This is a genomic window from Streptomyces sp. P17 (assembly GCF_032436805.1).
Lineage (GTDB): Bacteria > Actinomycetota > Actinomycetes > Streptomycetales > Streptomycetaceae > Streptomyces.
This window is the reverse complement of the sequence record NZ_JAVRBF010000063.1, coordinates 1-43,826: the sequence shown is the minus strand read 5'-3', so window position 1 is coordinate 43,826 and position 43,826 is coordinate 1. Positions and strand designations below refer to the sequence as shown.

Annotated in this window: 40 protein-coding genes and 2 pseudogenes; 17 read left to right on the top strand and 25 right to left on the bottom strand. The window is 70.0% G+C overall.

Going from position 1 to position 43,826, the window contains the following annotated elements; all coding sequences use genetic code 11:
- Positions 1-67: 67 nt before the first annotated feature.
- The 3 genes from RMT89_RS32455 to deoC are packed head-to-tail and all read right to left on the bottom strand — an operon-like array spanning position 68 to position 3,403.
- Entirely contained in the window at positions 68-976 is a 909-nt protein-coding gene (locus RMT89_RS32455; protein WP_315887317.1) for an aldehyde dehydrogenase family protein, read from the bottom strand.
- Positions 969-2,405, bottom strand: coding sequence for an aldehyde dehydrogenase family protein (locus RMT89_RS32450; protein ID WP_315887316.1), 1,437 nt, complete (start codon positions 2,403-2,405; stop codon positions 969-971). The genes RMT89_RS32455 and RMT89_RS32450 overlap by 8 nt, the downstream gene beginning before the upstream one ends.
- Positions 2,406-2,410: 5 nt before the next feature.
- Entirely contained in the window at positions 2,411-3,403 is a 993-nt protein-coding gene (gene deoC / locus RMT89_RS32445; protein ID WP_315887321.1) for a deoxyribose-phosphate aldolase, read from the bottom strand.
- Positions 3,404-3,516: 113 nt separating this feature from the next.
- On the opposite strand from deoC, the gene RMT89_RS32440 reads away from it, so the two are divergent.
- The 3 genes from RMT89_RS32440 to RMT89_RS32430 all read left to right on the top strand — a co-directional run bounded on the left by RMT89_RS32440 (position 3,517) and on the right by RMT89_RS32430 (position 5,304).
- Complete coding sequence (locus RMT89_RS32440; protein ID WP_315887315.1) at positions 3,517-4,200, top strand: PH domain-containing protein; 684 nt, start codon at positions 3,517-3,519, stop codon at positions 4,198-4,200.
- A gap of 303 nt (positions 4,201-4,503) precedes the next feature.
- Positions 4,504-4,725 (top strand): hypothetical protein, encoded by a 222-nt coding sequence (locus tag RMT89_RS32435; RefSeq protein ID WP_315887314.1) that lies wholly within the window; start codon positions 4,504-4,506, stop codon positions 4,723-4,725.
- Positions 4,726-5,058: 333 nt separating this feature from the next.
- Positions 5,059-5,304, top strand: coding sequence for a hypothetical protein (locus tag RMT89_RS32430; protein WP_315887313.1), 246 nt, complete (start codon positions 5,059-5,061; stop codon positions 5,302-5,304).
- Positions 5,305-5,352: 48 nt separating this feature from the next.
- Here the strand turns inward: RMT89_RS32430 and istB are convergent.
- A pseudogene (gene istB / locus RMT89_RS32425) lies at positions 5,353-6,140 on the bottom strand (IS21-like element helper ATPase IstB).
- Between the two features lie 4 nt (positions 6,141-6,144).
- Complete coding sequence (gene istA, locus RMT89_RS32420) at positions 6,145-7,380, bottom strand: IS21 family transposase (RefSeq protein WP_315887320.1); 1,236 nt, start codon at positions 7,378-7,380, stop codon at positions 6,145-6,147.
- A 284-nt stretch (positions 7,381-7,664) separates the two neighbouring features.
- Between istA and RMT89_RS32415 the strand changes: the two genes are divergently transcribed.
- Positions 7,665-7,967 carry a hypothetical protein gene (locus tag RMT89_RS32415; protein ID WP_315887312.1) on the top strand — a complete coding sequence of 101 codons (303 nt, stop codon included), beginning with the start codon at positions 7,665-7,667 and terminating at the stop codon, positions 7,965-7,967.
- A gap of 50 nt (positions 7,968-8,017) precedes the next feature.
- Here the strand turns inward: RMT89_RS32415 and RMT89_RS32410 are convergent, their stop codons facing one another.
- The 5 genes from RMT89_RS32410 to RMT89_RS32390 all read right to left on the bottom strand — a co-directional run bounded on the left by RMT89_RS32410 (position 8,018) and on the right by RMT89_RS32390 (position 14,263).
- Positions 8,018-9,199, bottom strand: a complete 1,182-nt coding sequence (locus tag RMT89_RS32410; RefSeq protein ID WP_315887311.1) for a cytochrome P450 — start codon at positions 9,197-9,199, stop codon at positions 8,018-8,020.
- Positions 9,192-9,764, bottom strand: a complete 573-nt coding sequence (locus RMT89_RS32405; protein WP_315887310.1) for a DUF5825 family protein — start codon at positions 9,762-9,764, stop codon at positions 9,192-9,194. Before RMT89_RS32405 ends, RMT89_RS32410 begins: the two co-directional genes overlap by 8 nt.
- On the bottom strand, positions 9,761-11,677 hold the full coding sequence (locus tag RMT89_RS32400) for a RiPP maturation radical SAM C-methyltransferase (RefSeq protein ID WP_315887319.1): 1,917 nt from the start codon (positions 11,675-11,677) through the stop codon (positions 9,761-9,763). The genes RMT89_RS32405 and RMT89_RS32400 overlap by 4 nt, the downstream gene beginning before the upstream one ends.
- A gap of 53 nt (positions 11,678-11,730) precedes the next feature.
- The gene (locus RMT89_RS32395) at positions 11,731-12,999 is read right to left on the bottom strand and encodes an MFS transporter (protein ID WP_315887309.1); all 1,269 of its coding nucleotides are present in this window, start codon (positions 12,997-12,999) and stop codon (positions 11,731-11,733) included.
- An 85-nt stretch (positions 13,000-13,084) separates the two neighbouring features.
- A complete protein-coding gene (locus RMT89_RS32390) occupies positions 13,085-14,263 on the bottom strand; it encodes a cytochrome P450 (protein ID WP_315887308.1) in 1,179 nt (392 codons plus the stop codon).
- Positions 14,264-14,958: 695 nt separating this feature from the next.
- Here RMT89_RS32390 and RMT89_RS32385 point away from each other — a divergent pair.
- The 7 genes from RMT89_RS32385 to RMT89_RS32355 all read left to right on the top strand — a co-directional run bounded on the left by RMT89_RS32385 (position 14,959) and on the right by RMT89_RS32355 (position 22,300).
- Entirely contained in the window at positions 14,959-15,120 is a 162-nt protein-coding gene (locus RMT89_RS32385) for a hypothetical protein (protein ID WP_004000653.1), read from the top strand.
- 9 nt (positions 15,121-15,129) lie between these two features.
- The gene (locus tag RMT89_RS32380) at positions 15,130-17,172 is read left to right on the top strand and encodes a B12-binding domain-containing radical SAM protein (RefSeq protein ID WP_315887307.1); all 2,043 of its coding nucleotides are present in this window, start codon (positions 15,130-15,132) and stop codon (positions 17,170-17,172) included.
- Complete coding sequence (locus RMT89_RS32375) at positions 17,169-18,413, top strand: hypothetical protein (protein WP_315887306.1); 1,245 nt, start codon at positions 17,169-17,171, stop codon at positions 18,411-18,413. Before RMT89_RS32380 ends, RMT89_RS32375 begins: the two co-directional genes overlap by 4 nt.
- Positions 18,414-18,454: 41 nt before the next feature.
- Positions 18,455-19,420, top strand: coding sequence for a ThiF family adenylyltransferase (locus RMT89_RS32370; RefSeq protein ID WP_315887305.1), 966 nt, complete (start codon positions 18,455-18,457; stop codon positions 19,418-19,420).
- 78 nt (positions 19,421-19,498) lie between these two features.
- Entirely contained in the window at positions 19,499-19,909 is a 411-nt protein-coding gene (locus tag RMT89_RS32365) for a helix-turn-helix transcriptional regulator (RefSeq protein WP_315887304.1), read from the top strand.
- Positions 19,906-21,360 carry a DUF6221 family protein gene (locus RMT89_RS32360; protein ID WP_315887303.1) on the top strand — a complete coding sequence of 485 codons (1,455 nt, stop codon included), beginning with the start codon at positions 19,906-19,908 and terminating at the stop codon, positions 21,358-21,360. Before RMT89_RS32365 ends, RMT89_RS32360 begins: the two co-directional genes overlap by 4 nt.
- A complete protein-coding gene (locus RMT89_RS32355) occupies positions 21,353-22,300 on the top strand; it encodes a TniQ family protein (RefSeq protein WP_315887302.1) in 948 nt (315 codons plus the stop codon). Before RMT89_RS32360 ends, RMT89_RS32355 begins: the two co-directional genes overlap by 8 nt.
- Before the next feature lie 71 nt (positions 22,301-22,371).
- Here RMT89_RS32355 and RMT89_RS32350 read toward each other — a convergent pair whose 3' ends face one another.
- From RMT89_RS32350 to RMT89_RS32330, 5 genes are read right to left on the bottom strand one after another with little or no spacing between them, the layout of a single operon-like run.
- Positions 22,372-23,499, bottom strand: coding sequence for a TniQ family protein (locus RMT89_RS32350; protein WP_315887301.1), 1,128 nt, complete (start codon positions 23,497-23,499; stop codon positions 22,372-22,374).
- Between the two features lie 31 nt (positions 23,500-23,530).
- Entirely contained in the window at positions 23,531-24,730 is a 1,200-nt protein-coding gene (locus RMT89_RS32345; RefSeq protein ID WP_315887300.1) for a TniB family NTP-binding protein, read from the bottom strand.
- Positions 24,730-26,892: a Mu transposase C-terminal domain-containing protein gene (locus RMT89_RS32340; protein ID WP_315887299.1), complete on the bottom strand. Its 2,163-nt coding sequence runs from the start codon at positions 26,890-26,892 to the stop codon at positions 24,730-24,732. The genes RMT89_RS32345 and RMT89_RS32340 overlap by 1 nt, the downstream gene beginning before the upstream one ends.
- A complete protein-coding gene (locus RMT89_RS32335; protein WP_315887298.1) occupies positions 26,889-27,680 on the bottom strand; it encodes a TnsA-like heteromeric transposase endonuclease subunit in 792 nt (263 codons plus the stop codon). The genes RMT89_RS32340 and RMT89_RS32335 overlap by 4 nt, the downstream gene beginning before the upstream one ends.
- Entirely contained in the window at positions 27,656-28,789 is a 1,134-nt protein-coding gene (locus RMT89_RS32330) for a TniQ family protein (RefSeq protein WP_315887297.1), read from the bottom strand. Before RMT89_RS32330 ends, RMT89_RS32335 begins: the two co-directional genes overlap by 25 nt.
- A gap of 107 nt (positions 28,790-28,896) precedes the next feature.
- Here RMT89_RS32330 and RMT89_RS32325 point away from each other — a divergent pair, with 107 nt between their 5' ends.
- A complete protein-coding gene (locus tag RMT89_RS32325) occupies positions 28,897-30,072 on the top strand; it encodes a hypothetical protein (RefSeq protein ID WP_315887296.1) in 1,176 nt (391 codons plus the stop codon).
- Positions 30,073-30,382: 310 nt separating this feature from the next.
- On the opposite strand, the gene RMT89_RS32320 is transcribed toward RMT89_RS32325, so the two are convergent.
- From RMT89_RS32320 to RMT89_RS32305, 4 genes are all read right to left on the bottom strand, one after another.
- Positions 30,383-32,014 carry a phospho-sugar mutase gene (locus tag RMT89_RS32320; RefSeq protein ID WP_315887295.1) on the bottom strand — a complete coding sequence of 544 codons (1,632 nt, stop codon included), beginning with the start codon at positions 32,012-32,014 and terminating at the stop codon, positions 30,383-30,385.
- Between the two features lie 302 nt (positions 32,015-32,316).
- Entirely contained in the window at positions 32,317-33,141 is an 825-nt protein-coding gene (locus RMT89_RS32315; RefSeq protein WP_315887294.1) for a purine-nucleoside phosphorylase, read from the bottom strand.
- A 106-nt stretch (positions 33,142-33,247) separates the two neighbouring features.
- The gene (locus RMT89_RS32310) at positions 33,248-33,562 is read right to left on the bottom strand and encodes a hypothetical protein (RefSeq protein ID WP_315887293.1); all 315 of its coding nucleotides are present in this window, start codon (positions 33,560-33,562) and stop codon (positions 33,248-33,250) included.
- On the bottom strand, positions 33,556-33,993 hold the full coding sequence (locus RMT89_RS32305) for a gamma-glutamylcyclotransferase (RefSeq protein WP_315887292.1): 438 nt from the start codon (positions 33,991-33,993) through the stop codon (positions 33,556-33,558). The genes RMT89_RS32310 and RMT89_RS32305 overlap by 7 nt, the downstream gene beginning before the upstream one ends.
- A 97-nt stretch (positions 33,994-34,090) precedes the next feature.
- Between RMT89_RS32305 and RMT89_RS32300 the strand changes: the two genes are divergently transcribed.
- Positions 34,091-35,539: an NAD(P)H-quinone dehydrogenase gene (locus RMT89_RS32300; RefSeq protein ID WP_315887291.1), complete on the top strand. Its 1,449-nt coding sequence runs from the start codon at positions 34,091-34,093 to the stop codon at positions 35,537-35,539.
- 166 nt (positions 35,540-35,705) lie between these two features.
- On the top strand, positions 35,706-36,641 hold the full coding sequence (locus tag RMT89_RS32295; protein ID WP_315887290.1) for a DeoR/GlpR family DNA-binding transcription regulator: 936 nt from the start codon (positions 35,706-35,708) through the stop codon (positions 36,639-36,641).
- 80 nt (positions 36,642-36,721) lie between these two features.
- Here RMT89_RS32295 and RMT89_RS32290 read toward each other — a convergent pair whose 3' ends face one another.
- A complete protein-coding gene (locus RMT89_RS32290) occupies positions 36,722-37,270 on the bottom strand; it encodes a helix-turn-helix domain-containing protein (RefSeq protein WP_315887318.1) in 549 nt (182 codons plus the stop codon).
- A 70-nt stretch (positions 37,271-37,340) separates the two neighbouring features.
- Between RMT89_RS32290 and RMT89_RS32285 the strand changes: the two genes are divergently transcribed.
- Positions 37,341-37,976 (top strand): hypothetical protein, encoded by a 636-nt coding sequence (locus tag RMT89_RS32285; RefSeq protein WP_315887289.1) that lies wholly within the window; start codon positions 37,341-37,343, stop codon positions 37,974-37,976.
- 87 nt (positions 37,977-38,063) lie between these two features.
- Here the strand turns inward: RMT89_RS32285 and RMT89_RS32280 are convergent, their stop codons facing one another.
- Positions 38,064-39,836 carry a biotin carboxylase N-terminal domain-containing protein gene (locus RMT89_RS32280; RefSeq protein WP_315887288.1) on the bottom strand — a complete coding sequence of 591 codons (1,773 nt, stop codon included), beginning with the start codon at positions 39,834-39,836 and terminating at the stop codon, positions 38,064-38,066.
- Between the two features lie 382 nt (positions 39,837-40,218).
- On the opposite strand from RMT89_RS32280, the gene RMT89_RS32275 reads away from it, so the two are divergent.
- Entirely contained in the window at positions 40,219-40,674 is a 456-nt protein-coding gene (locus RMT89_RS32275; protein WP_315887287.1) for a hypothetical protein, read from the top strand.
- Between the two features lie 166 nt (positions 40,675-40,840).
- On the opposite strand, the gene RMT89_RS32270 is transcribed toward RMT89_RS32275, so the two are convergent.
- From RMT89_RS32270 to RMT89_RS32255, 4 genes are all read right to left on the bottom strand, one after another.
- Complete coding sequence (locus RMT89_RS32270) at positions 40,841-41,449, bottom strand: nucleoside triphosphate pyrophosphatase (RefSeq protein WP_315887286.1); 609 nt, start codon at positions 41,447-41,449, stop codon at positions 40,841-40,843.
- A 4-nt stretch (positions 41,450-41,453) separates the two neighbouring features.
- Positions 41,454-41,582: a morphogenic membrane protein MmpB gene (gene mmpB, locus RMT89_RS32265; protein WP_315887285.1), complete on the bottom strand. Its 129-nt coding sequence runs from the start codon at positions 41,580-41,582 to the stop codon at positions 41,454-41,456.
- 89 nt (positions 41,583-41,671) lie between these two features.
- A complete protein-coding gene (locus RMT89_RS32260; protein WP_315887284.1) occupies positions 41,672-41,881 on the bottom strand; it encodes an acyl-CoA carboxylase epsilon subunit in 210 nt (69 codons plus the stop codon).
- 14 nt (positions 41,882-41,895) lie between these two features.
- Positions 41,896-43,491: an acyl-CoA carboxylase subunit beta gene (locus RMT89_RS32255; protein ID WP_315887283.1), complete on the bottom strand. Its 1,596-nt coding sequence runs from the start codon at positions 43,489-43,491 to the stop codon at positions 41,896-41,898.
- Positions 43,492-43,602: 111 nt separating this feature from the next.
- Here RMT89_RS32255 and RMT89_RS32250 point away from each other — a divergent pair.
- Positions 43,603-43,826, top strand: a pseudogene (locus tag RMT89_RS32250) (biotin--[acetyl-CoA-carboxylase] ligase); the annotation flags it as partial.

Below are 43,826 nucleotides of genomic sequence, written 5' to 3'. Positions count from 1 at the left end.
TTCGTCCGGCACGCCGAGGGCACGCACCGAACACCGCGGGCACCGCACAGGACTTTCAAAACACCCCCTAGTACGACGAGCCGGACGCGCCCAGCGACCCCGTGGGGTGCCAGACCGTCTTGGTCTCCAGGAACGCCGTCATGCGGTCGATGCCGGGAGTCGCGGACCAGTCGACTTCGTCCACAGGCTGTGGACGCAGAACCCGCTTCAGGTTGTCCGCGGCCGCGATCTCCAGTTCCTTCGCCAGTACGTCATCGGCGCCCGCGAGGTCGATCGCGTTGACGTCCTGGTGCGCGGCCAGCGGGGTCGCGATCTCCGCCGTACGGCCGGACAGGACGTTGACGACACCGCCGGGCAGGTCGGAGGTGGCCAGGACCTCGCCGAGGGAGAGGGCCGGGAGCGGGGACTTCTCGCTCGCGATCACGATCGCCGTGTTGCCGGTGGCGATCACGGGGGCGATCACCGAGACCAGGCCGAGGAAGGACGACTCCTGGGGGGCCAGGACGACGACCACACCGGTCGGTTCGGGGGAGGAGAGGTTGAAGTACGGGCCCGCGACCGGGTTTCCGCCGCCCACGATCTGGGCGATCTTGTCGGTCCAGCCCGCGTACCAGACCCAGCGGTCGATCGCCGCGTCCACCTGGGCGGCGGCCTTCGACTTCGACAGGCCCTCGGCGTCGGCCACTTCACGCGTGAACTGCTCGCGGCGGCCCTCCAGCATCTCGGCGACGCGGTAGAGGATCTGACCGCGGTTGTACGCGGTCGCACCGGACCAGGGCCCCACCGCCTTGCGCGCGGCGACCACCGCGTCACGGGCGTCCTTGCGGGACGACAGGGGCGCGTTGGCCAGCCAGTTGCCCTTCGAGTCCGTCACTTCGTACACCCGGCCGCTCTCGGAACGCGGGAACTTCCCGCCCACGTACAGCTTGTAGGTCTTGAAGACGCTCAGACGCTGCTGCTCGGACTTGTCAGACATCGAGGTACGCCTCCAGGCCGTGGCGGCCGCCCTCGCGGCCGAAGCCCGACTCCTTGTAACCGCCGAACGGCGAGGTCGGGTCGAACTTGTTGAACGTGTTGGACCAGATCACGCCCGCGCGCAGCTTGCTCGCGACCGCGAGGATCCGGGACCCCTTCTCCGTCCAGATGCCCGCCGACAGGCCGTACTGGCTGTTGTTGGCCTTGGCGACGGCCTCGTCCGGGGTGCGGAAGGTGAGGACGGACAGCACCGGGCCGAAGATCTCGTCACGGGCGATGGTGTGCGCCTGGGTGACGTTGGTGAACAGCGTCGGGGCGAACCAGTAGCCGCTCTCGGGCAGTTCACAGGCGGGCGACCAGCGCTCGCCGCCCTCCGCCTCGCCCTTCTCGACGAGCGAGGTGATCCGGGTGAGCTGCTCCTCGGAGTTGATCGCGCCGATGTCGGTGTTCTTGTCCAGCGGGTCACCGAGGCGAAGCGTGGACAGCCGGCGCTTGAGGGAGTCGAGGAGCTCGTCCTGGATCGACTCCTGCACCAGCAGCCGGGAGCCCGCGCAGCAGACCTGGCCCTGGTTGAAGAAGATGCCGCTGACGATGCCCTCGACCGCCTGGTCGATCGGGGCGTCGTCGAAGACGATGTTGGCGCCCTTGCCGCCCAGTTCGAGGGTGAGCTTCTTGCGGGTCCCGGCGACCGTCTTCGCGATCTCCTTGCCGACCGCGGTGGAGCCGGTGAAGGCCACCTTGTTCACGTCCGGATGGGCCACCAGGGCCGCGCCCGTGTCGCCGTAGCCCGGAAGGATGTTGACGACGCCCGTGGGCAGACCCGCCTGGCGGCAGATGTCCGCGAAGAACAGGGCGGAGAGGGGGGTCGTCTCGGCGGGCTTCAGGACGACCGTGTTGCCGGTCGCGAGCGCCGGGGCGATCTTCCACGCCAGCATCAGCAGGGGGAAGTTCCAGGGGATGACCTGGCCCGCCACACCGAGCGGCTTCGGGTTCGCGCCGTAGCCCGCGTGGTCGAGCTTGTCGGCCCAGCCCGCGTAGTAGAAGAAGTGCGCGGCGACCAGGGGGAGGTCGGCGTCGCGGGTCTCCTTGATGGGCTTGCCGTTGTCCAGCGTCTCCAGTACGGCCAGCTCGCGGCTGCGCTCCTGGATGATCCGGGCGATGCGGAACAGGTACTTGGCGCGCTCGGCGCCGGGCAGCGCCGACCACTTCTCGAACGCCTTGCGGGCGGCCCTCACCGCGCGGTCGACGTCCGCCCCGCCGGCCTGGGCGACCTCGGAGAGGACCTCCTCGGTCGACGGGCTGACCGTCTTGAAGACCTTGCCGTCGGCCGCCTCCACGAACTCGCCGTCGATGAACAGGCCGTAGGAGGGGGCGATGTCGACGACCGAGCGGGACTCGGGTGCCGGTGCGTAGTCGAATACGGAAGCCATGATGATCAGTCCACCGTCACGTAGTCGGGGCCGGAGTAGCGGCCGGTGGCCAGCTTCTGACGCTGCATCAGCAGGTCGTTCAGGAGGGAGGAGGCGCCGAAGCGGAACCAGTGGTTGTCCAGCCAGTCCTCGCCTGCCGTCTCGTTCACGAGGACCAGGAACTTGATCGCGTCCTTGGTCGTACGGATGCCGCCGGCCGGCTTCACGCCGACCTGTACCCCGGTCTGGGCTCGGAAGTCCCGCACGGCCTCCAGCATGAGGAGGGTGTTGGCCGGGGTGGCGTTGACGGCGACCTTGCCGGTCGAGGTCTTGATGAAGTCGGCGCCCGCCAGCATGCCGAGCCAGCTCGCGCGCCGGATGTTGTCGTACGTCGACAGCTCGCCGGTCTCGAAGATGACCTTGAGGCGGGCGGCGGTCCCGCAGACCTCCTTCACGGCGACGATCTCGTCGTAGACCTTCAGGTAGTGCCCCGCGAGGAACGCCCCGCGGTCGATGACCATGTCGATCTCGTCGGCACCCGCGGCGACGGCGTCCCGCACGTCCGCCAGCTTCACCGGGAGGGCGGCGCGGCCGGCCGGGAAGGCGGTGGCGACGGAGGCGACCTTCACGCCGGAACCGGCGACGGCTTCCTTGGCCACGGCGACCATGTCCGGGTAGACGCAGACCGCGGCCGTGGTCGGGGTCGTCCGGTCGGTGGGGTCGGGGCGGACCGCCTTGGCGCCGAGCGCCCGGACCTTGCCCGGGGTGTCCGCGCCTTCCAGCGTCGTCAGGTCGACCATCGAGATCGCGAGGTCGATGGCGTACGCCTTGGCGGTCGTCTTGATGGAACGGGTCCCGAGGGACGCGGCGCGCGCCTCCAGGCCGACCGCGTCGACGCCGGGCAGCCCGTGGAGGAAGCGGCGCAGCGTGCTGTCGGACGCGGTGACGTCCGAGAGGGTCTTCGCGCTGGGGGTACCTCCCACGCGTTCAGCAGTGGGGGAGGGTGCATTGGTGGGCATGGTCACCAGACGAGCATATCTACGCGCGTAGCGGCTGTACAGCCCCGGTCGCTCGTCTTCGGAGTCGGGACCGCGAATGAGCGGGGGCGGCCGCGTCGGGCAGAATCGGGGGCATGACGACCCCGGAGCGCTCCTCATCTGCGCCGCAGCCGCCGGTCCCGCCTTCCCGGGACCGGGTGTACCGCTCGCCCATGGCCATGGTGGGTGGCGTTCTGTTGCTCGGCATCGTGCTCTGGCTGGGGATCGACGCGCTGGCGCAGGGAGACGGGCGGACGCCCTGGCTGGCGTTGGCGTCGATGATTCTCGTGGTGCCGGGGGTGGCCGCCTTCACCGTGCGGCCGGCTGTCTTCGCCAATGAGGAACGGCTGCGGATCCGGAATCCGTTCCGGGTGGTGGTGTTGCCCTGGGGGCAGGTCGCGTCGTTGCGGTCCGGGTACTCCAACGAGGTCGTGGCCAAGTCGGGGGCGAAGTATCAGCTGTGGTCGATTCCCGTTTCGCTGCGGGCGCGGAAGAAAGCGGCTCGGCGGACGGCTCGGGCGGGGGCGGAGCGGAACGGCCGGGGCGGCCGTGGTGCTGGGCTCGGGTTCGGGTTCGGGGGGCTCGGGGGTGGCGGTGAGATGAACGGGCCCGCTCGTGCCGAGACCGACAAGGTGATGGATGACCTTCGGGAGCTGTTGGAGGCTCGGGAGAAGGCGGAGACCGCGCAGGGGGATGTCGCTGTGCGGTGGGCTTATGAGGTGCTTGGGCCTGTGGTGGCGGGGGCGGTTGTGCTGGTCGTCCTGCTGGTCGTGGGCTGAGCGGGTTCTGGGGCGGCGCCTGGGGTTCGTTGCCGGGTGCGGGTTTGTGGGGGTTGGTCGCGCAGTTCCCCGCCCCTGGAAGGCTCGCCTTCGGCGGCCTTCATTGTTCACCGCAACCACTTCGATGGTTCGGGTGTCTCGTTAGCCATGAGTACTGACGTTCGGCCGTCCTTGCCTCGGCCCTTGCCTGAGTCCGTTGTGCCTGAGGGCTGTCCGAGCTGGGGCGGTGAGCCGGCTCGGCGTTGGGTGGCTGCGTCGCCGGGGCGGTGGGTGCGGTACTACGAGCTTGTGGGCCTCGGGTGCGTGGGGGTTGTGCTCGCCCTGGGGTTCGCCGGGATGGAGCCGTATCTCGCCGCTCTGTTGCCGCTGCACGTGCTGTGGGTGTGGGTGCGGCCCGAGGTGGTGCGGGTGTCGGCGCCAGGGGTGGTTGTCGCGGTTGCCCTGGAGGGGATGGGGTGGCTGGCCCTGCTCGGAGCCGTGCTGCTCGCCCTGGTCTTGAGAGCCGCCGCTGAGGATGAGAGTTGACATGCCTGCCGACCTGCCCACTATCAGTTTGATGAGTGTCGAAGCGTGGTCATTCTGAGACATGGGAAATGAGAGCGGCACTGACCAGGTCCTTCTAGCTGCGTGTGAGCTTGTGCGAGTCGGCGTGACCTCGCATCGGGGTGTGGGTAATGGCCCCGCCCACAGGTCTTCGTCCCCTTGCCCTTGACTGACGCCGGCACGGCCACTCGGCCCCGGCTGACGCCGACCTCTCCGCCTCGCGGCAGCCGGGTGGCTCTGCGCGGCCGAACTGGCGGGCTGCGCCGGCATCGGCGGAGGTGACTCGCGAGGCACTTCGCACTGCCCGGCTCCCACATGCCCGGCCTGCGCGCGGGAGTGGTGCCCAACGCCATTCTGGACGCCGCGACATCAGGCACGCGCGCCGACAAGGCCGTGCCCTCGGCGGCCGGTTCGGTGGCTTCCGTCGAGCTCCGCGGCCCCGGCGAGATTGCCCCGACCCGGATCGACCTCTACGGAATCAGCCCCACCGGAGTCGTCCTGATCTGCGCAACGGCCACGTCGCCTTGCGGCGAACATTGCACACCTGTCGGCGGTCTCTGAACCTGGACCCCTTTGGGGTCGGTGAATTTTGACCCCGTGTGTAGTTGTTCACCCGGTTGCCGCGCTCGGTGTGCGGCCGATGTCACGGTCCTTGAGCCGGTAGGAGTCTCCCTTCAAGGAGAGCACATCGGCGTGATGGACGAGACGGTCGATCATGGCGGCGGCCACGGTGTCGTCTCCGAAGACCTCGCCCCAGCGTCCGAACGGCTTGTTGCTGGTCACGATCACGGACGCGCGTTCGTAGCGACCGGAGATCAGCTGGAAGAACAGGTTCGCCGCTTCCGGTTCGAACGGGATGTAGCCGACCTCATCGATCACCAGAACGGGGACGCGCGCGAGACGCAGCAGTTCGTCCTGGAGCTTGCCTGCGGTGTGGGCGGCGGCCAGGCGGTCGACCCACTGCGAGGCGGTGGCGAACGCGACGCGGTGGCCGCCTGGCAGGCACGGACGCCCAGAGCGATGGCCAGGTGGGTCTTGCCGGTGCCGGGCGGGCCGAGGAAGACCACGTTCTCCTTGCCGGTGATGAAGTCCAGGGTGCCCAGGTGCGCCACCGCCTCCCGTTTCAGGCCACGCAGGTGAGCAAAGTCGAACTCCTCCAAGGTCTTGCGGGCGGGGAAACGGGCCGCGCGGATGCGGCCCTCGCCGCCATGCGCCTCGCGGGCAGCAACCTCGCGCTGCAGGCAGGCGGCCAGATACTCCTGATGCGTCCAGGACTCGGCGGTAGCGCGTTCGGCGAGCCGGTCGGCAGCATCCAGCAACGCTGGCGCCTTCAACGCGCGGCTGAGGAAGGCCAGTTCGGCAGCGACGTCCCGGGATGGGGTGATGCGGGTGGCCATGGTGTCACTCCTCTCCTCCGCCGCCCTCGATCAGCTGGAAGACGCGGTCGTAGGCCGGCAGATCCGGCTGTGCGACCTCCACCGCCGCGGCTTGGGCCCCGCTCTGGCGGTACTGGCCGCGCATCGCCGTGGCGGCATCGGCGTGCTCCGGGTCGGTGAGCGTCTGGTGGCGGGCCCAGCAGCGCGCATGCTCGGCGACCAGGCGGCCGTCCAGATGAGCCCGCACCGTCTCGGTGTCCGCCTCGATCCGCACGATCCTTCCGATCGCGGCCGGGTGCACGGAGTAGTCGCAGGTGTCCAGGCGGATGTAGTGGTCCCGGCCGATCCGCACCGAGGTCTGCCACCAGCGCGGCGGTGCGGTCGGCGGCAGCGGCAGCATCGCGGCCCGGTCGGCCTCCCACCGTTCTGCCGGGCGGGCCTCAAGGGTGCGGTGCACCCGCCGGTTGGCGACCTCAAGCCACGAGCTCAGCTGCGTGTTGAAGTCGCCCGGAGAGGCGAACACCCTGCCGGGCAGGAACGACGTCTCCAGGTAGCCGTTGGCCCGCTCGACCAGACCCTTCGCTTCCGGGTCGCGGGGCCTGCACAGGATCACCTTGCAGGCCAGCAGCCCGGCCAGCGCGGCAAACTCATGCCCGAGAACGGCCCGCCCCTCGCGGCGGCGGCCGATGGCCGCTTCGTTGTCCCAAACCAGTGGCCTCGGCACCGCGTCCCACCCGGACAGCAGCTCCCAATGCCCGCTCACCAGATCGGCGGCCTGCCTCGACGGCAGCATACGCGCGGTGATCATCCGCGAGTACCCGGCCACCATCACCAGCACCGGCGGCCGCCCGGTCTGCCCGAAACCCAGCGGGATGTCCGCCGGTGGGAACCACAGATCGCACTGCGCCAGCTCGCCGGGCTGATACGCCGTCCGCGAGACCGGGTCCGCCGGCAGATAGACCGGCCGCAGTTCCCGCACCCGCCGTTTCAGCACCGACAACGACCGTTCCCAGCCGATCCGCTCGGCGATCACCGTGGCAGGCATCCGCGGGTACTGGGCCAGCAGCTCGCGGATCGCCGGTTCCACCGCGTCCACGATCGAGCCCCTCGGCGCCCGCCGATACTTCGGCGGATCATCGCTGGCCACAGCCCGCCGCACGGTGTTCCGGGCGATCCCCAGATGCCGCGCGATCCCCTTGATCGACATGCCCTCCGCACGGTGGAGCCGCCGGATCTCAGCCCAGTCCTCCACACCGATCACCTCTTCCACCTGACTCCCATGGAGCCAGACTGATCACTTGATCATGGAAGGGGTCACTTTTCATCGACCGATAGGGGGTCACGGTTCACGGAACGGCGACACACACCGTCCTATCCCGGCACACCTGTGCAGAGGAGCTGTGACGTATCGGATGGCGACGGAAGCCGGGTCCGCGCGTACGGATTACCGCCTGGTCATCTTCAAGTTGTCTCTGGTGGGAGCCCTGACGGGTTCTCACCTCTGGCCCCCCTACACGTCGCTGAACCCCGTGGGGACCCTCGGCGATGCTGTCTCGTCTCCCACCCACTGCCCGTCGTACCTCCCCGGACGTGGAGGCGTGGCTGGCGAAGAACCCGCACGTCCACTTCCCTTTCACCCCCGTCGGGTCCTCGTTGAACCAGATCGAGATCTGGTTTGGGATCACCACCCAGCAGTCCATCCGCCGCGGCACGTTCGAGAGCGTCAACGTCCTGGTCAAACAGATCCGCGACTACATCGACTCCTGGAACGAAAACGCGAAACCCTTCACCCGGACCGCCCCACCGACGAGATCCTCGTCGAGGTCCGACTCGTCCAGACCAGCGTGAAGAAACTCGTCAATAATAAGGTGAAGTGACGCAATCAGGATCACGAGACACTAGTTCGCGCACTCAACCCAAATCGGGAGTTCGACGAGACCGTTCATGACCGCAGTATCGTGGAAACGCAGCTCTGACGGCTCCACGGTCAGGCCGAAACTCGTCGTTCCCGAGAGGAATACGCGCAGGGCCTGCGCCGCGATGAGCCGCGCGACCGGAATGCCCAGGCACGAGTGCTTCCCGCGGCCGAACGTCAGGTACTCGAAATCCCGGCCGCGCGTGGGGTCGAACCTGTGGGCGTCGGGAAGCACGGACGTGTCCCTGTTGCAGACGTCCACCCCGATGACGAGCAGGGTGCCGGCGGGAACCGCGTACCCGCCGATCACGGATGACTCCTTCGACATCCGGTAGATCCCCCGCGCGATCGGGCTCGCGTACCGCTGCACCTCATGGACGAGGCCGGGCAGCAGCGTCTCGTCGTTGCGCACGAGGCTCTGGGTCTTCGGGTCCTGCGCCAGGCAGAGGATGCCGTTCGTGATCAGCGCCGCCAGCACCTCGACGCCCGACAGCGCGAGCAGCCGGGTGTTCGCCGCGACCTGCCGGTCGTCGAGGGAGGGGAGCTCCGCCATCAGGTCCGACACGAGGTCGTCGGCGGGGCGGGCCCGCCTGTCGCGCACCCAGTCGACGAGGGTGGCGTCGAGCTCGCGCACCGGGTATCCCCCGTACACCGCGGCCCGCAGGGCCGAGACGAGCTTCTCGTCGAGTCCGAGCAGGCGCGACATCACGCTGTCGGCGATGGGCACGCCGATCGACGCGACCGCGTCGAGCCTTCCCAGGGCGAGGGCGCTCTCGACCGCGTGCTGCACATCCTGGATCAGCTGGTCCGAGACGTCGCGCACGCGGGTGTCGATGACCCTCCGAAGCGCGCGCCGTACGCGACGGTGCTCTTCCCCGTCGGTCTGGTTGACCGCGAAGACCTCCTCGGACGCCGCGTGAGGATGCGAGCCGTCCGGATGCGCCTCGTCCGGCTCGTCGAAGACGCTCGCCATGAGTTCGCCCGCGCTGCCGTAGGTCTCGACGTCGGACAGGATGCGGGTGGCTTCGCGGTGATCGTTGACGAGCAGGCCCAGCCCGGCCGTCCCCATGCGCATGGGGACGACGGCGGCGGGCGGCTCCCCCGGCCCTCGCGACACGGTCCGCTCGTCGAGCGTCCTGCGGAAGAGGATGTGGCCTTCAGACACACCAGACTCCTTGTCTCACGGCGATGCCCACGGCGTGGTCGCCGGCACGAAAGACGAGGTCGTGCAGTTCGAGGGCGTCCAGGTTGGCCGCCTCGGCGGGGGTGAGCGTACGCCCCCAGCGGCTTTCGTCGAGGATGGCCGCCGCCGGTTCCGAGCGGTCGACGTCGATGCGGCGGCGCTCCCCGTGGCGCGTGTCCTCGACGGCCAGGAACGTCGGACCGCGCCGGACGACGAGGGATCCTCCCTGCTGCGCCGACCACGCGAAGGAGCCGTCCGGCCGCCGCGGCGGGTCGAGGTGGCGGAGGCCCCCGACCTCCAGGGCGCCGCAGTCGCCGCTCCACGAAACCCGCAGACCGACCCCGCGGGCGTCACGGAGCAGCGCGATCAAGGAGACGAGTTCGGCGTCGCCCATCTCCGGCATGGCGAAGTGGCCGGTCAGCCGGATCCCGGCGTATCCCGACCGGGTCAGGGCGACGAGGTCCTCCCTGCTCCGCACCGAGTGGAGATCCACCGGCGCGAAGAGCCTCCGGCGGTTCGACCGCCGCTCTGCTGTCTGCTTCGTCACCAACGCAATCCCGTCGCGAGCGCCAGATAGGTGGAGTCCTCATGGAAGACGATGCCGAGCTCCGTCCAGTTCTCGACGAGCTCTTCGAGCTGACCTTCCCGCACGGCGATCCCGAGCGAGCGCATCGCGGAAGCGAGCGCGGGAAGCGTCTTGCCCTTGGCCAGCGCACGGTACGCCTCGACTTCGAGACCCGGCCGGAGCACCAGCTCACGGGAGGGCCAGGCGGGCCGGTCGTCGATGACGACGAGTGAGTCGTTCGGCGCCGGCAGGGCGACCAGCCGGGAGACCGATGCGGTGGCCTTCCAGTTCGCGACCGCTTCGCGCAACAGCTCGCCTGTCTCAGGGGAGAGGCCGACGGGCTCGGACTCGAACACATAGACGAGGTCGTCGAGGCCGTCCGCCACCCCCTCGTAAGCGCTCACCAGGTTGAGCGAGGGGCCGAGAGCCTGGAGACCGAGGGCGGGATCGTCGAAGTAGGGGCTGAAGCGTTCCAGTTTGATCGGGAACGCCCCGGCGGGCGGCGTCAGGTGATGGAGGGCCGGGAGCGAGTCGATCAACGCCTCATAGTCGCTGTACTGCTCCCCGGGGAAGCCCACGAGGATGTTCCAAGACGGGTAGATCCTGCAGGTGGCGCAGTCCCGCAGGAACCGCACGTTCTGCCACCCGGTCACCCCCTTGCGCATGATGCGCAGGATGGGCGTGCAGAGGCTCTCGACACCCGGCTGCAGCTGCGTGAAACCGGCGCGCGCGAGGGACTCCAGCTGACTGAAGTTGAGGTTCGACTTCACCTCGGCGAACAGCCGGACGTCCCATTCGGTGGGCAGCGCCAGATCGGTGGTCAGCTGCACAACGTGCTCGGGCGCCAGGATGTTGTCGGAGAACACCAGGTCGAGCACGTTGTGCCGGCGGATGGCCCGGCTGGCCTCCGCCTGCACGCGCTCGGCGGGCTTCGCGCGATGGGTCATGGCCGATCCGTTCAGGCCGCAGAACGTGCAGTGGTGCTTCGCGCCCCACCAGCAACCGCGGCTGGCCTCCAGTGGAATCTTGACATCGATGAACGGAGCGGCCGGAGACTTCCCCAGATCGCGGAAGTAGTGATCGTAGGTGGGCTCCGGTACCACGTTCATGGAGACGGGCGTCCGCCCGATGGGGTTGCTGACCGTGGCTCCGTCGGCGTCGGACCGCCAGCACAGGCCGGGCACGGCACGCAGCAGTCCGTCGTCCTTCTTCCCGTCACCGCTGCGGCATTCCGCGATGTGGGCGATGAGCGGCGCGATCGAGTGCTCCGCCTCCCCCCGGATCACGTAGTCGAACTCCGGGCGGGCGCGGTGGACCGCCGTGCCCTGGACGCCGTCGCAGTTCGCCCCGCCGAGGATCGTCACGACGTCCGGCCGCAGCTCCTTGACGCGGTGCGCGAGCGCGAACGAGGCGATGTTCTGGTCGAAGGTCGTCGTCAGCCCCAGGACGTCGGCGTCCGACGCCACGAGATCACGGGCCAGCTCGTCGACGAAGGCGGGCGCCGCGCGGAACATCGCACAGTAGGCGTCGACGTGCTCGCTGTCGCGCACGAGGTCGTAGAAGCTCGTGTGGCGCGGGTCGACACCGGGGCGGAAATAGCTGGAGAAGACCCATTCGCCGACCCCGAACACTTCGGCGTCAACGATCAGCTCGTAGTGCCCGCGTTCGAGGCCCGCCTCCCGGACCAGGTGGTCGAGCCACCGGATGTTGCCGTAGACGACGTCGAGCTTCTCGACCTCTCCGCGCCGCTCGAACAACGGGGCGATCGTGCTCAGCGCCAGGGAGGGCATGTCGACCACGGCCCAGGGCATGCAGACCAGCGCAACCGAAAGGGCGTCCTCGTGCACGACCGGCGGGGTGAGATCCGGCACCGGTTGTTTGTGCCCGATCTGCATAAGTTCCACTTCGGCTCCTCATCGATCAGGGGCGTTGTCCGAGAAGGGCTGTTTCAGGATTCCTTCGGGCTGGCGGCCTGCTCGCTCCCGGTGGTCACCCGCGTTCCCCGGATGAGCACGGGGAGCCACAGGAGACACGCCAGCAGGGGGACCGCGGCGTAGACGGCCATGCCCACGCTGGAGCCCAGTGCGCCCATGAGCGCGCCGAGGACGAGATAACCGATGCCGATGAGCACCGACTCCACGAACGCGATCATCGACAGCAGACTCGCCCGGTAGCGCGACGGCACCGCCTCGTTGAACACGTTGTCCACGAGCACGGCGGTGATCTCGGGAATTCCGACCAGGAGCAGGAACGCGGCGATGGTGACCCAGACGAGGCCGAGGCCGGTCAGGCCGAGGGCCGCGGCGAGCGCCAGGAGGGACAGCGGGGCGATGATCCGGTACCCGACGCGCCGGTCGGCGCGGTCCGACAGCAGGGGAGCGAGGCCGCCGATGAAGAATCCCGCCGAGACGACCACACTGACCAGCGCGGTGCTCGCGCCCTGATCGGAGAGCGTCTTCTGGGTGAAGATGATGTACGGCGTCAGCGTCGCGTGCATCAGTCCGGACACCACGACGAGCGTCACGAGCGCCGGCGTGGCGACCCGGAGCATCGCCCGCCATGCCGTGGTGTCGCCGTGCTCCTTGCCGGCTCCGTCCTGCTCGTCCACCGCGTCCGCGCCGCGGATCTCGGGCACCCGGGCCAGCAGCACCAGCACGGCCACGACGAGGCACGACGCCGAAGCGGCGTAGACGATTCCCCAGGAGAACCGCTGCAGCTGGCCGCCGAGGATGATGGCGACCCCCGAGGTGACCGTCCCGAGCATGGTGAACCGGGACCTGATCCTGACGTAGCCGCTCGTTGCCCCACGGCGCACGAGCAGGTCGTACAACAGGGCGGTGTCCGAACCGGACACGCAGGCCATGCCCACGCCCTGGCCGATGAACAGCGCCAGGAAGAGCCAGTAGTCGGAGGTTGCCACCTGACCGAGCAGACATCCGGCCACCAGCACCTGGCCGATCACGATGCTGGCACGCCTGCCGATCCGGTCGGCGATGATGCCCGTGGGCAGCTCCGCGAGTCCGCTGGCCACGAAGAGCAGGGTCTGGAGGAGGGCCACCTGCGCGGCGGAGAAGCCTTGCTGGTAGAGGAAGATGACGAACACGCCGCGCTGGAAGATCGAGTTGGAGAGCACGGCGTAGATGTAGAATGGGCGCGTGACGTCGCGTGCCGCGTCGACCGCCGCCGATCCGTCAAGGGCCTCAGTGGTGCCGGTCATGCTGCGGGTCCCCCTGGTGACTCCGGTGGTCAAGGACGTTCTCCACCATCACGGGCGGATTCGGCTCCTGCTCGGCCGCGTTCACTTACCAGCTCACCGGCATGCCCTTGAGGCCGTACCCGAGACCGTCGTCCATGAACGGGAGGTCGTCGAGGTCGACGGCCAGGGCCAGGGTCGGGATGCGCCGGAACAGGGCGGTGAACACGACCTGGAGCTCCAGGCGGGCCAGCGGCTGGCCGGTGCACTTGTGCACACCGAACCCGAAGGCGAGCTGCTGGCCGGCGTCGCGGCGCAGGTCCAGCTTCTCCGGGTCGGGGAACACGCTCGCGTCGCGGTTGCCGATCTCCTCCGGGAGGATCAGGCCCTCGCCGGCGCGGATCAGCTGTCCGGCGATCTCGATGTCCTCCACGGCCACGCGGCGGCGGCCGGGCTGGACGGTGGTCAGGTACCGCAGCAGCTCGTCGACGGCCCCGTCGACCCCGGCCTCGTCGGCGTCCCGCAGCACGGCGATCTGGTCGGGATGGAGCAGGAGGGCCAGCGTGCCCAGCGCGATCATGCTGGCCGTGGTCTCGTGCCCCGAGATCAACAGGAACAGGATCAGCATCACCAGTTCGTGCCGGTTCAGCTGGCCGGTGGCCAGCCGTTCGGTGGCGAGCTGGGACAGCAGGCCGTCATCGGGGTGGGCGAGCTTTTGGCCGATCAGCTTGGCCAAGTAGTGGTACAGCTCGCGCTCGGACTTGCTTGCGATGTCGGCCGGGACGTCGCTCTCGGTCACCGCCCTGATGGCGTGATGGAAGAAGTCGTGGTGCTGGTAGGGGACGCCGAGCACGTGGCAGATGACCCTGGACGGGATCGGCAGGGCGAACTCCGACACGAAGTCCGCCGGCTTCGGTCCGGCCAGCAGGGCGTCGATGCGGTCGTCGACGACCTGCTGGATCGTGGGCCGCAGCTTCTCGACCATGCGGGGGGTGAACGGCCGGGCGATCATCCGGCGCAGCCGGAGGTGCTCGGGGCCCTCCATGGCGGTCAGGAACTGGCCTTCGCCGTGGTGGTCGCGCAGGAACTGGGTGTGGAACGGGTAGCCCGGCTGCATCCAGTCCGCGCTGACCCGGCGGTCCGACAGCAGCGCGCACTGCTCCGCGTGCCGGGTCACCAGCCACGGGGTGCTGCCGTCCCACAGCCGGACCCGGACCAGCGGCGCCTGCTCCTGCAGTTCGGCGAGCTCGGGTGCCGGATCCAGCGGACAATCGGACGCCCGGGGCATCGGAAAGTACGGGATTGCCCTGGATTCCAGATCGGGAACGTTGGCCTGCGAATACGTCACAATCCTAGCTCCGTTCCGAATGTCTCATAACGGAAGACACGTGAACAATGGGGGCCGATGCCCGCTGAATGGTGTGATCGCCGAATCGGCTTCCGCGGCCTGCGAATTCCGGTGCTCGATCTTTTTGCGCCACAGGGTGGAAAACCAGCCATACCCGGTCCTTGCCGGCTGAAGGCGGGAACCGTCGAACGATTGACCTCTCCGTTTGGCACTGTTCCGGACCCGAAGCACCCTACCCAGAATTGATCAAGCCCTACAAGAGGCAGGAAGGCACTGCATCCGTCGTCCGGCGGAGATCGGGGCACGTGCCCGAAGCGGGATTTCGGCCATGCGAAATCGCCCAACCGCTCGGGCCGTCAGCGGCTCCCGCGCCGCAGAATGCCCTCGATCCGGAGCGGCGAGGTGCTCCTCCACGCTCCGGCGTGACAAGGGTCCTGGCCAGGGCATTCGTGGCCGGCCGCGCCGACGGCCGGGGGAGGAGCGGAATCGATCGGCCGGCGGCAGTCCCTCCGTTCGTCGGCGGGAACCGGGATCGGATGCCGCGCCGGACCATGTGTGCACTCACCATTGACAGGACCTCAAGATCTGTATGGGATGGAGAGGTTGGTGCCAGTCGAGGTGAAGAAAGGACAACGATGATGCAGGAACTGCAGGAGCGTCCGGTGATCGCGATGACCGAGGCGGAGCCGGACATGGTGCTTTTCACCGATGGTGAAGGGTTTGACCTCGTCGATGACGTGGAGCTCATCTCCCTGTCATCGGCCACCTTGGGCGCCATCGTCGCGCGGCGCTGCTGATCGCATCTGATGGCGACTCCGAAACGACTGGCCCTCTCGTTCGCCGGGGAGGGCCAGGTGTCGGTCCGGTCGTCCACGCGGAATGTTCGCGTGACGCTGGGCCGGCCCCTGATCAATTCCGACGTCAATTCCCCGTTCTTCGTCCCTCTCGGACTTCTCTGCATTGCCTCGCCCCTGATGGCGCATGGCCACCCCACCGTCGTCGTCGACCTGGAGTACGAGCACCGGATCGGTGCCTTCGAGCCCGGTGACGCCGACTGGCTCGACCAGACCTGCGAGCGTCTGCTCGCCGCCGATCCCGACGTGCTCGGCCTCACCTGCCTCGCGGACACCCTCCCGTCGTGCCTTCTCGTCGGGCGCCGGGTCAAGCTGCTCCGGCCCGATGTCACGGTGCTGCTCGGTGGACCCGGGACGTTCGGTGTCTTCCCCGACGCCCTCCCGCGCTTCGCCGACTGCGTCGACTTCGTGTGCCGCGGCGAGGGAGAGCTCGCGATCACCGCTCTCGCGGACGCCCTCGCCGACGGGACCGACCCCGCCGAGGTGCGCGGCTTCTGGTCGTGCAAGAACGGCCAGGTCGTGTCCAGCGGGCCGCAGCCGACCACGAACCTGAACCTCGTGCCGATGCCCGCGTACGACGCCGTCCCGATGGGCGACTACATCCGGCTCTCGACCCCGCACATCTTCGATGTGCACATCGGCTCCGGGTGCACCTATTCGTGCAAGTTCTGCATGACGTCGACGTTCTGGGACCGCGACTTCCGGATCAAGGACCCCGCGGTCATCCTCGAAGAGCTGCGGTTCCTGCACCGCACCTACGGGGTCACCCAGTTCAACTTCCTGCACGACAATTTCGCCAACAAGCGCACGTATCTCGACGAGTTCGTGTCCTATTTCGCCGAGCACAACGACATCTTCGAGTGGGGCTGCGCGGTCCGGCCGGACAACGTCAATCCGTCCCTTCTGCGGCGTATGGCCGATGCGGGGTGCTTCAACATCTTCTGCGGCACGGACGCGGGATCGGAGAAGATCCTCAAGTCCATGCTGAAGATGCCCTCGACGAAGCGGACCTACGAGTTCTTCCGGTCCGCCCAGGAAGTCGGCATCCAGTTCGAGACGAACACGATCGTCGGTTACCCGGAAGAAGCCGCCGAGGACCTGGAGAAGTCCCTGGAGGTCGTGTTCGACGCAATCGCCTACGGGGCTGTCAACAGCGACCTCAGCGTGCTCCAGCCGCTTCCCGGTGCCGAGATCACCGATGAGTACCGGGCCGAACTCGAACCGCTCAAGGGCGAACTCGACGTCATGGGGACCTTCCTACCGCCGGACGTCCGCGCGCTCATCAAGGAAGAGGCGGAGATCTTCACCGGCTTCAGCTTCATCCGCAGCGGAAACCGGGAATACGAGTACTACCAGGACGTGCTGCGCCTTTCGCGGTATTTCACGCGCCGCTACTACCACCTGCTGCGGTTCCTGAAGCAGGGCGCGGGGCTCACGTACGTGGAAGTCATCGACGCACTCCTGGAGCGGTCCGACATGCCGGTCGAGGAATCGCTCGGCGAGATCCTGGCGAAGCTGGACGGCGCGCACGCGCGCACCGCCAGGGCGCTGTTCACGTACGACTCGATGCTCGCGGGGTTCCGCGGCGACGAGGTCGAGGAAGAACTCGTCAACGTGTACCGGCGGCCCGCCGTCGTGGGGGAGAAGCCGCATTTCCTGACCGCGGACCTCGACGTCGACGTCGTCGCGATGGTCTCCGACCCGCGGGAGATCACCTGGGAGCCGGAGCTGGACCGTCCGACCGTCGTGGTCGTGTACCGCGCGAGCGAGGCGGAGGTGTCGACCCTCCGTCTGACGCCGGGGCAGGCCAAGATGTTCAAGGCCCTCATGCCGCGCGGGACCGAAGAGCGCGAGGCACTCCTCGCCCAGGTCGACCCCGGGCGGCTGCGCGAGGTCGCCACGGCGGTGGCGGGACTGTGTGCCCGGATCGACGCCTCGCCGGACGCCCCTGAGCGGACTCCGCCGCCGGCCGACAGCCCCCTCCTGACCACGTGAGCGCCATGCGCCCCGTCGTCGTCGAGGTGGACGACGACCCGATCCGATGGCACGGACCCACGGGAGGCGACTACCTGAGCCGCTGGTTCGCCGCGGCGAGCCAGCACAGCCGGCTCGACCTCGTCTGGGTCACGGACGACGGGCTCAGCCAGCACTACCGCGTCCAGCAGGGCGCGTCCTTCTCCGACGGGAGCCCGGTGCGTGCGAGCGATCACGCCCGGGCGATCCGGACCGCGCTCACGGTGCCGTCGCTCCAGCGGTTCCTGCTCGACATCCGCGCGGTCCGCACCTCGAAGGACACGCTCGTCATCGAGCTCCGCCGCCCGGTGCCGCACCTCCCCGGCCTGCTCCAGAGCGTCGACCTCGCTCCGGTCTCGCCGTGCGGACAGCTGTCCTCGGGCGCGTACGAGCGTGCCGTGCGCACCACCGACGACGAGTACTGGCTCGAACCCGTCAGGGCCGGCACACCACCCGTGCGGGTGCTCGTACGCCGGGATCCGCACGGTGCCCCGGAGCGGTTCCTGCGGGGCGAGGTCGACGTGACGTGCGCGACGGCGTTTCCGCTCGACCGTGTCCCGGACTTCGCGGACAGCCGGGCTTTCCACACGGCACCGACCGCGATCGAGATGTGCCTGGAGATCGTCCCCGACAGCGGGTCGGCGGTGGGCGACGCGGAGTTCCGCCGCCGGCTCCTCGGCGCGATCCGCTACGACCGCCTGGTCGCACGGTGCTGGAACGGCGTGGAGTCGGCGGCGCCCGACCACCACGTCGAGGCACCGCCCAGCACCGCCGGCGCCGGTGAACGCCTGCGCCTGGGGTACTGGGACTACTACCCCAACCTGGACGTGGCCGAAGAGGTCGCGGCCCAGCTGACCGAGAACCTCGGCGTCGAGGTCGAGCTGGCACCCGCCGACTTCGTCTCGGGCTCGGCACAGTCCTTCGACCTGCTCCTCGCCCTGCGGGGCCCGCTCTTCGAGGATCCGATCGGCGCCCTGGACCTGCTCGACCCGGCGCGCCGCGATCCGGTCCTCGCGCCGCTGCTGCGCCGGCTGTCCGAGGACCCGGACGACGAGGAAGCGGCCGACGAGCTGCGGCGAGCGGTGCGCGAGCAGTGCCCGGTCCTGCCGCTGCTGCGGCTCCGGGGCCACTGGCTGCAGCGAGAGGCACTGGAGGGCCGGCCCTGGCCGTCGATGGACGCCGTGCGCTTCCCCCGGTTCAGCTGGAGCGCCGATTCTCCATGACCCACGGCAAACGGTGATCTCGCTACGAAGGAAGGCCAGGGATGGCTGACGGAAGCGACCGCTACGTGCTCTCGCCTGCGGCGACCTGGTCCCGCGACGGCGACGAGCTGCGCGTCTTCTCCGACGAGGTACTGCTGGTCCGGCGCTGCCCCGAAGCGATGTTCGCATGGCTCGAAGCGGTCTCCGACGACCCGCTCGGCCTCCCGGTGCCGAGCGGAGGGAACACGGACGCCATCGTGCGCACGCTCCTTCGGCTCCGCCTCGTCGTCGCACCGTTCGACCGCTCGTGGCAGTCGTCCGCCTGGCGGAACCAGGTCGAGTACTTCGCGGCCCTGGGCCTGGACGCCGGCGCGGCACAGGAACGGCTGCGCGCGGCGCACGTGACCGTTCTCGGCGTCGGCGGCATCGGCGGCGCGGTGCTGGCCGAGCTCGTGGGTGCGGGCGTGGGCGGACTCGCGCTCGTGGACGGCGACCGGGTCGCGCTGGAGAACCTCAACCGCCAGTACCTCTACCGGCGTCGTGACGTCGGACGGGCAAAGGTCGATGTGGCCCGCGAGTGGGTGCGTGAGCGCCTCCCCGAAGCGGAGCCGACCGCTGTCATGGAGACCATCATGACCAGCGAGGCGCTGGTGCCGTACCTGCGCGAAGGCGGGTTCCTCGTCGTGGCGGCCGACCGTCCCGCGTCGCTGCCGGAACTGTGCGCCCAGGCGTGTCTGGAGCGCGGAGTGTCGATGATCACGGGTGGCTGCGGCCTCCGGGTGGGGTCGAGCGGCCCGCTGATCCGGCCCGCCGACGTCCCGGCCTTCCTCGCGTCGCTCCAGGAGGCGAAGGCCGCGGCCGGAACCGCGGTCACGCCGATGGCGGCCTCGTTCGGACCGGTCAATACGCTGGTGGGCGCGACGATGGGCCGTGATCTCATCTTCGGCATACTCGGTGTCAGCGCCCGAACGACTTCGCATCGCGTCGAGCTGCTGGGGACGGCTTTGACCCGCGAGTGCGGAAGGTGAGCTCTGGCCTCGAACTTTCGTGAGGGCCCGTCAGCTTTTCGCGGACCTTTCGGTTTGTTCGGGTGGGGTTCTCGGTGCGTGCGGGTTGAGGGCCTGGCTGTCGCGTCGGGTGGGTGCCGGGTTCCACTGCTCAGGCCGCGGGATGCCGCGTTCCGCGGCGATGGGGTGACGCAGGAGCTGACTCATCGATACTGCACTATCGTTCATGGTCATCTCTTCGGTGTGCCTGCTGACATCACGAGGTGCAACGCTCCCCACCCACGACTGCAGGCTTTCGGTTTCGCGGTCCGTGACGCCCGGGAGAGCTGCGGGATGAGCGTCGAAGCGCTCGCCGAAGCCGCCGACCTGTCCGCCCGCATGGTCATCGGCATCGAGCACGGCAAACGGAATCCGTCGCTGCTGACGATCCTTGCCCTGCCTCAGGGGTTGGGCGTCGCTCCAGGCCGTCTGCTCGAATCCGCGACGCCGCGGCGGGAGCCTGGGACATGAGTCCACGCCGGCTCGCGCTCGTACCCGACCCTTTTCCCGGTGAGTCTCTGCTGAGCTGGGGGGACGCGCTCGCGCGGCTCAACCAGGTCTCCCGGACCGAGACGCTGCGCATGGCGGGTCTGATCAGTTCCAGCACGGTGTCGGCCGTGTTCGGCTACCGCGTCAGCGACGCGGTCCTGCGTGCGGTGAGCCAGAGTACCGGGGTGACGGGGCAGCGGCTGCGGAGCATGACGCTCGCTCACTACGCGGGCAGTGCGCTTGAGCCGCTGCCGCCGGACGACGCGAAGGAGTACGGGGCCTGGGCCGCGTGGCGGTACCGGCAGCGGACGGTGCTGCCCAAGCACTCCAACGCCTGTCCGTCGTGCCTGCGGGAGAACGGTGGCCGCTGGCTCCTGAAATGGCGGCTCGTCTGGTCGTTCGCGTGCGTGCGGCACCAGAGCTACCTGATCTCGCAGTGCTCCGGCTGCGGTTCCGCCCTGCACCGGGTGTGGCCCGGTGATCCGCAGTCCTGGATCTGTCCCGGGGCCTCCCGGGGACTGGGGCTGCGTACCCCAGCACAGCCGTGCGGGCGCGACATCCGCCGCATGCGGGGCAAGCCGGTCCGCGACCCCCGGCTCCTGGCCTGCCAGCGGGACATCGACTGCCTGCTCGACGGCCCGCACGCCACGACGCCGGAGGAGGCACGGGACGTCCTCGGGGCGCTGTACCGCTCGGTGCAGGACGCGTGGTCGCCGGTGCGTCCCCTTCGGCTGCCCGCGACCGACGAGGCGGTCCACCGGGCCTGGGACCGCTATCTCGCGCCCGGCGGAAGCGGCGAGCGGTACCGCCCTCTGCTCGTGGCCGCCGCTGTGAAGATCGCCACCGAGGCCGGCCCCGACATCGCCGATGGCGAGAAGGCCGGAAGCGGACACGCACGGCCGAACTGGGGCGCCAGGCAGTCCGGGCAGCAGGGCGAGGTCGAACTGGCAGCAAACCGGTTCGGCGGCCGCTGCCGTCACAGCGGCTGCACCGCCTGGGTGCCGGCCGGGCACGGCGTCGTGCTGGGCGACACCGACGGCTGGGACACCTACTGCTCGCGGCACGCGCAGGCGTTCACCCGTCAGGCTCGGTCCCGCGAACACACCGGGCAGGACGCCTTCACCGAGCCGTGCCTGAGGTTCCTCGACGCGCGCCTCCGTGACGAGGAACAGCGCCTGGGCGAAGAGGACGACGATCTGCTTCGGCAGCGGATCGAGGCCCAGCGGCTGATCCTGGACGCCTGCGCGGCCACCGCTGCCCGTACACGCGAGGGCAGGTCTCTGAGGTACGCCGTACGGTGTCTGCTGCTGCCCTACGCGGGGCATCCGGACTTCCGCATGACGTGGCTGCCCCGCAAGGGCGAGAACCCGGCGCGCCCCCTCGTGGAGAGCGACGCCGGGGAAGAGGGACGGGGAGGGGCGGGCCGTGGCTGAGGAGGAGCCGGTCCGGCGGCTCGGGGTGGTTCCGGCCCCGTTTCCGGGGGAGGCGTTCGTCAGCTGGGTCGACACGGTCGCGGCGAGTCTGCGGGTGTCGCGGGCGGCGGCCCTGCGGACCCTGGGACTGCCGGGCAGCGCGAGTTTCAGCACCCACCAGTTCCATCTGAGCCCGGAGCAGTTGGAAGGACTGCGGCGGCGTACGGGACTGAGACCGGCGCAGGTGGAGCGGATGCTGTTCGCCTTCTACGCGCCGACGGCGCTGCCGCAGCTCGTTGCGGACAATGGGCGCATGGGTCAGGGTGCGCGCGTGAGCCAGCCGTGGCTGCGCCGCGATCACTCGGCCGCGTGCCCGCTGTGCGTCGAGGCGTCGGGCGGCCGGTGGCTGCTCGGCTGGCGGCTGAAGTGGACCTTCCTGTGCGCGGACCATCTGGTGTATCTGGTGGACCGTTGTCCGCGCTGCGGCCTCAGGTTGTACTGGCGTCTGGAGGCGACCGGCGCCGGACAGCGCACGCACTGCGTGCGCCCGGCGGCGCGGAACGGCCGCGGCGCACGGCGCCTTGGGGCGACGGTGTGCGGATTCCCGGTGGCGGAGATGCCGGCGCTACTGGTGGGCGATGAGGAGGCTGTTCACGTCCAGCGCCGCGTCCAGGCGCTGCTGACCCCCGCCGACATCTCGCACAACGAGGCCTCGCGCCGCCTGCTGCAGCAGCTCGTCCTGATCATCCGCGACGTCACACACCGCAAGACGGTGGCCGGTCTGCTCGACCGGATGGAGAGCACCGTCATCGACGCCGTGCACGAGACACAGGGGCAGCCGTGGCAGCCGCCGCTGTCGTGGACTTTGGAGAACGGGACGCCTGCCGCGGTGTCCGCCCTCGTGCGTATCGCCGCCCGGTCCGTACTGTGGGACACGCCCGGGGCGGGGCCGCCTGGCTGACGGACCGCTCACAACCACGAGGGTTACGTGGCCCGTTCCGCCGGGCCACGGCTTTCGTCATCGAGCGGTGCTCAGGTGAAGCGCCGGGCGATGAGGTCTGCGGCGCCTCGTGTGATGACGTGATCCGCGTGTGCGGGGCACAGGACCTGTGTCTTCACCACGTGTCCCTGGCCGGGCGGTACCCAGGCCGCGCAGGCGATCGCGCGGCACGTGCCGCCGAAGCGGTTGGCCGGTGGTGCGCCGGTGCCCGGGGGAAGGAGGCCGTCGGCCGACCACGAGGCCATGTCGGCCTGTGTCCGGGCCTGCTGAGAGGCGCTGAGACCGCCCGCTGTCGCGATCTTGATGAGAGCGGCCGTCAGCAGTGGATCGTTCTGGTACCACAGGGCCCCGCCATGGCCGTGCCAGCGCCGGTGGAGGACGACGTCGGTGTCCGGAAGCGGCGGGGCGTCGTCGTAGCCGATGCGGATGCCCTCCAGCGCCGTATGCAAAGACCGGAGGATGTCCCGGCCGCCGTCACCGTGCGGGTTGTCGACGAGGTGGTCGAGACAGCGCTGGCACTGGAGCAGATGCGGGTCGGACAGCCGGGGAGGACGCATGCGGGAGATGCCCCGGAGACAGACGTGTCCCTGGCCGCTTCGGTCGTACTGGCCGCACACGACCGCGTCCGCCGGGCCGGGGCCGACCCAGTGCAGAGCGTTGCCGCAGCCGCGGCAGGCGCCGAGGAGATAGACGCGGTGGCGGACGCAGGCGAAGGACCAGACAAGGCGCCAGCGCAGCAGCCAGCGCCCGCCGCTCTCGCGCAGACACGCCGGGCACGCGCGCGACCGCACGGACATTGCGAGATGAAGGCGGGCCAACCCGATGGCGGCGGTCCGCCAGTGCGGGGGAGAGGGAAACGCGGGCAGGACGCCACCGGCGTAGTGCGCGAGCGTCATCGCCTGCTGCCGGGCGGCGGACAGTCCGGTGGCGGTCTGCACGCGCGCTGTCGTCTTCCCGGTGAGAGAGGCACCGAAGTGCACGGTAGGCCGGTACCCGGAGACATCGGGGCGGGCGAAGCCCGCGAGGCGAAGGGCGTGCAAGCGGCCGACGCGGTTCAGGCGGGCCAGCGCGTCGACCCAGCTCAGGAGGGACTCACCGGGGTACGGCTCGGGCACCAGGGCGAGACGGCGCAGTGATGGGACATGGCGCCGATCCTGCATGCGCGCATCGGGCCGTGTGCGGCCGGCCCCCTTACGCACTTCCGTCAGCCGCGGCCCGCTTACCGTCCTGCTTCTGCTTCGCCTGCCTCGCGTTCTGGCGGGATTTCAGATCCGTGACCTTGGCGTAGGCGCGTTCGTGGGCGTACGACAGGACGATGGAGTCCATGACCTCGCGCGTGATGGCCTCGGTGCCCTGCTGGACGGCGCGTACGGCGCTGCGGCGGATGAGGGCGTGCAGGCCGGCGATGCTGCCGTCGGTGCGTTCGTGCAGGTAGCGCCAGTGCCGGCGGGTCAGGCTCTCCTCCTCGTGCCGGTACAGGGCGAGCGACCTCTCCAAGGAGCGGATGACGCCGACCCACTGGAGGATGCCGTCGTCGCTGTCGAGGGCGAAGGGCGCGAGTTCCTGACGGTTGAAGCGGCCGGCGGTCTGGGTCCGGACGTCGCCGGCCGGAGCCGGAGTCCTGGTGCGGCCGGAGCGTTTGCGGGGGATGGCGGGGCCGCCCTCGCTGAGCAACGGGCTGTTCTCGAGGTCGGCACCGGTGCCGATGATGGTGCACGGGGCGTGGTTGGCGAGGAACTTGATGTGGTCGTTGGAAGCCCGGCCTTCCTTGAAGGAGCAGTCCAGGAAGTGCAGGTCGTCAAAGACGATCAGCTGGGTGCCGCACGCCGTGAGGGCGGTCAGGACGCGGTCGTCGATGGTGTCCTTGGTGCCGCTGGTGGGGACGTTGAGGTAGCGGGCGATCGCGAGGGAGATCTGCTTGGGGGTGACCTGGTCGGTGAGCGAGATGTAGACGACGGGGACGTAGTCGCCGAGCCGGTCGGGGGCGAACCGTTCGGGGAAGTCCTCCCGTAGTTCCTGCTCGAACTTCCGGGCGATCATCTTGACCAGGGTGGACTTGCCGACCGTCGGCGGACCGTCGATGAGCAGGCCGAGCCGGGCGCCGGGCGGCGCCATCTCGTTGGCGGCCAGCAGTTCCGTGATCTCGGTCTCGAAGTGCCGCACGGCCGGTGTCCAGGCCAGCACCAGGGCGCTGTGGTAGCGGTTGCGGCTGCGGTTCAGGCGACGCCGCTCAGCATCATCCTCGTCCATGGCCAGGTAGACCTCGTACGGCGGCAGCAGCGGCCGCGAAGGCGGCTCGTAGAACACGTACCCGAACCAGTCCTCCTTGGTCCGGGGTTCGGCCAGCCCGGGATGCAGACAGTCGCCCGCGCCGACGGGCGGCGCGGCCATCACGGTGTGCCGTCCTTCTCCGGGCGGCCGCCCCACACCTCGTACGAGGGCAGGGCGTCGAAGTCGATCGTGACCTCTTCCTCGTTCTCGTTCCCGGGCGGCAGCGGTGGCACGGCCCGCAGGCGGGGTTCTGTGACGGGGGTGTCGGCGGCGGAGTCGACGAGTTCGGTGCGGGCCCTGTCCCGGGCCGCGGCTCTGGCGCATTCGGCGTCGCGGGCGCGTGCCCGGCGGGAGCGGGCGGTGGACGCCTCGGCGGCGTCCGTGCGGTTCTGCAGGTCCAGCAGCGCGTCCAGGACGGCTTCCTGGTCCTGCGGGTCGCGGCCACGCGCGCGCAGTTCCTGCTTGACCTGGCGCAGGGTGATGTCGGTGAACGGCTCCAGGCCGGTCAGCGCGTGGCTCCAGCGCAGTGTGTGCCAGACGCCGGTGTAGGGGTCGTGGAAGTAGACCTGGGTGACGTCCCGCGGGTCGTAGCGGACCGGCCAGGTGCCGTTTGCCTGCGGGTAGGGGGACTTGGTGCCGTTGTGGGCGCGCAGGACGGGCGCGCTGTAGTGCAGGTAGTCCTTTTGGATGCGTCGGTTGGTGATCGTGCACCAGTGGATGGGCAGGAGTTCCAGGAACAGGTTGGCATCGCGCGGGGCGGCGATGTAGCCGCAGCGGTGCACGGCGAGCCGGTAGGCGTCGTTCGGCGACAGGTTGATCTCCGGGAAGCCCGGCAGCACCAACCCCTTGTGCCGGCGGCTCTGGTAGACCGCGACGACATACTCGGCGAAGAACTCCTCCAGCTCCTCGATCGTCCAGCGGGCCACCGCGTCCACGTCCCGGCCCCGGTGCACCACGTGATTGCCCTTGTAGCCGGCGATGTGCTCGGAGAACTGGCTCCTGATCGTCTTGAACGCGGCCTCGACCTGCGGCTTGTCGGTGGGCCGGTACTTGCGGGTGTCCTGGATGGTGATCCCGTAGCGGCGGCACACGTTCTTCACCGCCTGCGAGGCGAACGCCTTGCCGTGGTCGATCACGATCTTCTCGGGAAACATCACCGGGCGGGCCGCGGCGGCCGCGAACCGCTCGTCCCGCGCGAGCAGCGGCTCGCACGGTAGCCGCAGCATCCGGTGCCGCAGCCCGTCGGGCCAGCCCGGACGCATCGGTTCCGGCATCATCGCGTCCGCGATCACCAGGCCCGCGTCCACCGCCTTCGTGCCCTTGGGCACCAGACGCCACCCCAGCAGACTGCGGGTGCACACGTCGATGGCGATCGTCAGGTCCACCGAGAAGACGACGTCCTCGACCGGATCGTAGGCGCGCACGTCCAGCCAGCTGGTGTCGATCATCACCAGCTCGCCGGGACGGCCGGCGGTGATCGGTCGGTAGTACCCGTCCGGCCGGTTCGCCACCGACTGGCGCGTCGTGGCCTGTCCGGTGGTGTAGAGGCCGGGCAGAAGAGCGGCCGCGTACCGGTTGAACGACTTCTGCGACGGCATCTTCACCGTGTCCGGGCCGTGGACGTCGGCCAGACGGCGCTCCACCCGGCGCCGCAGCCGGTTCAGGCTGCCGGTCGAGTCATCGGCCTCCGTCACATGATGCTGGGTGAGAATCGCGTCGATCAGCCGGGGATCCACACCCGCCAGCGGATCCGAGGGGCGGTGGCTGCGCCGGTCCACCAGCCCCCACGGGCCCTCCTCCCGCCACCGGCGCAGCCGGCGCCAGATCTGCTGCTCGCTGTAGCCCAGCTCCCGCGCCTTGCTCCGTACCCGCTGGACCAGCGGCAGGGCCGGGGCGTACTCCGGCCTCGGCTCGTCGGGCCGCTCGTTCTCCGGATCCCCGCTGCGATAGCCGGTGGTCATCTCCAGGAGGTGCTCCTGGGCGCTCTGGAGATCCTCCAGCTGCTTGTCACTCAGCTTGTCGAAGAGCGCGGCGGCATCCAGCCACAGTTTCCGCTCCACAGCGTCCTGTTCACCGCTGGGTTCACCCTCGGGGACCTCGCTGTCGTCGCAGGGGCGGAAGGTGGGGTCAGAGAGCAGGTGCCCCACACCGATCACGGTCCACGCTCCGCTTTCCGAACGCAGTCGCACCCCGTCGTCGGTCACCCCGGTCACGGTGTGCACCTCGTCGTCCAGCCACAGCCGCGTTCCCTGCCGCAGCCGCACCGCGCCGTCAGCCGTCATGCCCCCACCTCCGCCGCGGTCTTCACCAGCGTCGTATCCCGCAGTGGACGGTCCAGGTCCGTGACGATCCGCTGATGCCACATCAAGTGGTACAGGACCCCGCGAGCCAGATCCGGGAACTCCATGAACCGCATCAGCTCCCCGATCTCCACCGGCTCACGGGCCAGTTCCAGCAGACGCGGCACCAGATCCGCACCCAGATGCAGCGGGCGCCGGGCACTGGACAGCAGATCGACGTTCACCCACAGCTGCCCGCTCGGCTCCGACACCATCGCGTACTCCCAGCCCAGCCGCTCACACACACGGCGAGTGCGCTCCTCCTGTAGCAGCACTTTCGGGTCATCCCGCAGCTCGGGGTTCTTCACGTCCAGCAACAGCACGCTGCCGTCCCAGCGGCGCGCGAAGACATCCGGCGTGTGCCGCCACGCTCCCCGGGCGTCGATGGCGTCGAACTCCAAAGGCTGCGTGACGAAAGCCGACACCCGCGGATCGAAGTCCAGCAGCGTCAGCCACTTCGACTCCAGCACGCTCTCGTACTCGGCGAAGTCACCCCACTTCGCCGCCCAGTACTGACCCGGCATGTGCCCCTGGTCCCGGTGGCTGGGAATGGCCCGCACCATCCGGCCGTCCTCGAACCGTACGCCGGCCGCCTCCTCCAGCCGCACCAGATGCTCGACCCCCTCGGCATCGACGTACCGCACCCGCACCAGGTCGATCTCCCGGACCGACGCATCCGACGGTTCCGGCACTTCCGTGTCCCCGCTCACCGCGAACTCCCCTTCTCCCATGGACTCCTGGCCGAACGTCCCACCGGCACCTGTGCCGCCACCGCCTCCGCGAAGACCTCCGGCACCGCGAGCCGCGCCAACGGCCGAGCCGCCAGACACCCCTCGTCCGCCGCCGTCCGCACCAGCGGCGCAAGCCGCCGCGACAACTCCCGCACGTCCTCGGCCGCCAGCAGGGGCATCACCACCGTGAGGAACGCCGCGGCCGCCACGGCCGACGCCGGACCCCACCCGAACCGGCCACCATGCGCACCGCGCTCGACGCGCTCCTCCAGCAGAACCCGTGCACACCAGCCAGGCACATCCGGCAGACGCCCCAAAACCCTCGGCAGCCCCAGCCGCAACAAGATCACACACGCGCGAAACGCCGCGAACCACTCACCCGCCGCCACCTCCGCGCCCCCCAGCCCCGGACGCACCCGCCCGCACGCGACGTCCAGCCACCGCCGCTGCGCCTCGACCGTCCCGCCATCCGCCCGGCTCACACGAACCGCGGGCAGCCACTGCGAGCACGGCCTCCCGCGAACGGAGTTCGCACAGCAGGTCGGCGGCCTGACCCACTGCGCCGGCACGACCCGAGGCCGCTCCCCACCCCACCGCAGCACCCAGCCGCACGACGGACAACGATCCAGCAGCACCACCCGGTGCTCGGGGCACACCACCGCACACGACAGCTTCCACCACAGCTGCCACACCCCTCCGGACACCAGCAGACAGCACGGACACGCCCGGCTTCCGTGCACCGCCGCCCACTCCTGCCCCGCAGACGGCCGCCGCGCCCGTCCCGCCGCGAGCACCGCCGACACACTCAACGGACCCCCTTCGAAGACGGACAGGTGCATGGCGTCCACCCGCTCATCGGGCACACCCGTCGCCGCGAACACCGTTCGCCGGACCACCTTGTCGGACCGCACCCCGAACAAGGGGGGCCGCACATCCGCGGAAGCCCCCCGTAGGCCAAGCCCCATCATGGTCGCGACCTCGGCCGGCGGACACCGGTTCACGCGCGCCATACGGTCCACCCACGACTCGAACGCCTCGCCCGCCCGCGGAGCCGTGACCAGAGCTAATCGCCGTGGCGACACGCGCGCACCCCCCGAAGGTGACCCCATCACTCTCATCTAGGGGTTCACGCTATCAAGTGCACTATCAGGTTGGAGTTCACACTCTCATCCTGAGCTTCGGCTCTCAGGTCTCCCTCGGCCTGACTGAGGTGCGGTTGCGTGCCCGGCGTCGGCAGCGGGCGTGTGCGCTGGCTGCCGCCGGGGGTGTCACGGCGGCCGTGCCGGGCGGTGACGTGCCCCTGCGGCGGGGTGTGTGGCTCGGTGTGGTCGGACTGGTCGCGGTGGTGGTCGGGGGTTTGCTGGTCGGGGTTCCCGGTTCGGCCGGGTGGCTGCTGATCGGGCTCGGGCTCACCGCCCTCGTGTCGGCCGGGCTCGGGCGGTACCGCGCCGTGCGGTTGCGGTCGGCACCCGTGCCCGTGCTGCGAGTCCTGGTACGGGACGACCCCGCGGCCCGGACCGAGGTGTTCGCCGCCGATGACGTGGCCGCGCTGCGGCCGCTGTTCACCGTCTCCGCGTTGCCGCTGACCTCCGACGAGGAGGAGGGCGAGGAGGAGGACGACGGCGACGAGGACGACGAAGAGCTTCTTGAGCAGCTCGACGACGACACCCCGGGACCTCTGCGTGAAGCCGTGCTCTACGGGCTGCCCTACGACGGTGCCGAGGTCGTCGTCGTCAGTGCCGACGAGGATCGGGACGAGCTGCCCGTCGTCGAGCGGTCGGTCGGGCCGGTGCGGCCGGTGCGGGACGCGCCGGTGGCCGAGGAGGGGCCGGCCGACGTGGCGATGGTTGCGCAGCCCGTGCTGCGCCGACGCGCGGGGTGGCTGGACTGGCTCGCGGCCGCGCTGCTGGCGCAGTGGGGCGTCTGGCTGAGCTGGGCCGCGTTCACCGATGCCGGGGTTCCACTGTGGCAGCAGGTCGTGATCCTGGTACTCGGGCTGTGCGGTGCGGCTCGGATGCCGGTGAAGGTGGGCTGGCGGATCACCGCCGACCGGACCGGGCTGTGGATCAACGGCCTGTTCAAGGTGGTCCACATTCCCTGGGACGACTTCCGTTCCGCCCGTCACCGGTCGATGGAGCTGAAGCTGCGGTGGCGCGGCGGTCGGTCCTGGGCCGTGGCCGCGCCCCGGTGGAGGTGGCTGGAGCGGCGGCGCGGGCTGACGCATCCGTACGACCGGCTGGCCGCCGAGCTCACCGCCCTGTGCACCGAGCCCGCCCTGCGACCCACGGGGGACAGCGACGTACGCGACCGCGGCCGCGTGCTGTGGCCGTGGGCACTGCTGCTCGCGGTCGCCTGGGTCGCGGCCATGGTCGTCGCCCGGGCCGCGCTGTAGGGGGGTACGGCGTCGGGTCGCGCCGTTGTGGGGGTACAGCGTGGGGTCGCGCCGTTGTGGGGTTGCGGCGTGGGGTCGTGCTGTGGGGGTGCCGTGTCGGGTCGCGCCGTTGTGGGGGTACGGCGTCGGCCGCGCTGCTGTGGGGCCGCGGCGTGGGGTCGCGCCGTTGTGGGGGTACAGCGTGGGGTCGTGCCGTTGTGGGGGTACGGCGTGGGGTCGTTGCGTGGCCCGCGTCAACTGCCGCGCCGAAATCACCCGATGGGGTGCCTCCGTGCGGGGGCACCCCATCGTCGGTCGCTGGTGTTACGGATCAGATGCCGGCCGCCGCCGACAGGTCCCGCTTGATCGCCTCCAGGAGGTCGGTGGCCCTGGCGCGGGCCGCCGACAGGGCGGAGTGGTCGGCGACCGGGACGACGACCTCCAGGTAGCACTTGAGCTTGGGCTCGGTGCCGCTCGGGCGGACGATCACGCGGGCGCCGTCCAGGGTGTAGCGCAGGCCGTCGGTGGGCGGGAGCCTGTCCGTGCCCTGGGTGAGGTCCTCGGCGCGGGTGATGGACAGCCCGGCCAGCTCGGTCGGCGGCTGCTCGCGCAGCCGGCGCATGGCGTCCGCGATGACGGAGAGGTCCTCGACGCGGACCGAGAGCTGGTCGGTGGCGTGCAGCCCGTGCTCCACGGCGAGGTCGTCGAGGAGGTCCAGCAGTGTGCGGCCCCGCTCCTTGAGCCCGGAGGCGAGTTCGGTGATCAGCAGGGCGGCGGTGATGCCGTCCTTGTCGCGTACGCCGTCGGGGTCGACGCAGTAGCCGAGGGCCTCCTCGTAGCCGTAGCGCAGGCCGTCGACCCGGGCGATCCACTTGAAGCCGGTGAGGGTCTCCTCGTAGGGGAGGTTCGCCTTCTCGGCGATCCGGCCGAGGAGGGAGGAGGAGACGATGGACTCGGCGAAGGTGCCGGTCGCGCCGCGTCGGACGAGGTGCGCGGCGAGCAGCGCGCCGACCTCGTCGCCCCGGAGCATGCGCCAGGTGTCGTTCTGCTGCACGGCCACGGCGCAGCGGTCGGCGTCCGGGTCGTTGGCGATGACGAGGTCGGGGTTCGTCTCGCGGGCCTTCGCGAAGGCGAGGTCCATCGCGCCGGGCTCTTCCGGGTTGGGGAAGGCGACGGTGGGGAAGTCCGGGTCGGGCTCGGCCTGCTCGGCGACGAGCGCGGGCTCCGGGAAGCCGGCCCGCGCGAACGCGGCGAGCAGGACGTCCTTGCCGACGCCGTGCATGGCCGTGTAGACCGTGCGGGCGGTGCGCGGGGAGTCCTGGGCGAGGACGGCGTCCGTGCGGGCGAGATAGGCGCCGAGGACGCTGTCGTCCAGGGTCTCCCAGCCGGTGGTGGGGCGGGGGACGGTGGTGAGGGAGCCGATGGCGGCGATCTCGGCGGCGATCTCGGCGTCGGCGGGGGGCACGATCTGGGAGCCGTCGCCGAGGTAGACCTTGTAGCCGTTGTCGCGGGGCGGGTTGTGGCTGGCGGTGACCTCCACGCCGGCGACCGCGCCGAGGTGCCTTATGGCGTACGCGAGGACGGGGGTGGGGAGGGGGCGGGGGAGTACGGCGGCCCGCAGTCCGGCGCCGGTCATCACGGCGGCGGTGTCGCGGGCGAAGTCCTCCGACTTGTGGCGGGCGTCGTAGCCGATGACGACGAGGCCGCCCTCCTGGCCCTGCTTCTTCAGGTACGCGGCGAGGCCGGCGGCGGCGCGGATGACGACCGTGCGGTTCATGCGCAGGGGGCCGGCGCCGATTTCGCCTCGCAGGCCCGCGGTGCCGAACTGGAGCGTGCCGCTGAAGCGTGCGGCGAGCTCTGCGGTGTCCTCGGCGTCGATCAGCTTGGCGAGTTCGGCACGGGTGTCCGCGTCGGGGTCCTCGGCCAGCCATGCCTTGGCCCGGGCGATGAGATCGTCTTGCACGTCGGGTCAGCCTCTCGTGTGTTCGTGCGGCGCGGTGGGGGTGACGGCGAGTTTCGTTCGCCCCGCCGCCCCTACCCGTCCCTCCCCCAGAGGGGAGACCCCCACTGGGGGCTGCGCCCCCAGACCCCCCTTCGGCCTGAACGGCCTCGTCCTCAAACGCCGGACGGGCTGAAAATCAGCCCCTCCGGCGTTTGAGGAGCGGGGGTCCAGGGGGCAGAGCCCCCTGGGGCGGGGTCGAAGGGGCGGCAGCCCCTGGAGGATGGGACGGGTAGGGGCGGCGGGGGCGAAAAAGGTCTGCTGGTTTACAGGCGGCCCAGTACCTGTGCCAGCAGCGAGCCCATCTGGGTCGCGCTGTCGCGGCCCGCCTGGAGGACTTCCTCGTGGTTCAGGGGCTCGCCCGTCATACCGGCGGCGAGGTTGGTGACCAGGGAGATACCGAGCACCTCCGCGCCCGCCTCACGCGCCGCGATCGCTTCGAGCACCGTCGACATACCCACCAGGTCCGCCCCGATGACCCGGGCCATACGGATCTCCGCCGGAGTCTCGTAGTGCGGGCCGGGGAACTGGGCGTAGACGCCCTCCTCCAGCGTGGGGTCGATCTCCTTGCACAGCGCCCGCAGCCGCGGCGAGTAGAGATCCGTCAGGTCCACGAAGTTCGCGCCCACGATCGGCGACGTCGCCGTGAGGTTGATGTGGTCGCTGATCAGGACCGGCTGCCCCGGGCGCATGCCCTCCCGCAGACCACCGCACCCGTTCGTCAGCACGACCGTCTTGCAGCCGGCCGCGACCGCCGTACGCACACCGTGCGCGACCGCGGCCACGCCACGGCCCTCGTAGTAGTGCGTACGCCCGAGAAAGACCAGTGCCCGCTTGTTGCCGATCTTGTACGAGCGGACCTTGCCGCCATGGCCCGCCACCGCCGGCGGCGGGAACCCGGGCAGCTCGGTGACCTGGAACTCGGCGTCGGGAGCGCCGAGGGCGTCCACGGCCGGCGCCCAGCCGGAGCCCATCACGAGGGCGACGTCGTGGGTCTCGGCGCCCGTCAGTTCGCGCAGGCGAGCGGCGGCGGCATCGGCGGCGGCGTGAGGGTCGCCCTGGATGTCGTCCGGAAGAAGAGATGCGTTCACGCCGACGAGGGTAGCCGGTCAATGCCTACGCGCGTAGATGACAGAGCCCACGGGATGGCGATCGTTGTCTTGTTGTTTCCGACGAAACGCGCCGCGGGCAGGGCGGTCATTCCTCGGTGACGAAGGCGTCCCCGTCGTTGAAGACCTCGACGATGAAGATCAGCAACCGGCCCATGCTGACGGTGTACTCGGCCAGGATGTTCTGGGTCAGCCGGATGGTCCTGTCGTCGCCCGTGGCGCTTACGGGACGGGACAGGGCGGGAAACGGGTCACGCGCCAGCAGCGAGATGCCCTTGTCGAACGCGGCACGCTGCTGGTCGTCGAGCCGGTCACGCCCAGCGGCGGCCTGCTCGGTGAAGTAGGTCTGGTAGGTGCGCGAACCGGCATGAGCCGAGTTTATGGCCGGTCCAGCCCTCAGCAAGGCCGCTTCCGCAGCTCCATCACATAGTCGTGCGGCGCCCCCGCCGACTCCGCCGCGTCCGCGACCTCGCCCAGGTACCGCGCCGACGGCAGGCCGCCCTCGTAGCCGTTCAGGACGTAGACCCACGCCGACTCCTCGCCCTCCAGCGTGACCGCCCGTACCCGGGCCCGGCGGTAGACGCCCAGGCCCACGCCCTCCCAGCGGTCCAGGGACTCCTCGTCCATGGGGGCGATGTCGTACAGCGCGACGAAGACCTGGGAGAAGGGATCCTCGACGATCGTCGCCAGCGCGCCCTCCCAGCCCATCTGCTCGCCCCCGAAGGTCAGCCGCCACCCGTTCAGCCAGCCGGTGGCGCGCAGCGGCGAATGCGGGGCGCGGCGGGTCATCAGCCGCGCGTCGAGGTTGCCGGCGTACGCGGCGTAGAGCGACATGGGGAGAGGGTACGGCAGGGCGCAACGGCAGTCCCTCCCGTAACAGTGGGGTCTCGGGCGGGGCCCTGGGCCGTAGCACCGGGATACGTGCGGGACAATGGAGTACGTGACTCGGATCGTGATCATCGGTGGCGGACCCGGCGGATACGAGGCGGCCCTGGTGGCCGCCCAGCTCGGCGCGGAGGTGACCGTCGTCGACTGCGACGGCCTGGGCGGGGCGTCGGTGCTCACCGACTGCGTGCCGTCGAAGACCCTTATCGCTACGGCCGAGGTGATGACCACCTTCGATTCGTCGTACGAAGAGCTCGGCATCATCGTCGCCGACGACACCCCCCACATCGACACCCCCGCCCGGGTCGTCGGCGTGGACCTCGGCAAGGTCAACCGACGGGTCAAGCGGCTCGCGCTCGCGCAGTCGCACGACATCACCGCCGCCGTCACCCGCGCCGGCGCCCGGGTCATGCGCGGCCGCGGACGGCTCGACGGCATGCAGGCCCTCGACGGCTCCCGCAAGGTGATCGTCAGGACCGCCGACGGCACCGAGGAGACCCTCGTCGCCGACGCCGTCCTCATCGCCACCGGCGGTCACCCGCGCGAGCTGGACGACGCCCAGCCCGACGGCGAGCGCATCCTCAACTGGACCCAGGTCTACGACCTCGACGAGCTGCCGGAAGAGCTCATCGTGGTCGGCTCGGGTGTGACCGGCGCCGAGTTCGCCGGTGCCTACCAGGCCCTCGGGTCGAAGGTCACGCTCGTGTCCTCGCGCGATCGAGTCCTTCCCGGTGAGGACCCCGACGCCGCCGCCGTCCTCGAAGACGTCTTCCGCCGCCGTGGCATGAACGTCATGGCCCGCTCCCGCGCCTCCGCCGCCAAGCGCGTCGGCGACCGCGTCGAGGTCACCCTCGCCGACGGCCGCGTCATCACCGGCTCGCACTGCCTCATGGCCGTCGGCGCCATTCCGAACAGCGCCGGGCTCGGCCTGGAGGAGGCCGGTGTCAGGCTGCGCGACTCCGGTCACATCTGGACCGACAAGGTGTCCAGGACCACGGCCCCGGGTGTGTACGCCGCCGGTGACGTCACCGGCGTCTTCGCCCTCGCGTCGGTGGCGGCCATGCAGGGCCGTATCGCCATGTACCACTTCCTCGGCGACGCGGTGGCTCCGCTGAACCTCAAGACGGTCTCCTCCAACGTCTTCACCGACCCCGAGATCGCGACCGTCGGCTACTCGCAGGCGGACGTGGACGGCGGGAAGATCGACGCCCGTGTCGTCAAGCTCCCGCTGCTGCGCAACCCGCGCGCCAAGATGCAGGGCATCCGGGACGGCTTCGTCAAGATCTTCTGCCGTCCGGGCACCGGCATCGTGGTCGGCGGTGTGGTCGTGTCCCCCCGCGCCTCGGAACTGATCCACCCCATCTCGATCGCCGTCGACAACAATCTGACGGTCGAACAGATCGCGAACGCGTTCACCGTGTACCCGTCTCTTTCGGGGTCGATCGCCGAGGTCGCCCGGCAGCTGCACACCCGTAAGAGCGGCGCCGAGGTCTGACGGCTTGAACCGACTCCCCGCTGGTCACGGGGAGTTGTCGAGCATGCGTGCGGCATAGGCGCGGGGCGTAGCTCCTATACCACTTCCCGCCCTCCTGTGCGAACAAGTTCTGCTATTCGGCGCAAACTGCTGAAACCAGACGGTCGTTGGGGTTACTGTCAGTTTCGTGTTCGCTGCAGAACGTCGCCAATTGATCCTCGAAATGGTGCGAGCGAACGGGGCCGTGTCGCTCCGTGAGCTCGCCCGCGTCGTCCAGACCTCCGAAGTGACCGTACGGCGGGACGTGCGCGCGCTGGAGGCAGAAGGACTCCTCGACCGCCGACATGGCGGTGCGGTATTGCCGGGCGGGTTCACGCGGGAGTCCGGCTTTCCGCAGAAGTCACATCTCGCGACCGCCGAGAAGACGGCCATCGCCGATCTCGCCGCGAACTTCGTCGAAGAGGGCGAGGCCATCGTGGTCGGGGCCGGTACGACCACGCAGGAGCTGGCCCGTCGGCTGGCCCGGGTGCCCGGGCTGACCGTCGTCACCAACTCCCTGCTGGTGGCCCAGGCGTTGGCCCATGCGAACCGGGTGGAGGTCGTGATGACCGGCGGCACCCTGCGCGGTTCCAACTACGCCCTCGTCGGCTCGGGTGCCGAGCAGTCCCTCCAGGGTTTGCGGGTCTCCCGGGCCTTCCTCTCCGGCAGTGGCCTGACCGCCGAGCGCGGGCTGTCCACGTCCAACATGCTCTCGGCGTCCGTCGACCGGGCCCTGGTGCAGGCGGCGGCGGAAGTCGTCGTCCTCGCCGATCACACCAAGCTCGGTACGGACACGATGTTCCAGACCGTGCCCACGGATGTGATCACGCGGCTGGTGACCGATGAGCCGCCCACGCATGACGACCGTGCCCAGACCGAGCTGCAGGCCCTTGCCGATCAGGGGGTGCAGATCGCCGTGGCCGGGGCGAGTGGGAGCCAGGGGGGTGACGAAGTCCCGGCACGACGCGCGCGTTCCGTGCCGGGCCCTAGGCGGGCGGCTCCGGCGGGGCTTCGGTCGGCGGTGCTGGGGGAGCCGGTGCCGGCGTCCGAGCGGGCGCGGGTTGCTGATCTTCGGCGGCGGTAGGTTCGCCTATGCGTCGTGGGGGCTTGGTGGGGTGCGCGGGTGCTGGTCCGTTGTGGCCGGTCGCGCAGTTCCCCGCGCCCCTAGGTGGGTTTGAGGCCCCGTAGCGTCAGCATGAGCAGCCTGTCTGCCAGTTCCGGATCCCCGGGGGTCGCCTCCGCCGCCAATGCGATGGCGTGGGTCAGTTGCAGGAGGTCGCCGATCGCTACGCCGGGGCGGACCGCACCCGCCTCCTGCGCTCTGCTCAGCAGCTCATCCCCCGCCTCCCTGATCGGGTCGCTACAGCGGGACAGGGCCGATGTGTCGTCGTACGAGACGGACATCAGGGCTCGCGACAAGCCTCGGTACTCGCTCGCGTGCTTGACCATTTCCCTCAGCCACGTCACCAAGGCCGTGCACGGCTCCGGCGCCCGGCTCAGTTCCCGGGCCCGGGCGAGCAGGTCGCTCACCGCGTCCTCGAAGACCGCGCTCAGCAGGGCGTGGCGGTTGGGGAAGTGGCGGTAGAGGGTGCCGATTCCCACGCCCGCTCTGCGGGCCACGTCCTCCAGGGAAGCGTCCGTGCCGTGTTCGGCGAAGGCGGTGCGGGCCTCGGTGAGGAGGCGCTCGTAGTTGCGCCGGGCATCGGCGCGCATGGCGCGCGGAGCAACCTGCGGTGCCACCGCACCTCCACTCTCCGCGGTCCCGCGCGAGGTCGCGCCCACCATGGCTCCCACCTGCTCTCATCCGGGCCCGGCTCTGCCTTCAGGATGCCATCGCGCACCTGCGAGCGGCCTTCCCGCGCCGGTCACGGAGGAGGAGATCGTCCGGGACATCGCCGACGACCGCACGCTCACCGAAGTGGGCCTGTGGTGCTGGCTGTTCGGAGGGATCGCCATCGTGGTCGGCGCGCTGGTCGTGGGGCTGCCGGCGATGCGGTACTCGCCGAAGCTCGGGCGGTGGGGGCTCGTCCTGTTCGGCACCGGTCTGCTGGCCATCGCCTCGGCGCCGGAGATGGACGCGGTCGCCCTGGGCGGGCTTGAGGAGGGGGTGAGCCAGGATGCCCTGGCGAAGGCCGGGGAGGGCACGTACGGGCGGCTGGTGGTCGCCGTACCGACCTTCTACTTCGTCGTCGCCCACGTCCTCGGGGCGACCCTGCTCGGTGTCGCCCTGCTGCGCGGCCGGGTGATCGCGCCCTGGGCGGCCTGGCTGCCGATCCTGTCCATGCCGGTCAACGTGGTCGGGTACGCGGGCGGCATCATGCCCCTGACCGTCGTGTCCTTCGCGATGATGGCCGTCGCCTTCGCCCTGGCCGGACTCGTCGTCGTCCGCCACGGCACGGGCTGGACACGCACCCCGTAGAGGCCGCCGTCTCGGGGGACGGGGAAAACGAGGCGCCCGGCGGACTGACTGCTCCAGTCCGCCGGGCGCCTCGGGATGTCGTACGGCTCAGTCCTTGATCTCGCAGATCGCCGCGCCCGAGGTGATCGACGCGCCGACCTCCGCGGACAGGCCCTTGATCGTGCCGGACTTGTGGGCGTTGAGCGGCTGCTCCATCTTCATGGCCTCCAGGACGACGACCAGGTCGCCCTCCTTGACCTCCTGGCCCTCCTCGACCGCGATCTTGACGATCGTGCCCTGCATCGGGGAGGCGAGGGTGTCGCCGGAGGCGACGGGGCCGGACTTCTTCGCCGCGCGGCGCTTGGGCTTGGCGCCCGCCGCGAGGCCGGTGCGGGCCAGCGACATGCCGAGCGAGGACGGGAGGGAGACCTCCAGGCGCTTGCCGCCCACCTCGACGACGACCGTCTCACGGCCCGCTTCCTCGTCCGTCTCGGCGTCGGCGGGAGCGGCGAAGGGCTTGATCTCGTTGACGAACTCGGTCTCGATCCAGCGGGTGTGGACCGTGAAGGGGCCCTCGCTGCCGGTGAGTTCGGGGGCGAACGCCGGGTCCGTGACGACCGCGCGGTGGAACGGGATCGCCGTGGCCATGCCCTCGACCTGGAACTCCTCCAGGGCGCGGGCGGCCCGCTGCAGGGCCTCCTTGCGGGTGCGGCCGGTGACGATCAGCTTGGCCAGCAGGGAGTCCCAGGCCGGGCCGATGACCGAGCCGGACTCCACGCCCGCGTCCAGGCGGACACCGGGGCCGGAGGGCGGGTTGAACGCGGTGACCGTGCCGGGCGCCGGGAGGAAGTTACGGCCCGGGTCCTCGCCGTTGATGCGGAACTCGAAGGAGTGGCCGCGCAGCGCCGGGTCGTCGTAGCCGAGCTCCTCGCCGTCGGCGATCCGGAACATCTCGCGGACGAGGTCGATGCCGGCGACCTCCTCGGTGACCGGGTGCTCCACCTGGAGACGGGTGTTGACCTCCAGGAAGGAGATCGTGCCGTCCAGGCCGACCAGGAACTCGACGGTGCCGGCGCCGACGTAACCGGCCTCCTTCAGGATGGCCTTGGAGGAGGCGTACAGCTCGGCGACCTGCTCGTCGGAGAGGAACGGCGCCGGGGCCTCCTCGACCAGCTTCTGGTGGCGGCGCTGGAGCGAGCAGTCACGGGTCGACACAACGACGACATTGCCGTGCTGGTCGGCCAGGCACTGGGTCTCCACATGCCGCGGCTTGTCCAGGTAGCGCTCGACGAAGCACTCGCCACGGCCGAAGGCGGCGACGGCCTCACGGACCGCCGAGTCGTAGAGCTCCGGCACCTCTTCGAGGGTCCGGGCCACCTTCAGACCACGGCCACCGCCACCGAAGGCGGCCTTGATCGCGATGGGCAGGCCGTGCTCCTCGGCGAAGGCCACGACCTCCTCGGCGCCCGAGACCGGGTCCGGCGTGCCGGCGACCAGCGGCGCACCCGCGCGCTGGGCGATGTGCCGGGCGGCGACCTTGTCACCGAGGTCCCGGATGGCCTGCGGCGGCGGACCGATCCAGATCAGGCCCGCGTCGAGAACGGCCTGAGCGAACTCGGCGTTCTCGGAGAGGAAGCCGTAGCCGGGATGGATGGCGTCCGCCCCCGACTCGCGCGCCGCCTTGAGGACCTTCTCGATGTCCAGATAGCTCGTGCCCGGGGTGTCACCGCCCAGGGCGAACGCCTCATCCGCGGCGCGGACATGCAGAGCGTCCCGGTCGGGGTCGGCGTATACGGCCACGCTCGCGATACCGGCGTCCCGGCACGCCCGGGCCACGCGGACAGCGATTTCGCCACGGTTGGCGATGAGCACCTTGCGCACGATTGAGGCTCCCTCCTTGAAACAAGCCGAGTTTAGGGACTGCCGACACGGCACTTCGACCCGTCCCCAATGGTGAGCTTGCCCACACGGAGCGTGATTCGAGGCTCGCTCGACCCGCGAAATCCCTTGTCGCACCGCGGTACGAAGGACTCCTCCCGGAAACCCTAGCCGCCCGTTGTGGTCAAGGTCTCTGTCATCAGGTGCTGCGGGCCACTCAGTTTCTTTGTGGAGTCCCTACGAATGGCCCAACGATTCTTTGCCCCTCCCAGAACCCTTGTCCCGAGGTTTACCCGTTAGTAGCGTTCGCTTGTCTCGAACGTACTTGGAGTAACCGCAGTCCTGCTAGGACGGCGCTAGAGCGCTCGGAAGTGGGTGGGGGCCGGTGGTGCGCAGACCGGTGGCGTGGGTGGTGGCGGTCGTCCTCTTCGCCGAGGCATTCGGCATCGCGGCGGTCCAGTGGTTCCTGGGCGTGGTGGTCGACCGCCAGGACATGTCCCTGGCGGGCCTGGACCCCGATGTGATGTCGATGTCCTCGAAGATCGGCGGGGTGGCCTTCGGCCTGTACTTCGCGCTGTGCGGTCTGGTCGCGCTTCTGGTCGCGCTACGGGACCGTCCCGCGGCCGGCCTCGGGCGGATGCTGCTGATCAGCGCGGCGGTGGTGCACGGCCTGCTGGGGGCCTTCGCCTGGGGCCTGGTGGGCTGGGCGGCGTTCCTGTTCATGGTGGTGGTGCTGGGGCTGATCGTGCTGCTGTTGATGACGTACGACGCCCAGGAGGAGCCGGCCGACGCGCGGCCCGAGCCCGGACCGGAGCCCACGAACGGGGCCGCGCCCGCCTAGGGGGTGTTTTGAAAGTCCCGCACAGCACCCGCGGCGCCCGGCACGCACCCTCGCCGCACCGGCCAAAGACCCAAGTACGTCCAGTACGAGGGCCTTCGTCCGGCACGCCGAGGGCACGCACCGAACACCGCGGGCACCGCACAGGACTTTCAAAACACCCCCTAGGTCAGGTCCACAGGTCCGTGATGGAGGTCCCCAACTGGCCCAGCAGGCGCCGGACGAGGGGCAGGCTGATGCCGATGACATTGCCGTGGTCGCCGTCGATGCCGTCGATGAACGGGGCCGAGCGGCCGTCGAGGGTGAACGCCCCGGCGACGTAGAGGGGTTCGCCCGAGGCGACGTACGCGGCGATCTCCTCGTCGGTCGGGTCGCCGAAGCGGACGACCGTGGAGGCGGTGGCGGAGGCGTACCGGCCGCTCACCGTGTCCCAGACGCAGTGGCCGGTCTGGAGGGTGCCCGCACGGCCGCGCATCGACTTCCAGCGGGCCGTGGCGTCCTCGGCGTCGGAGGGCTTGCCCAGGGCCTGTCCGTCCAGATCGAGGACCGAGTCGCAGCCGATCACCAGCGCGCCCATGACCTCGGGCTTCGCCGCCACCACGGAGGCCTTCGCCTCCGCCAGGGCGAGCGCGAGCTCGGCGGGGGTGGGGGCGGTGACGGCGTCCTCGTCGACGCCGCTGACGATGACCTCGGGGTCCAGTCCGGCCTGGCGCAGGAGGTTCAGTCGGGCGGGGGACTGGGAGGCGAGGACGAGCCGACGGCGGGGCTGATCAGTCATGCGGTCAGCGTAGTCCGGCCACGAGTATGGCGAGCACACTCGCCAATGCCATGAGGACGCCGAGTCTCCGCAGCATGTTCTGCATGTCGCGGAGTTCCTTCGGCGGCTCGTCTTCGGGGTCGGACCACAACATGCCACCAGCGTGCGGCTGGGGGATGGAGGGCGCCTGAGTACGCGTACTCAAATGGCGCCCCTGGTTCCACCTCTGTGCGTGAGCGAGTCCTAACCGGGCCAGTAAGTACGTGCCCACGTCGTCGGGCCCGGCTGCGGCAGGCGGTGTGCCGCGATCCTTGCCGGGTCCGACCACGAGTCCCGTTCGGTGGGCGCGCCGGGCGGCACCGATGCCGCCGCCGCGGCGCGGGCTCTGACCACCGCCAGGGCGGCGGCCAGCTCCTCCGGGGTCGGGTTGCCCCGCAGCACCTTGATCGTCATGACGGCTCCTGGGGCTAGAGGGGGATGTTGCCGTGCTTCTTCGGGGGCAGGGACGCCCGCTTGGTGCGCAGCTGACGCAGGCCGCGCACGATGTGCCGACGGGTCTCCGACGGCATGATCACCGAGTCGATGTAGCCGCGCTCGGCCGCGATGTAGGGGTTGAGGAGGGCGTCCTCGTACTCCTGGATCAGCCGGGCGCGGGTCGCCTCCAGGTCGCCGTTCGCCTCGGCCTCGGCGATCGTGCGGCGGTGCAGGATGTTGACCGCGCCCTGGGCGCCCATGACGGCGATCTGGGCGGTCGGCCAGGCGAGGTTGAGGTCGGCGCCGAGGTGCTTGGAGCCCATGACGTCGTAGGCGCCGCCGAAGGCCTTGCGGGTGATGACGGTGATCAGCGGGACCGTCGCCTCGGCGTAGGCGTAGATCAGCTTGGCGCCGCGGCGGATGATGCCGGTGTGCTCCTGGTCGACGCCGGGCAGGAAGCCGGGCACGTCGACGAAGGTGAGCACCGGGACGTTGAAGGCGTCACAGGTCCGCACGAACCGCGCGGCCTTCTCGGACGCGTCGATGTCGAGGCAGCCCGCGAACTGCATCGGCTGGTTGGCGACGATGCCGACCGGGCGGCCCTCGACCCGCCCGAACCCGGTGAGGATGTTCGGCGCGAACAGCGGCTGCGTCTCGAAGAACTCGGCGTCGTCCAGGACGTGTTCGATCACCGTGTGCATGTCGTACGGCTGGTTCGCGCTGTCCGGCACGATCACGTCCAGCTCGCGGTCCTCGTCGCTGAGTTCGAGGTCCGCCTCCTCCGGGAAGGCCGGGGCCTCGGAGAGGTTGTTGGACGGCAGGTACGACAGCAGCTGCTTGACGTACTCGATGGCGTCCTTCTCGTCCCCGGCCATGTGGTGCGCCACGCCCGAGGCGGAGTTGTGGGTACGGGCGCCGCCCAGCTCCTCGAAGCCGACGTCCTCGCCGGTGACCGTCTTGATGACGTCCGGACCGGTGATGAACATGTGCGAGGTCTGGTCGACCATGACCGTGAAGTCGGTGATCGCGGGGGAGTAGACGGCCCCGCCCGCGCACGGGCCGACGACCAGGCTGATCTGCGGGATGACCCCGGAGGCGTGGGTGTTGCGGCGGAAGATCTCGCCGTACGCGCCCAGCGACGCGACGCCCTCCTGGATGCGGGCGCCGCCGGAGTCGTTGATGCCGATGACCGGGCAGCCGGTCTTCAGCGCGAAGTCCATGACCTTGACGATCTTCTGGCCGTAGACCTCGCCCAGCGCACCGCCGAAGACGGTGAAGTCCTGCGAGAACACGGCGACGGGGCGGCCGTCGACCGTGCCGTACCCGGTGACGACGCCGTCACCGTAGGGCCGGTTGTGCTCCAGGCCGAAGTTCGTCGACCGGTGCCGGGCGAACTCGTCCAGCTCGACGAAGGACCCCTCGTCGAGGAGGAGTTCGATGCGCTCACGCGCCGTCAACTTGCCCTTGGCGTGCTGCTTCTCGACGGCACGTGCGGAGCCGGCGTGCGTCGCTTCCTCGATGCGGCGCTGAAGATCCGCGAGCTTGCCCGCGGTGGTGTGGATGTCGATCTGCTCTTCCGGCTCGGACATCGGGATCGCGGCTCCCTGCCTGCTCAAAAGGGGGGACGGTTACTCATCCGTAGAGTAGTGGCGCGCCTACCAATCGGCAGTGCGGCGTTGGCCACACCTAGGGTGGCTTGCATGACGCCGCGAGATGCATCAGACGACAGCCGCTGGTCCGACCTTGACCGTCCGCCGCTCAATGGCCCGGCGCTGCGCCGGGCGCTGGTGAAGGACGGCGGGCACGGGGGCCTCTACTGCGACGTGGAGGTGGTGCAGCGCACCGGCTCCACCAACTCGGACCTGGTGGCCCTGGCCGTGGAGGGTACGGCCAGGGAGGGCGCGGTCCTGGTCGCCGAGGAGCA

What these genes read in the sequence shown, in the direction of transcription:
- RMT89_RS32380 (WP_315887307.1), top strand. Translation starts at nt 15,130, where the DNA reads ATGGCGACTCCGAAACGACTGGCCCTCTCGTTCGCCGGGGAGGGCCAG.
- RMT89_RS32385 (WP_004000653.1), top strand. Translation starts at nt 14,959, where the DNA reads ATGATGCAGGAACTGCAGGAGCGTCCGGTGATCGCGATGACCGAGGCG.
- RMT89_RS32395 (WP_315887309.1), bottom strand. Translation starts at nt 12,999, where the DNA reads ATGACCGGCACCACTGAGGCCCTTGACGGATCGGCGGCGGTCGACGCG.
- RMT89_RS32455 (WP_315887317.1), bottom strand. Translation starts at nt 976, where the DNA reads ATGTCTGACAAGTCCGAGCAGCAGCGTCTGAGCGTCTTCAAGACCTAC.
- RMT89_RS32390 (WP_315887308.1), bottom strand. Translation starts at nt 14,263, where the DNA reads ATGCCCCGGGCGTCCGATTGTCCGCTGGATCCGGCACCCGAGCTCGCC.
- RMT89_RS32400 (WP_315887319.1), bottom strand. Translation starts at nt 11,677, where the DNA reads ATGCAGATCGGGCACAAACAACCGGTGCCGGATCTCACCCCGCCGGTC.
- RMT89_RS32305 (WP_315887292.1), bottom strand. Translation starts at nt 33,993, where the DNA reads ATGTCGCTCTACGCCGCGTACGCCGGCAACCTCGACGCGCGGCTGATG.
- RMT89_RS32430 (WP_315887313.1), top strand. Translation starts at nt 5,059, where the DNA reads ATGCCCGGCCTGCGCGCGGGAGTGGTGCCCAACGCCATTCTGGACGCC.
- RMT89_RS32415 (WP_315887312.1), top strand. Translation starts at nt 7,665, where the DNA reads ATGCTGTCTCGTCTCCCACCCACTGCCCGTCGTACCTCCCCGGACGTG.
- RMT89_RS32360 (WP_315887303.1), top strand. Translation starts at nt 19,906, where the DNA reads ATGAGTCCACGCCGGCTCGCGCTCGTACCCGACCCTTTTCCCGGTGAG.
- RMT89_RS32330 (WP_315887297.1), bottom strand. Translation starts at nt 28,789, where the DNA reads ATGGGGTCACCTTCGGGGGGTGCGCGCGTGTCGCCACGGCGATTAGCT.
- RMT89_RS32335 (WP_315887298.1), bottom strand. Translation starts at nt 27,680, where the DNA reads ATGGGAGAAGGGGAGTTCGCGGTGAGCGGGGACACGGAAGTGCCGGAA.
- RMT89_RS32290 (WP_315887318.1), bottom strand. Translation starts at nt 37,270, where the DNA reads ATGCGCGCCGATGCCCGGCGCAACTACGAGCGCCTCCTCACCGAGGCC.
- RMT89_RS32255 (WP_315887283.1), bottom strand. Translation starts at nt 43,491, where the DNA reads ATGTCCGAGCCGGAAGAGCAGATCGACATCCACACCACCGCGGGCAAG.
- RMT89_RS32270 (WP_315887286.1), bottom strand. Translation starts at nt 41,449, where the DNA reads ATGACTGATCAGCCCCGCCGTCGGCTCGTCCTCGCCTCCCAGTCCCCC.
- RMT89_RS32440 (WP_315887315.1), top strand. Translation starts at nt 3,517, where the DNA reads ATGACGACCCCGGAGCGCTCCTCATCTGCGCCGCAGCCGCCGGTCCCG.
- RMT89_RS32350 (WP_315887301.1), bottom strand. Translation starts at nt 23,499, where the DNA reads ATGCAGGATCGGCGCCATGTCCCATCACTGCGCCGTCTCGCCCTGGTG.
- RMT89_RS32285 (WP_315887289.1), top strand. Translation starts at nt 37,341, where the DNA reads ATGGCTCCCACCTGCTCTCATCCGGGCCCGGCTCTGCCTTCAGGATGC.
- RMT89_RS32345 (WP_315887300.1), bottom strand. Translation starts at nt 24,730, where the DNA reads ATGGCCGCGCCGCCCGTCGGCGCGGGCGACTGTCTGCATCCCGGGCTG.
- RMT89_RS32340 (WP_315887299.1), bottom strand. Translation starts at nt 26,892, where the DNA reads ATGACGGCTGACGGCGCGGTGCGGCTGCGGCAGGGAACGCGGCTGTGG.
- RMT89_RS32370 (WP_315887305.1), top strand. Translation starts at nt 18,455, where the DNA reads ATGGCTGACGGAAGCGACCGCTACGTGCTCTCGCCTGCGGCGACCTGG.
- RMT89_RS32450 (WP_315887316.1), bottom strand. Translation starts at nt 2,405, where the DNA reads ATGGCTTCCGTATTCGACTACGCACCGGCACCCGAGTCCCGCTCGGTC.
- RMT89_RS32260 (WP_315887284.1), bottom strand. Translation starts at nt 41,881, where the DNA reads ATGACGATCAAGGTGCTGCGGGGCAACCCGACCCCGGAGGAGCTGGCC.
- mmpB (WP_315887285.1), bottom strand. Translation starts at nt 41,582, where the DNA reads ATGTTGTGGTCCGACCCCGAAGACGAGCCGCCGAAGGAACTCCGCGAC.
- RMT89_RS32300 (WP_315887291.1), top strand. Translation starts at nt 34,091, where the DNA reads ATGGAGTACGTGACTCGGATCGTGATCATCGGTGGCGGACCCGGCGGA.
- deoC (WP_315887321.1), bottom strand. Translation starts at nt 3,403, where the DNA reads ATGCCCACCAATGCACCCTCCCCCACTGCTGAACGCGTGGGAGGTACC.